A 47,603-nucleotide genomic window follows, 5' to 3' on the forward strand; every position below is an offset into this window, starting at 1 on the left:
TGGCGCCCTCGCGCACCGGCCGAGCGGAGCCTAGCGTCGCTGGCATGAGCAGCATTCTGAACGTCGTCGCCGTCTCGGGCAGCCTGCAGGCGCCCTCGAAGACGACCTCACTCGTGCACGAGATCATCCGGGTGCTCGAGGCGACCCTCGAGGGAGCGGTGCAGGTTCGTGCGCACGTGATCGAGCTCGCCCAAGACGGAAGGGCCTTCGCAGGTGCCCTCACGCGGGACGAGCTGCCGCCCGCCGCCGAGCAACAGCTTCGCGCCATCGAGAATGCGGACCTGCTCGTCGTGGCCAGCCCGGTCTACCGAGCGAGCTTCACCGGGCTGTTCAAGCACGTGTTCGACTTCGTCGGGCAGTACGCGCTCATCGACAAGCCGGTGCTGCTGGCCGCGACGGGCGGCAGTGACCGGCACGCGCTCATCATCGACCACCAGTTCCGCCCGCTGTTCTCGTTCTTCCAGGCCCTCACGCTGCCCCTCGGGGTCTACGCGAAGGACTCGGACTTCACCGACTACCGCGTCAGCAACCCGGCGCTCGACGAGCGCATCGAACAGGCCATCAGCCGCGGCCTGCCGATCATCCGCGCCCGCTTCGTCGCCGACGCGGACGTCTCGCCGTACGTCGGCACCTGGTGATCACGGTGCCGCGGGCCGATCGCGCTCTCCTGCCGGTCGTGGGCGGGGAGCTGCGCGTGCCACTCGTGACGGGCGGCGAGACGCGCGCCGTCAACCTCGATTACGCGGCCAGCGCGCCCGCGCTCGTGTCCGTCGCCGATCACCTCGCGGAGTTGCTGCCCCTCTACGCGAGCGTGCATCGCGGTGCGGGGTACGCCTCGCAGGTGAGCACCTCGACCTACGAGAACGCCCGGCGCATCGTCGCCGATCACGTCGGCGCCCGCCCCGACGATGTCGTGGTATTCACCCGCAACACGACGGATGCGCTGGGCCTGCTCGCCTCGGCGGTTCCGGGCGAGACGGTCCTGCTCGACATCGAGCACCATGCGAACCTGCTGCCCTGGCAGGGGCGGCGCTCGCGCATCGTGGCTTCGGCGGACACCCTCGCCGAGACGCTGTCACGGCTGGAGGCCGAACTGGCCGCCCGCCCGGCCGCGCTCGTGACCGTGACGGGTGCCAGCAACGTGACCGGCGAGGTACTCCCGCTGCCCGAGATCGCGACGATCGCCCACCGGCACGGCGCCCGGCTCGCGGTCGACGGCGCCCAACTGGTGCCGCACCGCCTCGTCGACCTCCAGGCGACCGGCATCGACTACCTGTCGTTCTCGGGGCACAAGGCCTACGCGCCCTTCGGAGCCGGCGCCCTCGTCGGCCGTCGTGACTGGCTCGACGCGGCCCCTCCCTATCTCGCGGGCGGCGGCGCCGTCTCGAACGTGACGGTGCACGGCGCCCAGTGGCATCCGACGCCCGCCCGCCACGAGGCGGGATCACCCAACGTGCTCGGTGCGGCGACCCTCGCGCGGGCGTTGCAGGAGCTCGGCCGGCTCGACCCGGACGAATGGTCCGCCCACGACGCGGCGCTTCGCGAGCACCTCGCCACCGGCCTGGCTGCCCTGCCCGGAGTGCGCGTGCTGCGCATCTTCGACGACAGCACGGGCGCCGTCGGCGTGGTCTCGTTCGTCATCGATGGCCTTCCCTCCGGCCTCGTCGCCGCCGCCCTCTCGGCCGAGCACGGCATCGGCCTGCGCGACGGCCTGTTCTGCGCGCATCCACTGCTCGCCCGCCTCGGCATCGACGCGCCCGCCCTGCGCGCGAGCTTCGGCGTCGGCTCGACGCGGGCGGATGCGGATGCCCTGCTCGCCGCTCTCGGCGCCATCATCGCGACCGGGCCGGCGTGGCGCTACGAGCGTGCGGCCGACGGCGAGTGGGCGCCCGTCGACGACGCCCGGCACCGGCCGGAGTGGGCGAGCCCGCACGAGGCCTCCGTGCGCTTCGGCTGCGTCGCCTGAGCGGACGGCCTCGTCAAGCATCGATCGCCGAGGTTACGCCCGGTTTCCGCGTGTGAACGCACGGGCGTAATACGGTCGCGGCCCCGGCTGCGGTTACCTAGCGTCGCAGCATGAGCAGACGAGAGCACCTCATCCTCGGAGCGATGTTCCGTGCCCTGGGCGCCTACCCCTCGGGCTGGCGGTACCCCGGCGCGCACAACGATCCGCGCCGCGACCCCGCCGTGCTGCGCCGCACGGCCAAGCTCGCGGAGCAGGCGCATCTCGACTACCTCTTCTTCGGCGACTGGCTGGCCACCGGGCACGACCTCGAGGTGCGCGACCCCTACCTGCTCGCCCGCATCGACCCGATCAGCGCCGTGACCTACCTCGCCGGCATCACGAAGCGCATCGGCCTGATCGCCACGGCGAACACGACCTACAGCGACCCGTACACGCTGGCGCGCACCACGGCATCCGTCGACCTGCTGAGCGGTGGCCGGGCAGGGCTCAACCTCGTGACGGGCGCCGAGCCACGGGCGGCGGCCAACCACGGTCGTGACGAGCACTGGGGCAACGAGCACCGCTACGACCAGGCGGAGGAGTTCATCCAGGCGCTGCGTCTGCTCTGGGACAGCTGGGAGGACGACGCCTTCGTGCGCGACCGCGTCGGCGGAGAGCTCATCGATCCGGCGAAGCTGCATTCCGCGGACTTCCGGGGAGAGCATGTGCAGGTCGCGGGTGCGCTGAACGTCGTGCGGCCGCCGCAGGGCCAGTTGCCGCTCGTGCACGCGGGAACCTCGCTCCGTTCCCGGCAGTTGGCCGCCGCATCCGCCGATCTGGCGCTCGTGGCCGTGCCCACGCTCGAGGAGGCCGTGCAACTGAGCAGCCAATTGCGTGCCCAGGCGAGTGCTGCCGGCCGGGATGCGACGCAGCTGCGCGTCATCACGCCGGTGCTGCCCGTTGTCGCCGGCTCCCGGGAGCAGGCATGGGCGATCTTCGACGAGCTCCTCCGTCTCGTGCCGGTCGACGACGGCGCGTCGCCGCTGCCTGCCGAGCTGCTGGCCGGCCGCGGCATCCGCACGCTCTCCCAGGCGGTCGGAGTCGCGCTGGGACCGCAGCCGCTCGACACGGAGGTCACGCGCCGACTGGCTGCGCGCTTCAGCGACGTGGGGCAGCGCCTCATCGCCACGGTCGCCGAGCGCACGGGCCGCCGCGTCGGCGACGCCGAGCGACCCGTCACGCTACGGCACCTGCTGGTCACCCACCTGGTGCCCTCGGCCGCCATCGTCGGGTCACCCGCGGTCGTCGCCGATCGACTGCAGGACTGGTTCGAGGCGGGTGCCGTCGACGGCTTCAACGTGCTGAGCGCGTACCTGGGGGAGCAGTTCGAGGCGTTCACCGGCCTCGTCGTGCCGGAGTTGGTGCGCCGGGGCCTGTTCCGCTCGGAGTACGACGGAACCACGCTGCGCGACCACCTCGGGCTCGAGCGGCCGGAGAACGTGCACGCGGCGGCCCGCGAGACGCGTCAGCCCCTGCGCGCGCACGGCTGAGATACCCCTAGGCCGCGTGCGGCAGACGAGCGAGCACCGACCAGACCGCGGTCGAAAGGTCGGGGTGCTCGAGCGCGATCGCCCGCAGCAGCCCGTACTCGAACGCCTCGGCAGCGCCGGCCGGCGCGGTGGGGTGGTGCGCCCGCGCCCGCTCCCGGCTCAGACGCCCATCGGCCAGGCGCTCCGCACGGATGGTGGCGACCACCTGCTCGTCGACGCTCGGCAGATCCGGAAGGAACTCCCACGGATCCTCCCCCTGCCGGCACTTGATCTCGATGACGGTCGCGAGCTCGTCCGCTGCTTCTCTGCGCAGCTGTTCGAGACTCACCTGTGCTTCTCTCATGGCCGTCACCTCCTCCCCGCCGACCACGATACGTGCGGCATATGTCGCTCCGGTTAACGGCCGCGTTGCACGGCGTCACGAAACCGACATTCTCTCGAACTCCTGGTGCGAGCCCTCAGCTTAGACTCGAACACCATGACCGACGACGCGCTCTCGCTGCTCGAGCGCCTGCCCGCTACCGACGATGCGGATGCGGTCTTCGCGGCCTTCGAGGAATGGACGAGCGCCAGCGGGCTCACCCTCTACCCCGCCCAGGAGGAGGCGCTGATTGAGGTCGTCTCAGGTGCGAACCTCATCCTCTCCACCCCCACGGGCACCGGGAAGTCGCTCGTCGCCGTCGGAGCCCACTTCGCCGCGATGGCGGCCGGGCGCCGCAGCTTCTACACCGCGCCCATCAAGGCGCTCGTGAGCGAGAAGTTCTTCGCACTCGTCGACACCTTCGGTGCCGCCAACGTGGGCATGCTCACCGGCGACTCCGCGGTCAATCCCGACGCCCGGATCATCTGCTGCACCGCCGAGATCCTCGCAAACCAGGCGCTCCGGCACGGCGACGCCCTGTCGGCCGACGTCGTCATCATGGACGAGTTCCACTACTACGGCGACCAGGAGCGCGGCTGGGCCTGGCAGGTGCCGCTGATCGAGCTCGCGCACAGCCAGTTCGTGCTCATGAGCGCGACGCTCGGCGACACCACCGCCATCGCCGAAGACCTCGAGCGGCGCACGGGCCGGCCCACGGCATCCGTGACCGGTGTAGAGCGACCGGTTCCGCTGGTCTACTCCTACGAGGCCACGCCCGTGCACGAGGCCATCGAGGAGCTGCTGCACACCGACCGGGCACCGGTCTACGTCGTGCACTTCTCACAGGCGGCCGCGCTCGAGCGTGCCCAGGCGCTCTCGAGCGTCAAGGTCGCCAGCCGAGAGCAGCGCGACGAGATCGCGGAGCTCATCGGCGGCTTCCGGTTCACGACAGCGTTCGGCAAGACGCTCTCGCGGCTCATCCGGCTCGGCATCGGCGTGCACCACGCCGGCATGCTGCCCAAGTACCGGCGCCTCGTCGAGACCCTCGCCCAGCGCGGCCTGCTGCGGGTGATCTGCGGCACCGACACGCTCGGCGTCGGAATCAACGTGCCCATCCGCACGGTGCTGCTGACCGGCCTGACCAAGTTCGACGGGCAGCGGATGCGACAGCTCACCGCCCGGGAGTTCCACCAGATCGCCGGTCGCGCGGGCCGTGCCGGCTTCGACACGAGCGGCACGGTCGTTGCGCTCGCCCCCGAGCACGAGATCGAGAACGCGCGCCTGATGGCCAAGGCCGGTGACGACGTGAAGAAGCAGCGGCGGGTGGTGCGCAAGAAGGCTCCCGAGGGGTTCGTCTCGTGGGGCGAGGGCTCGTTCAACCGCCTCATCACCGCCGAGCCGGAGCCCCTGCGCTCGCACCTGCAGATGACGAGCGCGATGCTCATCAACGTGATCGCGCGCGGCGGCGACGTGTTCGCCAACGTGCGCCGACTCGTGTTCGACAACCACGAGCCCCGCGAGCGGCAGTACGCGCTCGCCCGGCGCGCCCTCTCGATCTACCGCACTCTGCGGGTCGCGGGCATCGTCACGCAGGACGAGGACGGCATCCGTCTCACCGTCGACCTGCAGCCGAACTTCGCCCTGAACCAGCCGCTGTCGCCGTTCGCGCTCGCGGCCTTCGAGCTGATCGACCCGGATGCGCCGGGTTACGCGCTCGACGTGCTCTCCATCCTCGAGGCCACCCTCGATGACCCGCGCGCGATCCTCTCGCAACAGCAGTTCGTCGCCCGCGGTGAGGCCGTCGCGGCGATGAAGCGCGAGGGCATCGAGTACGAGGAGCGCATGGAGCTGCTCGAGCAGGTCACCTGGCCCAAGCCCCTCGCCGAGCTGCTCGATGCCGCCTATGAGAGCTATGCCGCCGAGCAGCCGTGGGTGCGCGACTTCTCGCTGAGCCCCAAGTCGGTCGTGCGCGACATGTACGAACGTGCCATGTCGTTCGGCGAGTTCGTGGCGTTCTACAAGCTCGCCCGCACCGAAGGAGTGGTGCTGCGTTACCTCTCCGACGCCTACCGCGCCGCGCGGCAGACCATTCCTCGCGAGAAGATCGACGACGAGCTCGGCGACCTCATCGAGTGGCTGGGCGAGCTCGTGGCGCAGGTGGACTCGAGCCTGCTCGACGAGTGGAACGAGCTCGCGCATCCCGATGAGGCCGCCCTCGAGGCGCTGCGTCGTGCCGAGGGCCCGGATGCCGAGATCGTTCCGCCGGCACCGCGCCGACTGACCTCGAACCTGCGCGCCTTCCGCGTGCTCGTACGCAACGAGCTCTTCCGCCGGGTGCAGCTGGCGGCCCTCGATGACGCCGAGGCCCTCGGCGAGCTCGACGCCGAGCACGGCTTCGGTGAGGCGCAGTGGGGCGAGGCGTTGGACCGCTACTACGCCGAATACGACGCCATCGGCACGGGGGCGGATGCGCGCAGCAGCGCGCTGCTGCTGCTCGAGGAGAGCGGCCGGCTCTGGCAGGCGCGGCAGATCTTCGACGACCCCACCGGCGACCGTGACTGGGCGATCAGCGCCGAGGTCGACCTCGACGCCTCCGACGAGGCCGGAACGGCCATCGTGCGCGTCACCGCGGTCGCCCCCGCCTGAATCCGCCCTGAACGCAACCCTCGTTACGGCGGGTGACGAGTCGTAACGGCCTCCGTCACATTGGTCGACAGCCGCGCATCCCTGGCGCCAGCATCGTGCAATCCCATTCCGCACGAAAGGCACACCGATGTCACGTTTCACCCGAGGCCTCGCCGCAGCAGGCGCGCTGACCGCGACGCTGGCCCTGCTCGCCGGCTGCGCAGCCCCCGCGAACGTCGCCGGCGCAGCCGACAAGGCCGCCGACAAGACCGGCGAGAAGCCCGTCACCGGCGGCACGCTCACCTACCTCGAGCAGCAGGCGCACACCAACCTCTACCCGCCGTCGGGCGGTTTCTATCCCAATGGCGGCGTGCTGAACCAGATCACCGACAAGCTCACCTGGCAGAACCCCGAGACGCTCGCCATCGAGCCCTGGATCGCTAAGTCGTGGGAGGTCAACGACGACAAGACGCAGTACACCTTCCACCTGCGCAAGGGCGTCACCTTCAGCGATGGAACGCCGCTCGACGCCGCGGCGGTCGCGAAGAACTTCGACACCTACGGCCTGGGCAACCCGGCGCTCAAGCAGCCCGTCTCCGAGGTCGTCAACAACTACGACCACAGCGAGGTCATCGACCCGCAGACGGTGAAGTTCTTCTTCTCGAAGCCCTCACCGGGCTTCCTGCAGGGCACGAGCGTGATCGGTTCCGGGCTCGTCTCGCCGGCTACCCTGGCACTGCCCTACGAGCAACTCGGCGACGCGACGAAGATCATCGGATCGGGACCCTTCACCGTCGAGAGCGAGGAGCTCGGCAAGCAGCTCGTGCTCAAGGCCCGCACCGACTACGCCTGGGCCCACGAGTCCAGCGCCAACCAGGGCCGGCCCTACCTCGACTCCATCACCTACATCGTGACCGGGGAGGACAGCGTGCGCATCGGCTCGCTGCTCTCGGGCCAGGCGGATGCGATCCGCCAGGTGCAGGCGTACGACGAGGACCAGGTGACCGCGCAGGGCTTCACGGTGTACGCGGCGCCGACGCGCGGGGTCAACGACTCGGTCTCCTTCCGCCCCGACAACCCGCTCGTCGCCGACGTGAACGTGCGACGCGCCCTGCTCAAGGCGACGGACGCCCAGGAGATCGTCGACACGCTGTTCAGCAAGAACTACCCGGTGGCCACGAGCGTGCTCGCGCACCAGGCCACCGGCTACGTCGACCTCTCGAAGCAGCTGAAGCCCGATGCGAAGCAGGCGGCGAAGCTGCTCGACGACGCCGGCTGGAAGAAGGGCGCCGACGGCATCCGTGCCAAGGACGGGCGGGCGCTCGAGCTCACCGTCTACGAGTCGCTGCCGCAGCCGCAGAACAAGCAGGTGCTGCAACTGCTCGCCCAGCAGTGGGCGAAGGTCGGCGTGAAGCTGAACGTTCTCGCGGGCGACGCGGGAAGCGCGGCGACCGACAACAAGGACGCCCAGAAGACCCCGCTCGTCGTGACCGAGGTCGGCCGCGCCGATCCCGACGTGATCAAGAGCCAGTTCTACCCCAAGAACCGCGACGGGCTTTTGCAGGCCGGGGGACTCAGCCCGACCGCGGCGTTCACCGACCCCACCCTCAACGGACTGCTCGAGTCGGAGACCGCCGAGGTCGACCCGGATGCCCGGGCCGCCTTCACCCAGGATGCCCAGCGCCACCTGATCGACCAGGCACTCAACATCCCATTGTTCGAGGAGCCGCAGGTCTTCGCCGCGGCGCCCTACGTCAAGGGCTGGGACTTCGAGGCGGTCGGCCGCCCGAGCTTCTACAACACCTGGATCGCGAAGCACTGAGATGGCACGGTACATCCTCGGGCGCGTCGGGCAAGCGGTGCTCGTGCTGTGGGCCGCGTTCACGGTGAGCTTCGTGCTACTCCAGGCGCTGCCCGGGGATGCCGTGCTCATCCAGTTCGAGGGCGGCGACCTCGGACTGACCCCCGACCAGATCGCCGACATCCGCGCCAGTTACGGCGCAGACGAGAGCCTGCTCGTGCAGTACCTGCACTCGCTCGGCAACGTGCTCACCGGAAACCTCGGGTACTCGCTCGTCTCCGGCGTCTCGGTGGGGTCGCTGCTCGCGGCGAACCTGCCCTCGACGATCGCGCTCGCCGCATCCGCGCTGGTGCTGGCGATCGTGATCGCCGTGGCGATCGCCTTCCTCTCCACCCTCAGCCCGTTCGCCTGGCTGCGCGGTGCCCTGCAGTCGCTTCCGAGCCTGTTCGTGTCGGTTCCCACCTTCTGGCTCGGCATCACCCTCATCCAGGTCTTCTCGTTCCGCCTGCACGTCATCCCGGTGATCGGCGGCACACCGCTGCAGCTGCTCGTGCTGCCGGTGCTCACGGTGGCCATCCCCATCTCGGCACCCATCGCGCAGGTGCTCGTGCGCTCGATCGATGCGGTTACCCCGCTGCCGTTCGTCGCCGTGGTGCGTGCGAAGGGAGCGTCGCCGCTGCGGGTGCTCGTGCACCACGTCGCCCGCAATGCCGTGCTCCCGTCGCTGACGATCGCCGGCGTGCTCTTCGGCGAGCTCATCGCGGGCGCCGTCGTCACCGAGACGGTCTTCGCGCGCAATGGCATCGGCCGTCTCACGCAGCAGGCCGTCGACAACCAGGACACGGCGGTGCTGCAGGCCATCGTGCTTCTGGCCGCGCTCGTCTACGTCGTGGTGAACCTCGCCGTCGACCTCGCCTATCCCGTTCTCGACCCGCGGTTGCGGGCTCCCCGCCGTTCCGTGGCACGCTCCGTCGCCGCGCAGGAGGTCGCCGCATGAGCACCATCCACGCACCAGAGGTGCAGACGCCCGAGGTCTCCGGCGTCGAGGCCGAGCAGGGCCGGAACGACCGTCTCGCTGAACAGGCGGCGGGCGCCGGAGGGATCCGGCCGCTACTGCGTCGCATCCGTCCGGGGCTCGTGCTCGCCTGGATCATCGTGGCGGTCGTGATCGCCTGGGCCGTCGTGCCCTTCCTGTTCACCGGGTACAGCGGCGTGAGCGGGGTGCCGGCCGAGAAGCTGCAGGCGCCGAGCGCAGCCCATTGGCTGGGCACGGATGAGCTGGGTCGCGACCTCTACGCCCGTATCGTCTACGGGGCGGTGCACTCCCTGACGGGCGCCGCGGTGGCCGTCGCCGTCGGTCTCGTCGCCGGAACCGCCCTCGGGGTACTGGCGGGATCGGCGGGCGGAATCATCGACGTCGTCGTCGGCCGCGTCGTCGACGTGCTGCTCTCAATCCCGGGACTGCTGCTGAGCCTGTCGATCATCATCCTGCTGGGGTTCGGAACCGTGAACGCGGCCATCGCGGTCGGTGTCACGAGCGTGGCATCCTTCGCACGGCTCAGCCGATCGGAGGTCGTGCGCGTGCGACGCGGCGACTACGTGGAGGCGGCGTTCGGGTCAGGCGGCCGCTTCTTCAGCGTGCTCGCCCGGCACGTGCTTCCCAACTCGGTCGGTCCCGTCATCTCGCTCACCGCCCTTCAGCTCGGCACGGCGATCATCGCCCTGTCGACCCTCGGCTTCCTCGGTTACGGGGCGCCGCCCCCCACGCCGGAATGGGGCCTGCTGATCGCCGAGGGCCGCAACTACATCGCCACGGCGTGGTGGATCACGACCTTCCCCGGTCTCGTGGTCGTGCTCGTCGTGCTCTCGGCCAATCGCATCAGTTCCTCGATCGGAGTATCACGATGACGGCAGCACTCGAGGTCGAGGGCCTCAGCGTCGGCTACGCCCGCGAGGGAGTCACCACCACGGTCGTGCACGAGGTGGGCTTCAGCATCCGGCCGGGGGAGGTGCTCGCCCTGGTCGGCGAATCGGGTTCGGGCAAGACCACGACGGCCCAGGCGGTGATCGGACTGCTCCCGGCGAACGCGCGCCGCTCATCGGGGCGCATCGTGCTCGGAGGCACCGACATCTCCGACTGGTCGCAGGCGCGGCTGGGCACCGTTCGCGGAGCGCGCATCGGCCTCATCCCGCAAGACCCTTCCGCGAGCCTGAACCCGGTGAAGCCGGTCGGCGTGCAGCTGGGCGAGGCGCTGCGCATCCACACCCGGATGCCGCGGGCCGTGCTGCGCTCCCGGGTGCTCGAGGCCCTGGACCGCGTGGGAATCGACGATCCGGCGCGGCGTGCGAAGCAGTACCCGCACGAGCTCTCGGGCGGCATGCGCCAGCGCGTGCTCATCGCCTCGGCCCTCGCGCTCGAGCCGGAGCTCGTGATCGCCGACGAGCCCACGAGCGCGCTCGACGTCACGGTGCAGAAGCGCATCCTCGACACGATCGACGAGTTGCGGCGCGAGTTGGGCACCGCCGTGCTGCTCGTGACGCACGACCTGGGCGTCGCCGCGGAACGGGCCGACGACATCGTCGTGCTGCAGCAGGGGCGGATCCGACAGCACGGTTCGGTGGATGCGGTGCTGCAGCGCCCCGAGCATCCCTACGTGCGCCGGCTGTTCGCCGACGCCCCCTCGCTGTCGGTGCCGCCGGTGCGGCCTCCTCGCGCACCCCTCTACCTGCGCGACGCCGGCGCGGCCGCAGCCGAGAACCCGTACGCCGTCGAGGTGCAGGGCCTCGTACGGGAGCACGGCCGCGGCCGAACGGCCTTCCGGGCAGTGGACGACGTGAGCCTGCAGGTGCGGCGTGGAACCACGCACGCGATCGTCGGCGAGTCCGGCTCGGGCAAGACGAGCATCGCACGCGCCATCGCCGGCTTCGATGTTCCGACGGCGGGCCGGGTGATCATCGACGGCGCGGATGCCACCGGCCTGCATGGCGGCGAGCTGCGGCGACTGCGCCGCAGCGTGCAGCTGGTCTACCAGAATCCGTTCGGCTCCCTCGATCCGAGGCAGACGGTGAGTGCCATCGTCGCCGAGCCGCTGCGCAACCTCGGCATCGGTCGGGCGCAGGCGGCCGAGCGCGCGGCGGAACTCGTGGACCGGGTGGCGCTGGATGCCGCCCTGCTCTTCCGGCGTCCGCGCGAACTCTCCGGCGGCCAGCGCCAGCGTGTCGCCATCGCCCGGGCGCTCGCCCTGGACCCGCGCATCCTCGTGCTCGACGAGGCGGTGTCGGCCCTCGACGTCACGGTGCAGGCCCGCATCCTCGAACTGCTCGATTCGCTGCAGACCCAGTTGGGGCTCACCTACGTGTTCATCTCGCACGACCTCGCGGTGGTGCGGCGCATCGCCGACACGGTCTCGGTCTTCAGCCGCGGCCGGCTCGTCGAGACGGGAACAGCGGAGCAGGTCTTCGAGGCGCCTGAGCACGACGTGACCCGCGATCTGCTCGCGGCTGTTCCGGTGCCGAAGGCGGTGGCGGCATGACGCGCCTCGGGTTCTTCACCCGGCTGCTCGAGGATGCCGATGCCGCACAGCGCTACTCCTACGCCCTCGAGCAGGTCCGGCACGCCGAGCGGCACGGATTCGACACGGCCTGGGTCGCCCAGCACCACTTCAACGGTGCTGAGGGCGGCCTCCCCTCGCCGCTCGTGCTGCTGGCCGCGGCGGCGGCCCTCACCGACCGCATCCGCCTGGGGACGGCGATCGTGACGCTTCCCCTCGAAGACCCGGTGCGGCTGGCCGAAGACGCCGCCGTGCTCGACACGCTCTCGGGCGGCCGCTTCGAACTCGGCGTCGGCAGCGGCGGAACGGCCTCGTCGTTCGGCGTGTTCGGCCGGCGGAGCGAGGATCGCGGACGGCTGCTGGGGGAGCACCTCGAGCGGCTTCGCGGGCTGCTCGCCGGCCCGACCCTCTACCCGCCGGCCCCCGGCCTCGGCGACCGCATCTGGCAGGCGACGTTCTCCGTCGAGGGCGGAGCGCGTGCCGGACGGGCCGGCGACGGCCTGCTGCTCTCGCGGACGCAGCCGCGACCTCCCGACCGGCCCCGTGCCGCCCTGGCCGAGGTGCAGCAGCCCATCATCGACGCCTACCTCGATGCCCTGCCCGCGAACGTCCCGCCGCGCATCCTCGCCTCGCGCACGCTCGTCGTCGGCGATGATCGCGAGCGGCTGCTCGCCGTGTCGGAACGCGGGTTGCGGCGGGCCGCCGCCTCGCTCGCAGCGGCCGGCCACCGCTTCGAGAGTGATGAGCTCGCGGACCTCATCGCCGGCACCGACACGCACATCGGGGCGGTCGAGGATGTGGTGGCCTCGCTCTCGGCGGATGCCACGCTCGCGCGCGCAACGGACGTGGCCTTCCAGGTTCACTCCGTCGACCCGGGCCACGAGCTCACCCTGCGATCGATCGAGCTGACCGCCTCAGCCGTCGCCCCTGCGCTGGGCATCGGCACGCTGGCATCCGTGTGAGCAGCTCACGAGACCTGCCTGAACCCACTGAACCATCACCACCACTGAAACGCTCCGAGGAGGAACCACCCATGTCCACCCCACCCGATGTGATCGACGCCCTGCTGGGTGTTCGGCAGGGCTCGCGGATCGACGCGCTCCGGCGCAGCCGGCCCGAGACGCGCCGCAACGCCCAGCTCGCCTATGACAGCCTGTTCCCGGCCGTGACGAGAACCGGCCCGAGTCCCCGGGAACGCCTCGCCGTCGCCGCGTTCGTCGCCGGCGTGCACGGCGCCTCACCCGCGGCCGAGCACTATCTCGCACGCCTGCGCAGTCTCGATCCCGTCACCGGCATCGCCGACGTGGTGCACAGCGAGGTCCTGCTGGCCGCCACAACGGGCCCCTACGGAGTCTTCCCCGATGGTCCCCTCGCGATCGAGAGCGTCGAGGGGCCGCGTTACCGGGTCGCCGACGCGCACCGGCGCGCCCTCGGAGGGCGGCTCGCCGCCGCGATCGACCACGCCCACCTGCTGGTCTTCCGCCCGCGCGAGGCCGACGCATCCGCCCTGCAGGCCCTCGCCGATGCCGGCTGGAGCGTCGACGAGATCGTCACCCTGTCGCAGCTCGTCTCGTTCCTCACCTTCCAGGTGCGCGTCGTGGCCGGATGGGAGCTGATCGCATGAGCGCCGCCAATGCCACGTCCGAGATCGATGCAACGGCAGGGAGCTCGCTCCGGCCGCTCGCGTTCACCCAGGACAACCTCGGCTGGGAGCCGTGGCTGGCGCCCCTGCCCGAGGAGGAGTTCACGGAACGCACCTGGGAGGGCCTCGTGGAGGCGGCACGTGCCAAGAGCCCGTACTTCGCGCTGCTCGCGCGCGACCCCGAGGTGCTCGGGGCGCGCACCCGAGCCGACAAGGACATCTTCTACAACACCGACGGCGGACTGCCGCGCGCCGAGCGGGAACTCGCGGCGACGGCCGTGAGCCGCGCCAACGGGTGCATCTTCTGCGCGAGCGTGCACGCCCGTTTCGCCAGCCACCACTCGAAGCGGGCCGACGACGTCCAGCGGTTGCTCGACGAGGGCACGGATGCCGACCTCGGGCCGCGCTGGCGGGCGATCGTCGATGCCGCGGTCGCGCTCACCGCCACGCCGCCGGCCCTGACGCGCGGGCACGTCTCCGCCCTGCGCGACGAGGGCCTGGACGATGCGGCGATCGCCGACCTCGTGCAGGCGGCGGCCTTCTTCGCGTGGGCGAATCGCCTGATGCTCAGTCTGGGTGAACCCACCGCCTGAGGGGGGCGGGCACCTCAGGCTGGGGCGGCCGCACGAGGCGAAGATAGGGCATCCTCCCGATCTGGCCGGGGTGCCTTAGCGAGCACTGTAGACGTGTCGCAGGAGTTCACGTCCAGGAGGAATCATGCAGTTCTCAGCCGGTTATCTCGCCCTCAGCCAGCATGCCGACGATGTGCGCGTCAGTGAGATCGCGCTGCATCACCGCCGCAGCGAACAGGAGCGGCTCGAGTCGGAGCCCGAGGCTCCGGCCGAGCCCGCTCGTCGCCGGCACCACGTACGCACGCACCAGCATCGCCACGCCGCCGCGTGAGCCTGGCGGCCGCATCCCCGACGTCCGCGGAGGGTCACCCGGATGTCGGTGGCTGGTGGCACGATGAAGTCGTGACACCGTCCAGTCCAAGCATGATCGGCCGCTCGGCCGAGCTCGGGCGCCTGCAGTCGGCCCTCGCCGAGGCGGCAGCCGGCTCCCCGCGCGCCGTCGTCATCGGGGGAGAGGCGGGCATCGGCAAGAGTCGCCTGATCGCGGAGTTCGAAGCGGCCGTCGGCGGGTCGGCCTCCCTCGTGAAGGGCCAGTGCGTCGATTTGGGGGCGGTGGCTCCGCCCTATTCGCCGGTGAAGGCGCTGCTGCGCGAACTGATCGCGCAGGTCGGTGCCGACGCCGTGCTCGCGGCGGCCGGCCCGGGCCGCGCGGCGCTCGCCGCCCTGCTTCCCGAACTCGGCGACGAGGCGATTCCCGAGGTCGCCACGAGCGGTGCCGTCAGCAGCGGCCAACTGCAGGAGGCGGTCGCCGTCGTGCTCGAGACGCTCTCCCGTACCCGCCCGGTCGTCGCCATCGTCGAAGACCTCCACTGGATCGACGGCGCGAGCCTGTCGCTGCTGCGCTTCCTCCTGCGGGCCATGACCGCCGGTCGTGTGCTGTTCGTGTTGAGCTATCGCACCGACGACGTCACCCGTGGTCACCCGGTGCGGGGGTTCCTCTCCGAGGTCGAGCGCAACCGTGCGGTCGATCGCTGGGAGCTGCACCGGCTCACGCGCGCCCAGGTGCGCAAGCAGGTGCGCTCGATCCGTGGCGACGAGCTGACGGATGCCGAGCTCGCGACCGTCTTCGATCGCAGTGACGGCATCCCGTTCTTCGTCGAGGAGCTTCTCGGCATCGAGGCCTGCGCGCTCGATGACGAGATACCCGACACCCTGCGTGAGCTGCTGCTCGCCCGTTACGAGCGCCTCTCCGAACCGGCCCAGACGCTGTTGCGCGTCATCTCGACCGGCGGCATCTCCGTGCCGCACGAGCGCCTCGCCCGAGTCTTCGACGGAACCGCGGCGCAGCTCGAATCGGCGGCCCGCGAGGCGGTGATCGGCGGCGTGCTGCGCATCGACGGCGACGCCTACGCCTTCCACCACGCCCTCGTGCGTGAGGCGATCCTCGATGACCTGTTGCCCGGTGAGCGGGCCCGGTATCACGCGCGCTACGCCGAGGCGTTCCAGGCCGAGGCGGCCACGCGCCGGGTCGCGGCCGAGATCTCGTACCACTTCCTCGGCGCCCGCGACTTCGAGCGCGCCTTCCCTGCGACCATGCGCGCTATGTGGGAGGCGAGAGCGGCCTACGCCTACGCCACGGCCGCCCAGATGGGCGAGCGGGCCATCGAACTCTGGGACGACGTGGCCGACGCCGAGGCGGTCGCGGGCATGCGCAAGGTGGAGCTGATCAGCCGCACGGCGTCGCACCTGCGCAACGCGGGCGAGGGCGAGCGGGCACTCGCCATGGTCGACCTGGGGTTGCGCGAGTGCGAGCCGGGGGATCCGCTGTACGCCCGGCTGCTGCGCGACAAGGCGATGTACCGTTCGAACACCGGCCGGCCGGGCAGCATCGAGCTGCTCGAGCAGGCGCGCGAGCTCGCCCGCGATGGCGACGAGGAGCTCCTGACCGGCATCACCACCGCCCTCGCCGGACGGTTCATGGTCGAGGGCCGGCTCGAAGAGGCGATCGCGCTCGCCGACGAGGCGCTTCCGCTGGCCGAGCAGAACGGCTGGCACCGGAATGCGTCGATCGCCTCCAACATCGCCGGGGTGTGCCGGGTGCACATGGGCGAGATCGAGCGCGGCCTCGACCAGCTGCAGCGCGCCCGCAACCTGGCACGCGGCGACGGCAGCGCTCTGTTGCGGTACTGGGTCAACTCCTCCGACGTCATGTACCTGTTGGGGCGCCACGACGAGGCCATCGAACTCGCCCAGAGCGGCCTCGACCGAGCCAGGGCGCTCGGAGTTGAACGCAGCTCGGGGGTCATCCTGGCCTCGAACGCGGTGGATCCGCTGATCGCCCTCGCCGAGTGGGACCGGGCCGATGCACTGATCGAACGCGGCCTCGCGCTGGATCCCCAGCCCGCGTTCCGGGTCTACCTGCAGCGTGCCCGTCTCGGGGCCCGGCTGTGGCGCGGCGATCCCGCGGGCGCTGCGGCGCAGTTCCGCGCACTGCGGCCGCTCATGGCGCAGATCGCCGACATCGAGCTGCAGACCCGGTTGGGCGTGGACCGGCTGGCCGCCGAGATCGCGCTGGCCACTGGTGACGCCCGCGCAGCCTGGCAGGAGGCCGAGGTGGTCTTCGACTCCGGCCGGTTCACCATGCCGGCGTACGCACTGCCGCTGCTGTGGAACGCCGCGCGCGCCCTCGCGGCGTTGCGGGAACAGGGCGGGAGCGATGTCGACCTCGCCATCGAGGAGCGCCGCATCCGCGACGAGCTCGCGCTCCTCTCGTTCTGGCCGACCGCCGACATCTGGTCGGCCTTCGTCGAGGCCGAGCTCGGCAGCGGGGGCACGGGCACCGATCCGGTACTCTGGAGAACGGCCGTCGAGCTGGCCGTGCACCCGACGGCGCCGCGCTTGCTCCCTGCTTACGCGCGCCTGCAGCTCGGCCGAGCGCTCCTGGTCGCCGGAGACCGTGCCGCGGCCCGCGCCGAGCTGCAGCAGGCGCTGGATGGGGCGAGCGCACTCGGCCTCGGGCTGGTGGCAACGGATGCGACCCGGCTGGCGGCATCCGCGGGGCTGCCCCTCGCCGGCGCGGGCGGCGTCATCGCCCGCGAGAGCACCGTCGCCGACGCGAGCCTCACCGCGCGGGAGCAGCAGGTGCTCGACCTCATCGCCGAGGGCCTTTCGAACCGGCAGATCGGCGAGCGCCTGTTCATCAGCGGCAAGACCGCGAGCGTGCACGTCTCCGCCATCCTGCGCAAGCTCGGAGCCACGAGCCGCACCGAGGCGGTCTTCCGCGCCGGCCGCTCCTGAGCCTCCTCCCTCGCCCGCGGGGCCGGCCCACAGGTAGGCCGCTTACAATGAAGACTCGGCCACGGACAGGGGAGGGGGGTCGCATGCACGCGCGCGACGACATCGTATTGCGGAGCGGTCGGTATGCTCTCGCAGCCGACCACTTCACGCCACAGGGCTCGATGGTCGAAGACCTCCTCGCCGTCCGTGACGCCCTCATCGACGCGGGGCTCGAGTTCCTGCTCGTGCGCGGATCGGGGGACCGGCCCGTGATCGCCGTGGATCGGCGCGCCCGCCGTCAGGTGACCGCGGCTCTCGCAACCGCTTTCGCCGGTGAGCCGTTCTACTCGCGCACCGTGGGTCACGACGTTCCCGACGTGCTTATCGCCGACGGCAGCCTCTCATCCAAGCGCAAGGCCGACGTACTGCGGCTCTACCGCCCGCGCGTCGAGCCGTTCGGGCAGTTGCAGTTCGGCGCCGATGCCGCCATGCAGCTGGAGTTCTGGCGATTCGGTGACGACGAGATCGTGGCGCCGCGGCCCAATGCCGTCATGCGCACCCGGCTGCCTCGATCCGAGGCGGTCGAGGATTCCGTCGAGGTGTACGGTCGTCGCTGGCGCACCCTCGAGAACATGTTCGTGCCGCTCGCGAGCGACATCCGCTTCCCGATCGACATGGTCTTCTCATGGGTCGACGGCTCGAGCGCGGAGTTCCTGCGCGAACGCGCCAAGCGCATGCAGGCCTACGTCGTCGGCGAGGGCGACGACAGCGAGGCGCGCTACCGGCAGATCAACGAGTTGAAGTACGCCTTGCGCAGCGTCTACATGTTCGCACCCTGGGTGCGCACCATCTACATCGTCACCGATTCGCCCGCGCCCGAGTGGCTGGCCGAGCACCCGCGCGTGCGCATCATGCGCAGCGAGGAGTTCTTCGCCGACCCCGAGGTACTGCCCACCCACAACTCGCACGCGGTCGAGTCGCAGCTGCACCACATCCCGGGCATCGCCGAGCACTTCCTCTACTCCAACGACGACATGTTCTTCGGTCGCCCGGTGACACCCGACCTGTTCTTCTCCCCGGGCGGCATCACCAAATTCGTCGAGGCATCGACGCGTATCGGGCTCGGCGAGTCCGATCCCACGCGCAGCGGGTTCGAGAACGCCGCTCGCGTGAACCGTGCCCTCCTGAAGGACCGCTTCGGAGCCGTGACCACGCGTCACCTCGAGCACTGCGCCGCCCCGCTGCGGGTCAGCGTCATGAACGAGCTCGAGCAGGAGTTCGCCCCCGAGTTCGCCCGGACGGCCGCGAGCCGGTTCCGCTCCGCGAGCGACATCTCGGTCACCAATTCGCTCTACCACTACTACTCGCTCATGAGCGGGCGCGCCGTGGTGCAGACGCAGGCACGCGTCAAGTACATCGAGACCACGTTGCGCGAGGCACCCGCCGCCATGGAGCGCCTCCTCGCTCGCCGCGATCGGGACATGTTCTGCCTGAACGACGGCTCGAAGCCCGAGATCGGGGTCGAGGAGCGCACCCGCGTCGTCACGGAATTCCTGGAGCGCTACTTCCCGTTCCCGGCCCCGTGGGAGAAGGTCACACCGGCACGGTCAGGGGCGTCGTCGGCGTCGGATCCTGTCGGACTCGCGGCAGCGGGCGCATAGCGGCCGGCTGGATGCTGACGCCCTCGGCCGTGAGGCGGCGGCTCGTCTCGGCGGCATCCACGTAGTCGAGCGCCGGGTACTCCCCGAGCGGAACGACGGAGTGCAGCACCGTCTCGGGATAGACATGCACGAGGTTGAAGGCGCGGGCCCCGTCGCGGCCGCGGGTTCCCCCGACCGGCACGTTGAGGTCTTGGGTGTAGCAGCTCGCAGAAGCAACCGACACCGGGATGCCCGCGAACGTCGCCGTCGATGAATAGTGCAGGTGCCCGGCGATGATGGAGCGTACGTCGGAATTCCGAAGCACCCCGGCGAGGGAGGCCTGGTCGCGCAACTCGACGGACACCGCGAGATCGAGCACGCTCGGGATCGGCGGGTGGTGCATCGCGAGGATGGTGCCGTCGGGCGCCGGGGTCTCGAGCTCGCGGGCCAGCCACGCGAGCTGGTCGGTGCGCACCTCGCCCCAGTGGTGGCCGGGAACGCTCGTGTCGAGCACGATCACCCTCAGGCCGCCGAGCCAGTGCACCGCGTCGACGGGATCGGTGCTCGGGAGTTCGCCGAGCAGCGTGCTGCGGAAGGCGCCTCGCTCGTCATGGTTGCCCATGACCCAGATCACCTTCGCCCCCAGCCGCTCTGCCGCGGGCTCGACGATGCTGCGCAATGTCGCGTACGCATCCGCCTCGCCGCGATCGGCCAGGTCGCCGGTGAAGACGATGGCCTCGGGGCGTCCGTCGGAGGCCTCGACCTCGGCGATGAGACGTCGTAGGTGGGACGCGCTGTCGACGCAGCCGTAGAGGCGGTTGCCGCCCGCCAGCAGATGCGTGTCGCTGATGTGCAGGAGGAAGTGGTCCGGTCGTGGGTACTCGGCCGTACGAGCTATCACCCCTTCATCACACCACTCGGAACTGAACTGGGCGTGAACAGCGCCCGCGAGTCTGCTGGACGGCCGGGAAAGGGTCCGCCCCCATTGGGGTGGGGTGCACGCCCTGATCCGACTCCCTATCCGCCGTCGCACGCTGGAGGCATCCCCGAAAAGATCCGCCCTCTGGAGTGCATCATGATCTCGTCCTACGTCACCTACGCCCTCTTCCGCGCCGACGATGAGCGACTGAACCGCGAGCTCGAGGTGCGCCGCCGGCGCGCCGCCCACGAGCGTCACCTGCGGCTGCGCGGCCTCTTCGCCCGCACGCCGCGCCGGTCGGGCACGCGCGTGCACCTCATCCGCGGTTCAATGGAGGCATGAGCCTCGTCGACGACCTGCGCACCGACCTGGCCGCAGCCGGATACACCGTGGCGGCCCTGGACTCCCTCTGGGGGCCGGACGCCGCGACCGCCCTGCACCGCGGTCACCGGGTGCCCGCGCGTCGTGCGCTCGAGGCCCATCGCGACCGCCTGCTTCACCTGCCGCCGGTCGCCGTGCTCGCGCAGCTCTTCGTGCTCGGCATGGCCGTTCCGCGCAGCGCTCTCGCCGAGGCGCTCCCCACTCTGACGGTCACCGGCGCCGAGGAACTCGGCCTGGTCGCATCCGTCGCCCCGTCCAGCCGGGGCGCCGGGCACATCATGCGGCCGTCGCGTGACCTGCGCCCCTATGCGTTCACGGATGCCGCGGGCGACGCGCACTGGTGGATCATCAGCGACCTCGGCGAACTGGTCTCGGGGGGACCGCTGCGGCAGGACCACGTGCTCGGGGTGGGAGGCGCATCACTCACCCTCAGCGGCCTCATGTTCACGAGCGCCGTCGAGAGCGTGCTCGATCTCGGCACCGGCTGCGGCATCCAGGCCATGCACGCCGCCCGGCACGCCGGTCGGGTCGTGGCGACCGACATCTCGCGCCGCGCGCTGTGGATCGCCGAGCTCAACGCCCGGCTGAACGAGATCGACAACATCGAGTTCCGCGCCGGATCGCTGTTCGAGCCGGTCGCGGGAGAGCGCTTCGACCGGATCGTCTCCAACCCGCCGTTCGTCATCACTCCCCGCGTCGAGGGCGTGCCGGAGTACGAGTACCGCGACGGCGGTCGTGTCGGCGATGCCCTCGTGCGCGAGGTGCTCACGGGTGCCGCCGACCACCTCGTTGCGGGCGGCACCGCCCAGCTCCTCGGCAATTGGGAGTACCACGCGCAGGTCGACGGACTCGCGCGCGTCGCCGGCTGGCTCGACGGCGTCGGCCTCGAGTACTGGGTGATCGAGCGCGAGGTGCAGAGCCCCGCCGAGTATGCGGAGACGTGGATCCGCGACGGCGGCACCCGGCCCGGCCATGACTTCGACCGGCTCTACGAGGCGTGGCTCGATGACTTCCGCCTGCGCGAGGTCGCCTCGGTGGGGTTCGGCTACGTGGTGCTGCGTCGACCGGCCGGCACGCCTGCTCTGCGCCGGACCGAGGCGTTGCACGGGCCGCTCGGCGAGGCCGCAGACCCTCTCGGCAACCACCTCGAGCGCTGCCTGGCCGGCATCGACGCACTGGGCTCCGACGATGAGGACGCTGATGCCCGGCTCGCCGAGGCGCGTCTGGTGGTCGCGCCCGACGTGACCGAGGAACGGCACTACTGGCCGGGGGAGGAGAACCCCACCGCCATCGTGCTGCACCAGGGCGGCGGCTTCGGCCGCGCGATCGCGGCCGATACCGGGCTGGCCGCTCTCGTGGGCGCCAGCGACGGCGAGCTTCCGGTCGGCGCCATCATCGGGGCTCTCGCCGAACTGCTTGAGATCGAACCCTCTGCGCTCGCCGATGCGCTGCTTCCGGCCGTGCGGGAGCTCGTCGCCGGCGGCATCCTCAGCCCGTCTTCGTCCAGTCGAGGTTGATGACCATCCCGATGTAGATGGTCTCTCCGAGATCGTGGATCTGCGGGTTCATCCGGAGCAGCTGCTGCTGCGGCAGGTCGAAGCGCTGGGCGATCTCGAAGAAGCTGTCCCCGCTCACGACGGTGTAGCTGAGCAGCTGGCCGTTCGCATCCGAGACGGCCGGCCCCATGGCGCCGGCGACGGCGCCGTTGTCGGTCGCCGGTCCCGGCTCGATGACCGGCGCAGGGGCGTTGGGGGACGGCGGCGGCGCGGTGGCGATCTGGACGTCGATGTCGGGCAGCGGCGACGGCGTCGGTGCAGCGGGCTTCGGGTCTGCGGTCGGGGTGACGGTGACGACGATGGTCTTCGCCGGGGCCGGAGGAGCGCCTGCACAGCCGGCCAGGGCGATCAGGCCCACGGCCATGGCGAGCGCTGTGCCCGCGACGCGTCGTCCGCCTGCGTGAGAAGTCCTGTGCACGACCGATGTCCCCCCATCGCCATCGCCGCGATGAGCGCGCATGGCCTGTGCCGCTGCGCCACCCTCAGCGCATCGGCGACACTCTATCGGTACGGCGGCCTTCGTGAACGATCGCACTCGGCGATGCGGTTACTCTCGAAGTCATGGCCGACAGCCCCCTCGCCTCCACGCCCTACGAGGTACTGGGCGTGCGTGCGTCGGCTACGGAGGACGAGCTGAAGCGGGCGTTCCGCCGGCTGCTGCGCGAGACCCACCCCGACCGTGGGGGCGACGTCGCACGCTTCCATGCCGTGCAGATCGCTTGGGAGCAGGTGGGAACTCCGACGGCTCGTGCCGCCTATGACCGAGGGCGCCCGTTGGCGACCTCCGATGAGCCGCGAGGGGCCTGGGCAACGCCGCGGGAACGGCAGCGAGCCGACTCGCGCCCTCCCGCGCGCATTTTCGGCCACCCCGGGGGCTGGTCGCGTGAGTACTACCTCGAGCACCTTCGCGAGTGGGTCGGCCGCGGCGAACCGATCGCGGACCCCTACGACGAGCAACTGGTGCGCAGTGCCCCCCGCGGCATCCGTCACCTGCTGGCCAACGCACTGGCCGAGGAGGCGACGGCTCGGCAGGTCTCCACGCTGGGCATCGGCTACACCGTCTGGCACGATGTCGCGACCGACGCCGCGGTCACCCCGGCCAAGCTCGACCACATCGTGCTCGGGCCTGCAGGGCTGTTCGCCCTGCAGAGCGAGGACTGGGGCGAGCCGGTTCAGGTGCGCCGCGGCGAGCTGGTGGCCGATGCTGTGGGCGGCGAGCGACCGATGCACGACCTCGTGCTGCGTGCCAAGCGCGTCGCTCGGGCTGCACGCGTGCGGTTCACCGCTCTGGTGATCGTGGTTCCCGACGACGCCGCACCGGCGTCGCTCGAGGTGCTCGGAAGCGCGCGCGGCGCGGTGACCGCACTCGTCGAGCAGTCCCGGCTTCCGGGTCTGCTGCGGGAGGGGGTGCCGGGTGCGGCTCGCATCAACGGGACCGAGTTGTTCGAGGTGCGCACCCGGCTGCAGGCGGCGATCCGGCTGGTCTGAGCGCCGCGTCGGGCGGTTGCCCGCTCAGGCGTGCGGGGGAAGCACCGTCAGCACGCGCGCGATGAACTCGTGGAACTGCTGCATGTACGAGGCCAGGAACTCCCGTGTGCCCTCGTTCGTCACTTCGCCCTCCGGGCTGATCAATCCCGGTGAGACCTGGATGTTCGCCTCGGGCGATGTCATCTGCGGGGCGTTGCAGAAGCTCAGGATGCCGCGCAGGCTCTGCTGGGCGAGCGCCGTTCCGATCGCGCCGCTCGAGGCGCCGATGACCGCGGAGGCCTTCCGGCTGATGACGTTCTCGCCGTAGGGCCGGCTCGCCCAGTCGATCGCGTTCTTGAGCGCTCCGGGAAGAGACCGGTTGTACTCCGGCGTCACGAACAGCAGGGCGTCGCATCCCGCGATCGACGCCTTGAAGTCCCGCGCGACCTGCGGATAGTCGGGGTCGAAGTCGCGGTTGTAGAGCGGCAGGTCGCGGATGAGGATCTCGCTGAACTCCAGTTCAGGTGGAGCGAGCCCGATGAGGGCGTTGGCCAGCTGCCGGTTGATGGACTGGCTCGACAGGCTGCCGACGAAGTAGCCCACCTGGTAGGGCGGTTCGTGTTCGATGGTCGTGATGGCCATGGTGCTCCTTTCCGCTTCGTCTCAGCGTGCGCCCGCGCCCCCGCGGGCGCAAGGGCAGTGCGCGGGTCGGCGAGTGCTTGGATAAGAGGATGAGCGTCGACGCGTACATCTCCGACTTCACCGCCTTCCTCCAGGCATCGCCTTCCTCGTACCACGCCGCCGCCGAGTCTGCTCGGCTGCTCGAGGCGGCCGGCTTCCAACGCCTGAGCGAAGCGGAGGCGTGGCCGGCCGAGCCGGGGGACTACGTCGTCGTGCGCGACGGTGCCCTCATCGCCTGGCGCGTTCCGGAGGCCGCCGGAGGAACGACGCCGTTCCGCATCCTCGGCGCGCACACCGATTCGCCGGGGTTCGCGCTCAAGCCCCAACCGGATCTGCTCTCGGCCGGCTGGCTGCAGGCGGGCGTCGAGATCTACGGCGGGCCGTTGCTGAACTCGTGGCTGGACCGGGAGCTCGAGCTGGCCGGTCGCATCCTCACCCTCGACGGCCGCGAGGTGCTCGTGCGCACGGGTCCGCTCCTGCGCATTCCGCAGCTGGCCATCCACCTGGACCGCAGCGTCAACGACGGCCTGACGCTGGACCGGCAGCGGCACACGCAGCCCGTCTGGGGCGTCGTCGATGACACGCAGCGGGGCATCCTCGAGTACCTCGCGCACCGCGCCGGCATCGAGGCGTCCGAGATCGCCGGCTACGACCTCCTGACGGCCGACACGGCTGCGCCCGCCCGGTTCGGACTCGACGAAGTGCTCTTCGCCGCCGGCCGCATGGACAACCTCGTCTCCGTCTACGCCGGAGTGCGCGCACTCATCGAGACGCCGGCGCATGCCGAGCACATCACCGTGCTCGCGGCCTTCGACCACGAGGAACTCGGCAGCAACTCCCGGTCGGGAGCGAGCGGGCCCTTCCTCGAAGACGTGCTCACCCGCATCGGCGATGACCGTGGCGCTTCGGCGAGCGATCGGCTGCGTGCCTTCGCCGGGTCGTGGTGCGTGTCGGCCGACTGCGGCCATGCCGTGCACCCCAATTACCCCGAGCGCCACGATCCCGTCAATCGGCCGATAGCCGGCGGCGGTGTGCTGCTGAAGATCAACGCGAACCAGCGCTACGCGACGGATGCCGTCGGTGCCGCTCTCTGGGCCCGCGCGTGCGCCGCCGCGGGAGTGCCCTTCCAGGAGTTCGTCTCGAACAACGCGGTGCCGTGCGGCAGCACCATCGGACCGCTCACGGCCACGCGCCTCGGCATCCGCACCGTCGACGTGGGGGCGCCGCTGCTGTCGATGCACTCGGCGCGCGAACTCGCGCACGTGCACGATCTCGCCGGCCTGTCGGGCGCGGTCGCGGCGTTCTACGCGGGCGCCTGAGCCGCGGGCGGAACCGCGCCGGCAGTGTTGCGCGGTGTGACGGCGGTGGATGACACCGGCTCGGGCGCACACCTACTCTCGAAGAGTCCCACCCGTCGAGAGGAGGTCATGATGTCGAAGATCACGCCCGGAGCCACCGACGTCATGACCTGTGTCGGCGCGAGCTGCACGCACCACGGCGCAGGCCACGCCCTGAGCCCCATCCGGGCGCGCGTCGCGAGCGCCACGTCCGCGAAGTGGGGCGACGGCATTCTCGCCGTCGCCGGTTCGGACGGCTGGCTCGCCATCGACCTCATCGAGGCAGGAACGCGCGCGTGGGTGTGGCATCACGCCGAGCTCGCCGACGCAGTGTCTGTGGGGGAACCCGTGGCGCTGCACGCGGTCTACGACGTGCTCGCCATCGGCAGCGCACGCCTCAGCGTGCTGAGGGCCGCGCTGTAGGTCTACTCGACGCTCAGGGCGCTCCTCAGGCGCTCATGGCCTTCATCGAGTCCATCATCTTCGAGCACGCCATCTCGCACTGACGGCAGGCCTCGGCGCAGACCTTGCAGTCCTCGTGCATGTCCGCGTGCTTCATGCACTCATCGGCGCACATGCGCGCCTGCACCATCATGGCGTCGAGCATGCGCATCATGGGCTCCATCATCATGCCGCTCTGTCGCAGCATCATGCGCATCGTCGTGTTGGCCATGTCGGCCGTGTTCATGCACATCTCCATGTGCATGGCCGTGCCGTCGCCCATCATGCAGCTCGCACACATCGTGCACGCCTGTTCGCAGGCCGAACAGGCCTCGATACAGTCGGCCATCAGTGCCATGTCCATGTCGGGCATCGCGGCCTCGGCCTCGTGCATGCGCATCATGTCTCTGGTCATGTCCATCATGAGCGTTCACTCCTCATCGGTGTCGTGAGTCGCGGCAGCGGGGCGCCGCCGCGCATTCCGTCTGGTTCGCATCCTACGGACGGTCGGCCTTCGACGGGAGGGGGCAGCGCTCTTCTTCTTCGCGGCTGCCCGGGCGATCACCGGGTGATCTCGAACCCGATCTCGGCGAGCGGCTCGCGCTCGCGCACCTCGACACCACTCACGGATGCGCCGGCAGGGCCCGCGCGAAGCCACTCCACCATCGCCGCAACGGCATCCGCGTCGCCCTCGACCTCTGCCTCGACCCGCCCGTCGGGGGTGTTGCGCACCCAACCGGAGACGCCGAGCCGCAGCGCCTGGGCGCGTGCCGACCACCGGAAGCCGACGCCCTGAACCACCCCGCTCACCACGACGTTCCTGCGCTCCATGCTCCCAGTCTGCCGCCTGACCGGCCGCCCCACCTTCGCCGAGCCCGCAGAAATGGTGGGTCGCACCCCTCCCAGACCCACAATTTCTGCGGTCTGGGCGTTGCTGCTCACCACTCCTGCGGGCTCGGCGACCTGCTCCCGGTGCCCCGCTTCGCCGAAACCGCAGAAATGGTGGCTGGCGCTCGTCCCAAACCCGCATTTTCTCCGGCCTCGGCGGTTGCTTCACCGAGTCCGCAGAAATGGTGGGTCGCGTAGGTCTGGCACCCACCATTCCTGCGGTCTGGGCGGTCTGCTCCCGGTGCCCGCTTCACCGAGCCCGCAGAAATGGCGGCTGGCGGTATTTCCGCGTACGGAGGCAGGATTCGGGCCGCGGCATCCATACACGGACGGCCATGCTGTACCCATGACGAACACCGCAGCGACCGTGCAGCAGCCCGAGGCATCCCTCATCAGCCCGGCTGATACCGTGGCCTTCTTCCGAGCCAAGCTCGCCCTGGAGACCGACGCGAGCGACGTGTTCGCCGACCAGCAGGAGGGCGCGCCGCTCGTGCTCGTCGACACCCGCAGCCAGGCCGCGTGGGACCAGGGCCACGCGGCGGGCGCCGTGCACATCCCGACGCGACAGATCGAGCAGGAGGTGCCGGCGCGGTATGCGGCGGGCACCCGCTTCGTCGTCTACTGCTGGAGCCCCGGCTGCAACGGCGGCGACAAGGCGGCGCTCGCCCTCGCATCGCTCGGTTACGACGTGAAGCTCATGATCGGCGGTTTCGAGTACTGGGCGCGCGAGGGTTACCCCGTCGAGACCGCGCTCGGTACCGTGCGGCGCGATGTCGACGAGCTGGTCGGGCCACGTTCGACGGCGGCCGCCATCAGCTGCGACTGCTGAGCGGCGGACTACCAGTCCCGGAATACCCCCGCCACCCCCTCGCGCCGCTCGGGACCCCCGTGTAGGAATGACCCATGACCGTCACGCTGCGTGCCCTGCGAACCGTCGTTCCGCCGACCCTGCTGGTGCAGGAGCAGGTGCGCGACGTGTTCGCGGCGCAGCCCGGGCTCTCGCGGCTGGGGCAGCGGCTGGTGGCCACCTCGTTCAACGCCTCGGGCATCGAACGCCGGTACTCCGTCATCGAGGAGCTCTCGCTGCAACCGAGCGACCTCGAGCGGCAGTTCTTCGACCCCGAGTCGGGAGACCTGCTGATGCCGGGAACGCGGGTTCGGAACGAGCTGTACATCGAGCAGGCCACTCTCCTGTACGTCGAGGCCGCCCGGGCGGCCCTCGAGGCCTGCGAGGGCATCGAAGCAGCGGATGTCACTCACGTGATCACCGTCAGCTGCACCGGGTTCTACGCACCCGGGCCGGACTTCATGCTCGTGCGGGAGCTCGGCCTGCAGGCATCCGTGCAGCGCTATCACCTCGGCTTCATGGGCTGCTACGCCACCATGCCGGCGCTGCGCCTGGCGCGCCAGATCGTGCTCGCCGACGCGGATGCGGTGGTTCTCGTGACGAGCGCCGAGCTCTGCACCCTGCACCTGCGCAGCTCGAACGATCCCGACCTCATCGTGGCCAACTCGCTGTTCGCCGACGGCGCCGGAGCCGGCATCGTCAGTTCACGGGAGCCCGTCGCCGGGGAACTGGCGCTCGCGCTCGACCGGTTCGAGACGGTCATCACTCCCGTCGGCGAGGCCGACATGGCCTGGAAGATCGGCGACCACGGCTTCGAGATGGTGCTCTCGACCTACGTGCCCGCCATCATCGACGACCACATCCAGGCAGCGATCGCCCCCCTCATCGCCCCCGAGCCCGAGCTCGTGGCCGACCCGGCCGAGGGCATCACGCACTGGGCGATCCACCCCGGCGGGCGCAGCATCGTCGACAAGGTCGAGGCCAAGCTCAAGCTGTCGCCGCAGCAGGTGACGGCATCGCGTGACACGCTGCGCGATTACGGCAACATGTCGAGCGCGACGATCGCCTTCGTGCTCCAGCACGTGCTCGAGCACGCTCCCCAGAACGGGGAACGCGTGCTCGCCATGGCGTTCGGCCCGGGCCTCACCGTCGAGACCGGCCTCATGACCGTGCTCGTGGGGGAGTAGGTGGCAGCCTCGCACACCTGGCTGCACCCGCTACTCAGCGGCGAGCTCACCCGGCGGGATGCGGCGATCGCCGAGCTCATGGACGATCCCGCGTGCGATCGAGCCGCCCTGGACGCGACCTATGCGCAGTTCGGCATCATCAACACGGTCGTCTCGGGTTGGCGCTCCACCTACCGGCGCCTCATCCGGCCGCTGCTCTCGACCACCCTTCCCACCCGTCTGCTCGACATAGGCAGCGGCGGAGGCGACCTCGCCGTGCAGCTCGCCGCCTGGGCACGCCGAGACGGACTTCGGCTGCACGTCGTCGCAGCCGATCCCGACCCGCGCGCCGACGCCTTCGCACGTTCACGCGGGGCACAGACGGGCGTCGAGTTCCGCCGGGCGCTGAGCTCCGACCTCGTCGCGGAGGGGGAGCGGTTCGACCTCGTCGTCTCCAATCACCTGCTCCACCACCTCGACGCAGCCGCGCTCGGTGCGTTGCTCTCCGACAGCGAGCGGCTCGCCCCGAGAGCCGTGCACGCCGATATCACCCGGAGCGCCCTTGCATATGCCGGATTCGGCATACTGACGGCGCCGTTCTTCCACGGCTCCTTCATCCGGGCCGACGGGCTCACCTCCATCCGTCGTTCCCACCGGCCGGAGGAGTTGGCCCCCTACCTTCCGGGGCAGTGGCGGGTGCGAGCGGCCTCGCCGTTCCGCTACCTGCTCACCCGGGGCGGCTTCGGCGATGGCTGAGGTCGCCGTCGTCGGCGCCGGCCCCGTCGGCATGCTCGTGGCCATCCTGCTCGCCCAGGAGGGAACGAGCGTCGAGGTCTTCGACGAGCGCGTGAGCCCATCGGAAAGATCGCGCGCCATCGGCATTCATCCGCCGGCCATCGCGGCGCTGTTCGCCGCAGGCGTCGGCGCGGCCGCCCTCGATCGCGGCGTGCGCATCGAGAGCGGCGAGGTGCGCTGCGACGGAAGGGTTCTCGGCTCGCTCCGATTCGCCGAAGCCGCACGCGACTACCCGTTCGTGCTGTCGCTTCCCCAGCACGATACGGAGAACCTGCTGCGAGAGCGGCTTCAGCTGCTCGCCCCCGACAGCCTGCACCTGGGCACGCGGATCGAGAACCCGGCCGAGCTGCCCGGGCGCGTGATCGTTGGCGCCGACGGATTGCGCAGCGGCATGCGCACGGCCGCGGGCATCGGCTGGGAGGCGCTCGGCGAGCCGGTGCACTACGTGATGGCGGACTTTCCGGATGAGACCGGCTTCGGCGCCACGGCTGTGCTTCTGTTCGAGCGGGGCGGAGTGGTCGAGTCGTTCCCTCTTCCGCGGCATCGTCGGCGGTGGGTGGCCCTCACCGACCGATCCTGGCCGGGAGCCGATCGCAACGACCTGGCCGGGCTGGTCGCCGACCGCACCGGCATCCGCCTCTCGGGGGATGCGCAGCCCGTCAGCGCCTTCACCGCCGGCCAGCATCTCGCCACGCGCATGCACTCCGGCCGGGTGGTGCTGGCCGGGGATGCGGCGCACGAGATCAGCCCCATCGGCGGCCAGGGCATGAACCTCGGCTGGCTCGACGCCGTCGCCCTCGTCGCAGCCATTCGCGCGCACCTGTCGGGCGACGAGAACGCCTTGGCCCGCTACGACCGCGTGCGCCGCCGTTCGGCTCGTCAGGCCGCGCTGCAGGCGGCCTTCAACATGGCCATGGGCAAACCGGCGAGAGGCCCACGTCTGGGCGCGCGCAACGCCCTCGTGCGCACGCTGGCGGTGCCGCCGGCTCGCGGCATCGTCGCCCGGGCCTTCACCATGCGCTGGCTCTGAGGCCGACGACGGGCGAGCGCCTCAGTCGGCGACGACCTCGAGGGGCGCGAGCGGGTCGGCCGCCCACTCGTTGAGTGAGGCGTCGTACACGCGTACATCCGTGATGCCCCGCGCGGTGAATGCGAGGGCGCCGAGGCTCGCGAGGATGCCCGCAGCGCAGTACAGGATGATCGGCTCGGTGGCGTCGAGGGTCGCCGTCTGCGCCGCGACGTCGGCAGCCGGCCGCAACCGGTTGGTCTGCCGGTCGACGAGGTTCGCCGAGGGAACGCTGAGGCTTCCGGGAATGTGGCCGGGACGCGGGCGCGAGGCGCTCGCGCCGGCGAAGTCGGCTGCCGGCAGCGAGCACACGAGAGCGGCCCTCTGCTCGCCCGCGAGCACCTGCTCGATGTCGACCTTGTCGGCCCAGTACCCCGGCTGCGCCACCGGCTCGAACGGTGAAGCCGGCGCGGTCGCCGCCACGTGCCCGGTCTCCACGGGCAGACCGGCGTTCTTCCATGCGGGCAGCCCGCCATCGAGAACGCTCACCCGCTCGAAGCCGAAGGAACGCAGCACCCACCACGCGCGGGCGGCGAAGCGGTTGTTGGCGCTGTCGTAGAGCACCACGCGAGACTCGGCGCCGACGCCGGCATCCTGGAGGGCACCGCGCACCTGGTCGGTGGTGGGGCGGGTGAAGGGGAACTCGCCGCTCGGGTCGGAGAGCTCCTCGAGCAGGTCGATGAACAGGGCGCCCGGGATGTGGCCCTCGATGAGGTACTCGTCGTAGCCGCTCAGCCAGCGGATGCCGCCCGCAGCCGTCGGCAGCGCGAGTGTCGTCGCATCCAGCACCACGAGCGCCTCTGCGCCCAGGTGATCGGCGAGCCACTGGGTGGAGACGAGCGGTGTGGGCAGGGGGAGCAACGACATGGCAGTCACGTTATGTCGACGGGCCGCGTTCTGCGATCCCGTGCGCAACGCGGGGTCACACGACGGACCGGATTCAGCACTCGATGACGTTGACCGCGAGGCCGCCCTGGCTGGTCTCCTTGTACTTCGTCATCATGTCGAGTCCGGTCTGCCGCATGGTCTCGATGACCGTGTCGAGCGAGACAAGGTGCGACCCGTCCCCGTGCAGCGCCAGGCGGGCGGCGGAGACGGCGGTGGACGAGGCGATCGCGTTGCGCTCGATGCACGGTACCTGCACGAGGCCGCCGACCGGGTCGCAGGTGAGGCCCAGGTGGTGCTCGATCGCGATCTCTGCGGCGTTCTCGATCTGCTGCGGGGTGCCGCCGAGCACCGCGCACAGCGCCCCCGACGCCATGGCGCACGCCGATCCGACCTCGGCCTGGCAGCCGCCCTCCGCCCCCGAGATCGAGGCGTTGGCCTTGACGAGCGAACCGATGGCGGCGGCCGTGAGAAGGAAGTCGCGGATGCCCTCGGCGGATCCGCCGGGCACGAAGCGCAGGTAGTAGTGGGCGACGGCGGGGATGATTCCCGCCGCGCCGTTCGTCGGTGCCGTGACCACACGCCCGCCCGAGGCGTTCTCCTCGTTGACGGCGAGGGCGAAGGCGTGCAGCCACTCCGTCGAGGTGTCGCGCCCGTGGTGGCCGAGGCGGTCGTATTCCTCGAGCTGGGCACGGATGGCCGGCGCCCGCCGCTTCACGCCGAGTCCGCCCGGCAGCACCCCCTCGGTGCTCAGCCCTTCTCGCACGCACTGCAGCATGGCGGCCCAGATGGCATCCAGTCCCGCGTCGAGCGCGTCGGCACCGTGGATGGCCTCCTCGTTCACGCGAGCGACCTGGGCGATCGAACGTCCGGTCGACGCGCAGAGCGCAAGGAGCTGCGCGGAGGAGGAGAACGGCAGCGGCTGTCCGTGAACCGCCTGCCGGTTGCTCGGGTCGCCCTCTCGGCGGATGAAGCCCCCGCCGATGGAGTAGTAGGTCTCCTCCGCGAGCGGCAGCGAGGATGCGTCGCCCCATGCCTGCAGGGTCATCGCGTTCGGGTGTGCAGGCAGCCGTGTGAACGGGGCGAACGAGACGTCGTCTTGGGCGATGGGGATGACGTGCGTGCCGTTCAGGCTCAGCCGCCCGGGGCCCCCGTCGTCCGGCGCGGTCGCGTCGCGTCTGGCCAGCCCGCTCCAGGCGCCGCGCACGTCGTCGGGGTCGCACGTCTCCGGTCGCCGTCCCGCGAGGCCCGCGACGATCGCATCCGGTGTTCCATGCCCGATGCCGGTGGAGCCAAGCGAGCCGTACAGGATGGCGGTGACCCGGCTCACCGTGCCCAGAGTGCCCGCCTCGGCGAGTTGCATCGCGAACGCCCGCGCCGCCCTCATCGGGCCGACGGTGTGGGAACTCGAGGGGCCGATGCCGATCGAGAAGAGGTCGAGGGCCGAGACGTACGCTGTCACCCGTCCAGCCTACGTCGCAGTCGACGCGGACATTTCGGCACGGGCTCGCGGAATCGTGCGCCGCCCCGCCGAACCGCTCACGGTCCTTCGATCGGGCAACGCGGGTCGCCATGAAAGCAACTCGAGTTGACAAATCGCCACGAGCAACCTAGGTTGCTCTTATGACCCCGATTTCGCCCTCTCCCGTCGGCGGCATCGCCGACGAACTGGCAGCGGTCCTCGCCCTGCGCGAACTCGCCGACCGGCTCGAGGATGCCGCGGTCGAGCGGGCGCTGCGTTCCGGCTGGAGCTGGAGCGAGCTGGCCGAGGCGCTCGGCGTGACCCGCCAGGCCGTTCACAAGAAGCACATCCGCCGGCTGGAAGACGCCGGAATCGAGCTGAGGAGGCGTCGTGGCTGACAACGACTACGTGGGCGCGATGCGCCACACGGTGAGCCTCGCCGTCGAGGAGGCGACCTCGCGCGGGTCGGCGACCGTCGAGGCCGAGCACCTGCTGCTGGCCATCGCCGCCGACGGCGGCGCCGTGGGCGGAGCCCTCGCCGAAGCGGGTCTGGACCACGCCGGCATCGAACGGCTGCTGCGCGCGGAACGCGAAGCCGCCCTCGCCTCCATCGGCCTCGCGCACGTCGATGAGGATGCGTTGCGCGCCACCCCGCGGCGATCACGTCCGGGCTGGGGTGCCTCCGCGAAGGAGGCCGTCTCACGCGGCGCGAAACGCGGGCACCGCGACCGCCAGCGCATCAGGCAGATCGACGTGCTGCTCGGCATCCTGGTCGCCGACCTCGGCACCGTTGCCCGGGCGCTCTCGATCGGCGACGTCGATCGTGACGCGCTCATCGGCCGCCTCCAACGGCTCGCCGCTTCCCAGACGCGCAAGGGCTGACGGGCACCTCTGACAGCCGCTGACAGAGCGCGACAGCGCCTGAAAGCGGCGCGCATGCGTCGTGTAAGCGCGGGCGCGCACAGTTATGACAGTTCTCCTCCGGATCACCGGAGGCTCACATCCTGAAAGGATCGCCATGAACCAGAAGCTCACCGCCGATTGGGCGGTCGAAGCCGACGGGCTCGTCAAGATCTTCGGAGCGAACCGGGCGGTCGACGGCGTCGACCTGCGCGTCGCCACCGGAAGCATCTACGGCGTGCTCGGCCCCAACGGCGCCGGCAAGACCACCACCATCTCCATGCTCGCCACCCTGTTGCGCCCGGACGGCGGAAACGCCCGCATCTTCGGCCACGACGTGCAGCGCGAGTCCCAGGTCGTTCGACAGCTGATCGGCGTGACCGGCCAGTACGCCTCCGTCGACGAGACGCTCTCGGCCACCGAGAACCTCGTGCTGTTCTCCCGGCTACTCGGCCTCTCGAGCCGCCAGGCGAAGGTCAAGGCCCGCGAACTGCTCGAGGAGTTCGGCCTGACCGAGGCCGCCAAGCGTCCGCTCAAGAACTTCTCGGGCGGCATGCGCCGTCGCCTCGACCTGGCCGCCAGCCTCATCGCCCAGCCGCCGCTCATCTTCCTCGACGAGCCGACGACGGGCCTCGACCCCCGCACCCGCGCCCAGATGTGGGACACCATCCGCCGCCTGGTCTCGACCGGATCGACCGTGCTGCTGACCACCCAGTACCTCGACGAGGCCGACCAGCTCGCCGATCGCATCGCCGTCATCGACCGCGGTCGCGTCGTGGCCGAGGGCACCGGCGACGAGCTCAAGTCCAAGGTCGGCGCGTCCAGCCTGGAGCTGCGGCTCGTCGACAGCCGCGACGTCGACGACGCCCGCGTCGCCGTGGAGCGCGTGCTCGGCGTGAGCGCCACCATCTCGCCCGAGGCGGCGCGCCTCACCGCGCCGCTGCAGGATGCCGACCGCATCGCCGACCTGCTGCTCACCCTGCGCGAGGCGGGCATCCACCTGGCCGAGTTGAGCGTCGCCAAGCCGACCCTCGACGAGGTCTTCCTCACCCTCACCGGCCACGGCGTCGACGCAGACGACGCCGCAGAGGCCGAGCCCGAGCTCGAAGGGAGCCGCGCATGAGCACCATCGCCACCACCACCATCACTCCGGGGGCGCAGCGGAAGCTCCGCAACGTCGTCGGCATCCGCGAGACCGTCTCGCACACGATCACCATGGCCTACCGCGGCCTGCTGAAGATCAAGCGCACGCCGGAGCAGCTCTTCGACGTCACCTTCCAGCCGATCATCTTCACCCTGATGTTCACGTACATCTTCGGCGGGGCCATCTCGGGGAACGTCCAGAACTACCTGCCGATCGTCATCCCGGGCATCCTCGTGCAGACCGTGATCGGAACCTCGATCGTCACCGGCGTGCAGCTGCGTGAAGACATGGCGAAGGGCGTATTCGACCGGTTCCGGTCACTCCCCATCGCCCGTATCGCACCGCTCTCGGGCGCATTGCTCGCCGACACGGTGCGCTACCTCATCGCAACGACGCTCACCTTCGTCATGGGCTACATCATGGGCCTTCGGCCAGAGGGCGGCATCGGCGGAGTCGTCGCGGCCGGACTGCTCGTGATCGTGTGCTCCTGGGCCCTGTCGTGGATCTTCGCCTTCTTCGGCGTGATCGCGCGTTCCGCCTCGAGCGTGCAGGGCATCTCGATGCTCGTGCTGTTCCCGCTCACGTTCCTCTCGAACGCGTTCGTTCCGACGAACACGCTGCCGGCACCGCTGGAGTGGTTCGCGAACATCAACCCGGTATCACACCTCGTGACCGCGGTGCGCGACCTCGTGAACGGCGTCGGCATCGGGGCGGACTTCGGCTGGTCGCTGCTGGGCGCCGCCGTGATCGTCGCGGTCTTCGCGCCGCTCACCGTCAAGGCCTACATGCGCAAGGCCTGATTCGCGTCACCAGATGGCCCTGTCCCGCATCGCGGGGCAGGGCCTTCGTCGCGTTCCGCTCAGGAGTCGGCGGGGAGCGGCTGCCTGATGAGGTCGTCCGCGAGCTCCGCCGCCGCTTCCGGGGTCAGGGTTGCGGCGCGTTCCCGCTCCCGGTCCACGGCATCCCTTCCGAGGATGCGCTCCGCGGCGGCCCGGTGCCGGTCCAGTTGCATCGACGGCAGGTCCTGGCGGGCATGCAGCACCTCGCCGAGGCAGAGCAGTCGCAGGCCGAGGTCCCGCAGCGCGGGAACGCCCAGCGCCCAGGCGGACCAGCCCACGACCGCTGTTCCCAGCACCGGCTTGTCGATGAAGTCGGCGCGCGCCCGGCGCATGGCGATGATGCGCATGCGCAGCAGGTGGGCGAGTGCGGCCACCTCGGCGGCATCGAGCGCGAGTTCGTCCGTTCCGGCGGCGATGAAGCTCGCGAGGGTCATGACGTACCACGGAGTGAACTTCTGCCGGCTCTCGTGGAAGACCGCCATCGCCTGCCGGTACTCCGTGAGCGAATCCTCGGTCCGCGTCTCGAGCCGCGCGATCTCGGCGAGCCCCACGTGACCCAGGGAGCGCAGCTCCCATCCGTCGGCCATGCGGAACTGCTCCGTCACCATGGACCGGAAGATGTCTGCGGCCTGATCGAGCTGACCGGTGCCCACCAGGTTCACCGCGCGCGTCCAGTGCAACTGCAGCAGGTCGTCGTCCGCTCCGATGAGACGCAGGCCCTGCTCGGCGCGCTCGACCCAGCGCAGTGCCGCCGAGTGATCGGCCGATTGGCTGGCGAGTTCCGCCATCATGGATGCCGACATGGAGGAGAGCCAGATGTCGTCGACCCCCTGCGCCAGATCCCACGCGCGTTGGGCCCACGCCGACGCCTCGTCGATGCGGCCGTCGTTCTCGGCGAGTTGCGAGGAGATGACCATTGCGATCAACTCCGTCACGGCATCCGGAGAGTGCCGCATGTCTTCGAGCGCAGCGAACGCGGCCGATTCGTCGGGCATCGCGAGCAGGAAGCGGCTCGCCCCGTCGACCGTCGGATTCGACATCACGTGACGCGCACGCAGGTTGCGCAGCCGCACCACGGCGCGTTGGCCGATGGGCCGTCGCGTCGCCAGGTTCGTGCCGGCCATCATCAGGTAGGAGCTGGCCGTCGGAGCCACGTGGGCCTCGTCGGGATCGTAGCGCCGGGTCGCGTCGAGAACGGACTCGGTGAAGCCGACGACCTCGCTGTGGGCTCCGCGGATGCTCCAGTACAGCGTGAGCAGGCCGTACACGGAGAAGACGACGTCGGCCCTGCGAAGCTGGATGGCCTGCCGGAGCACGCTGAGCAGGTTGTCCTGCTCCCGGCGAACGCCTTCGAACACCTCCAGGTGCGAGAAGCGGGGGAGCGCCTGCAAGGCGAAGTCCTCCGCCCACGCGAACAGCGCATCGCGCGCCGGCTCGAAGTCACCGTCATCGGCCAGTCGGGTCTGGCCGAACTCGCGCACGGTCTCGAGCATGCGATAGCGCGCCTGGCCACTCGCGTCGTCGATGACCGAGAGCAGCGATTGGGAGGCGAGGGCATCGAGCAGGTCCTCCACCGGATCCGCTCCGGTGAGCAGCGACGCCGCATCGGCACTGAATCCGTCGGTGAACAGGGCGAGCCGCGCCAGTGCGGAACGCTCGCGCGGATGCAGCAGCCGCCAGCTCCAGTCGATGACCGCTTCGAGCGTGCGATGCCGTTCGGGTGCGCTGCGGTCGCCGCTTGTCAGGAGTGAGAACCGGTTCTCGAGGCGGTTCTCGATCTCCTCGACGCTCATCGAGCGCACGCGCGCCGCGGCCAGCTCGATGGCGAGGGGCAGCCCATCGAGGCGCGTGCAGAGGCGCATGATGCTCGGCAGCGGCAGGGCGGCGCCCGGCCGCACGGCGCGGGCGCGGTCGAGGAAGAGCTGCACGGCCGGGCCGGGCGCCGGTGAGCCGTCTTCTGTGACCGCGGCGAGCGGTTCGAGGGCGTACACGGCTTCGGAGCTGATGGCGAGCGGACTGCGGCTCGTGGCCAGGATCCGCAGGCGTGGTGCGGCGGCGAGCAGGTCGGCCGCCCATCGGGCCGCGCCCTCGATGATCTGCTCGCAGTTGTCGAGCACCAGCAAGGTCGGCCGCTCCGCCAGCTGGGTCAGGATGCGGCTGCGCACGTCGGGCCGGGCGGCGACCTCCGTCATCCGCTGGTTGGTCGAGACCTCGCGGATGCCGATGGTGGAGGCCAGCGCGAGCGCGACGTCCTCATCGGAACGCACGCTCGCCAGTTCGACCACGATGACCGTCTGTTCACTCGAGGAGCCGGCGATCTCCTGCGCGAGCCGGGTCTTGCCGAGCCCGCCGGCGCCGAGGATGGTCACCAGCCGGGAGTGGGTCAGCAACTCGGTCACCGCGGCGATGTCGGCGGCTCGACCGAGAAGGGCGTTGGGAGCCGCGCGCACACCGATCCGGGTGCGACCGGTCGAGGTGGTCGCGTCCGCCTCGCGGAGGAGAGAGGTGTTGAGAGCGGTCAACTCCGGACCCGGGGAGCTTCCGAGTTCGTCGCGCAGGCGCTGACGATGCTCGGCGTAGGCGGCAAGTGCCTCCTGCCGTCGGCCCGCGTCGGCGAGAGCACGCACACGCAGAGTCTGCAGCCCGTCGTCGAAGGGCCTCGCCGACGCGAGGATGTCCAGGTCCTCGAGCGCCTCCGCCGGCCGGCCTCTCGCCATGAGGGCCCGGGCGCGCGTCTCGGCCAGACGGCTGCGCAGGGAGCCCGCAGCCTGCTCCAGGGTGGCCCGCACCGGCGCATCGGCGAGGTCAGCGCCCGGTTCCCCGCGCCAGTGGGCCAGGCCGGCGTCCGCGAGGGCGTGCGCCTGCGCGGCATCCAAGGTGAGAGCGTGCTCGGCGCGCTGGGCGAGTGAGAGCGCGGCACCCAGGTCGGTCTGCACGTCGTCGAGGTCGAGACCGTAGCCGGCGGCCGTGGATACGACCAGCCCGTCGACCGTGACCGTGCGCAACCGTGAGACGAGGGTCTGCAAGGCGGCCTTGGCATTGCGCGGCGGCGATTCGCCCCACAGTTCCTCGATGATGGCGGACGTGCTCACCGGACGGCGGGGCGCACGCCGGCCGTCGCCGGCGAGGATCGCGACGAGGGCCTTCGCGAGCGATCCGGGCGGCTCCGTCATGCCGCCGTCGCGCGCGGCGACCAGCACGGGCCCCAGCAGGGCGACGCGCGGCGACGACGGGGCGGCGTTCTGCACTCTGACGAGCCTAGGGCGTGTCTCCCGGTCTCGCATCGCCGCGCCCCGGCACGGCGAACCCCCGCACCCGATGCGGGTGCGGGGGTCCGTGGTGCGGTGTGCGGGTGTCAGCCCGCGCGCGGCGCCGTGATCTTGATGAACGAGACCTTTCCGAGCAGGTTGCCCAGGACATCGACCGTGGTGCCGAAGCCCACACCCGAGTCCTTCGGGTTGCCCGTTCCCGCCACAGTGAAGCCGAGGTCCTCACCGTAGTAGTCGGTCGCCGGTGAACCGTCGGGGTTCACGATGCGGGTCGTGTACGGAGCCTCGCCGACCGAGGGCACCACGACGGAGCCTTCGGCGTAGCGCCAGTACAGACCGTCGTCACGAACCTCGAGTCCGGGCACCCAACCCTTGTTGTCGGTGAAGGTCTTCACCGCGGGAAGGGCCGGAACCTGCGTGCAGTACTCCTTGTAGGAGGCATCGGAGATGCACTCCTTGAAGGGGTAGGTGCGCTGCGTGCCGAACGCGTCGTTCGACGAGTTCGCGCGCGACGGCAGGTTCTTCAGCGTCGACGGGTCGTGCGCCGCCGCTTCTCCGGTTCGGCGCAGCGGGTCGAAGTGGCTGTCCACGATGAGCAGACCGCCCTTCGCTCCACCGCTCGGCAGGGCCGTGAGGTTCTCCGTGACGTGGTTCACCGCGTCGTCGCCATCACCGAAGGTGGTGTCGCGGTACCAGACAAGGGCACCGGGAGCGTTGTACTTCAGCTTCTCGACCTTCCAGGCGTCGTCGCTGTACACGGTGTTGTAGGCGTACTTGAGGCCCTCATCGAAGCCGTCGAAGTTGCGCCACTCGACCAGGTAGTACTGCGCCTTGATGAGCGTGCCGCTGTCGATGTGCCATCCCTGGCCCGTCGTGCCGGCGAAGCTCGCCACCTGCTCGGTCCAGCCATCCGCGCCGCTTTCGACGTCGTCGCTCCAGACGGTGGTGTCACCGCTCGTGAGCGAGAAGTCATCGGCGAACCAGCCGCGCTCCTGGAAGGCCGCGTCGGTGGCGTAGCGCAGGCGAACCTGAACCGTCTTGCCCGCGTACGAGGAGAGGTCGACGTACTGGTGGGTCCATCCGCCGGAGTCGCCCGTCAGGCCGTACTTCTTTCCGCCGTAGTCGCCCATGCGACCGTTCGGGTCACCGTAGTTGTCGGGAGTGGACACCTCGGTGCCGTCTTCGCCGTAGACCTTCTGCTCGTTCCAGGTGGAACCGCCGTCGGTCGAGACCTCGACGAAGCCGTAGTCCCAGTCCTCTTCGATGATGTAGTCGTTCCACATCCAGAACTTGGAGTCCGTGCCGGCCGGCACGTCGACGCTGCGGCTGAGTCGCACGTCGGCCCACGACTGGTCGGAGCCGGTGTACCACGCCTTGGTCCCGCTGTGCGGGGTCGTGAGGTTGACCACCTTGTCGGGCAGGTTGATCTTGACGCCGTCTTCCGTGCCCTTGATGGGGCGCGAGCTCTGGCTGATCAGGTGGGTCTTGGTGCCGTCACCGGGGTTGACCTCGACGGGGTTGGCCCAACCGAGCACCCACTTGTCCCAGATGCCCATGTGGGTCGGCATCGACTGGAAGATCGGTCCGGAGTGCGAACCGCTGTCCATCAGGTCCCAGAAGTCGATGTCGGAGTCGGCTTCGCCCGAGGTGTCGTACAGGTCGGGCAGACCGAGATCGTGACCGTACTCGTGGGCGAACACGCCGACGCCCGCATCCTCGGGCTGCACGATGTAGTTCGACAGCGTGAGGTTGGTGCCCGGGATCGGTGCGCCGCCGGCGACGGCGGAGGAGTGCGCCCAGATGGCGTACGTGCCCTGCTTGCCGCCGTTGCCCGACTTGTCTTCGCCCGCGTGCACGAGCACCACGTGGTCGATCACGCCATCGGGCTCGTTGTAGTTGCCGTCGCCGTCACGGTCGCCCTGGTCTTCCTGGTCGTACTCCGCCCAGGGGAAGTTGGGCTGGGCCTTGGCCAGCGCCGCCACCGCGTCGATGGGCAGCTGACCCGGTCCGAGCGGGTTGTCGGGGTGACCCTGCATGTCCTGGATCGCGCCGGCCTCCCATTCGCCCTTGTCGTTCAGGCTGCAGGTGGAGGCGCCGTAGTAGGCCTCCGAGTGCGGCACCGTGACCCACGGGGTGGCCTGGCCGGTCACCGTGTAGGCGCCGTGCGACATCTCCTCGTACATGTTCTTCATGGTGTAGCCCGAGATGTCGAAGCCCTTTTTGCCGTCCGGGCCGGTCAGGTCGGTCCGCACACGCTTGGTGATGCCGTCCTTGGTGTAGAGCATCTTGTTGAAGTGGTCGGAGGAGAAGTCGGGTACCCACATCGAGTTGTTGTCGGGGTGATCCAGCGTCGCCGGGTTGGTGATGTTGTTGTGCAGCGGGCCGCTCTGCACGTCACCGGGCTTGCAGGTCTTCTCGCCGAACGCCGTCGGCACCTGCACATCCGTGAAGTCGTCTTTCGCATTCGGGTCGAACTCGACGAGGATCGTCAGCAGTTTCGCCTTCTGCGTCGTGGGTGCCTGCTTGTACAGGTGCTTCAGCCACTGCGGGCTCTTGCCGGTCTTGATCGACTCGGCCTCGAGCTTGGCCAGCCCGGATGCGGCAACCGGGTTGCCGGAGGCGTACTTGTGATCGATGGCCTCGGCCTGTGCGATCGCCGCCTGCTGGCCCTGCCCTGTCGACTCGGAACCCACCTTCACATCCGTGCCGAATGCCTCTTCGGCCCGCGGCTGAACGTAGTTCATGTAGTACTCCGAGTCGCTGATCACCGGCTTCGTGAATGCCGGTGACGCGGATGCCGCCGTGCCCGCCGCCGTCGTCGCAAACCCTGCGACCACGAGTGCAAGCGCCGGAACAACCGCGATCGCGCGAGTACGTGCGCGAGCGTTTCTTCCTGACATGCTTCTCCCTATTTTCAAGTGCCCATGACGGGTGATCCGGGGCACATACACGTCCGCGCTTTGTGCGGGCTTCTCCGCATCTTGCCGTGACCTATGAGTCCAAGGGAAGACCCTTGCCCCGATTTCGGGGGACAGTTTTTCGGGAGGCACGTATTCTTGGGTCGAACGAGGGAGGCCTGATGCGCAGAGTGAGCGCCGGTGCGGCACTGGCGGCGATGATCGTGCTGCTGCTCACGGGCTGCCTGCCCGGCCGGTTCCTGGGCGGGGATCGCGACGGGAACCCGCCGGGAACACCGCAGAGCTCCGCGGCCCCGATTGCGCCGCGTGATCAGGATCCCTTCCCCGGCTCGGCACAGCGCCCGCTCGTGCAGCCGGGGCATCCGTACCGGTGCGCCGACGGCCAGGAGCTGGCGCTGGAGGGCCAGGCGCTGCACTACGAGATCACGGGGGAGTGCGGGCGCATCGCCATCAACGGGCAGGCGCTCGTGATCGAGATCGCGTCGGCGACGGCCATCGCACTGAGCGGCCAGGCCGTCACCGTGACGGTGGACAGCGACGTGGATGCGCTTCAGATCAGCGGTGACGCCAACACCGTCGACGCCGGCTCGATCCGCACGGTCTCGATCTCGGGCCAGGGCAACGTCGTCTCGGCCGACACGTTGGGCGCGCTGAGCGTCAACGGCGACAAGAACAGCATCCGGGCCGAAAACGATCCGTCGCCGTCGTCACTGAACGGCCAGGGCAACACGGTCACCCGCCGCTGACCGCATCCGCCGCCCCGCCCGCCCGCTGTTGCGCCACTTCGGGGTCCGTTGCGCCAGATGTTCTGGCGCAACGGCCGCGGAAGTGGCGCAACGGATGCGGGGCGCGCCGGCCCTCAGCGCAGGGTGCGCCGGCTCGTGATCTGGCCCGTGTCGAAGCCGAGCAGGTGCAGGCCGCCGTGGAAGCGGGCGTGCTCGACCTTGATGCAGCGGTCCATGACCACCGTCAGGCCCTTCTCCTCGCCGTAGTACGCGGCCTCCTCGTTCCAGATGCCGAGCTGCACCCAGATGGTCTTGGCGCCCGCGGCCACGACGTCGTCGACCACGCTCGGGATGTCGCTCCCGCGGCGGAAGACGACGACGATATCCGGCACTTCGGGCAGCGACGCCAGGTCGGGATACGCGGGCTGTCCGAGGATCTCGCTGGCGTTCGGGTTCACGAAGTAGAGCCGGAAATCGCTGGACTGCTGCAGGTACGTGCCCACGAAGTAGCTCGAGCGCGCCGGGTTCGGCGAAGCTCCCACGATGGCGACGGACTTCGCCGCCCGCAGGATGCGCAGGCGCTCGCGCGCATCGGGACCCACCCACGTGCGCTGCGACTTGAGCAGCTTGGCGAGGGGGGAGTCGGCCGGAATATCGCACGAGAGACCGTTGACCAGCCGCACGGTCTCGGTGGTCTCCGTCGTTGCGGCGGGAGCGACAGTAGCGTCCGTCAGAGTGCTCATCACTTGCCTCCAGTGGCGGCCTCGAGGGCCTGGTCGAGATCGTAGATGATGTCATCAACGTCTTCGATGCCCACGCTAATCCTCACGATGCCCGGCAGCACCCCGGCGTCCACGAGCTGCTGCTCGCTCAGCTGGGCGTGCGTGGTGGACGCGGGATGGATGATGAGCGTCTTCGCGTCGCCGATGTTCGCGACATGGCTGGCGAGATCGACCGACTCGATGAGCTTCTGGCCGACCGCCCGGCCGCCCTTCACCTCGAAGCTGAACACCGATCCGGGGCCCTTGGGCAGGTACTTCTGCGCCCGGCCGTGGTGCGGATGCGACTCCAGCCCCGCCCAGTTCACCGCGGCGATGCGCTGGTCGGCCTGCAACCATTCCGCGACCGCACGAGCGTTGTCGACGTGTGCCTGGATGCGGTACGGCAGGGTCTCGATGCCCTGTGCCAGCTGAAAGGCGGCCTGGGCCTGAAGCACCGGCCCGATGTCGCGCAGCTGCTCGGCACGCAGCCGGGTGAGGAAGGCGTATTCGCCGAAGTTGCCCGACCACTCCAGGCCCCCGTAACTCGGAACCGGCTGGCCGAAGAGCGGGAACTTCTCGCTGTGCCAATGGAACCGCCCGCTCTCGACGACGACGCCGCCGAGGGTGGTTCCCGCGCCGCCGAGGAACTTCGTGGCCGAGTGCGTGACGATGTCGGCACCCCACTCGATCGGCCGGTTGAGGTAGGGCGTGGCGATGGTCGAGTCGACGATGAGCGGGATGCCGTGCGCGTGTGCGACGTCGGCGAGCGCCTCGAGGTCGGCGATGTCGCCCGAGGGGTTGGCGATGGTCTCGACGAAGATGGCCTTGGTGTTCTCGGTGATCGCGGCGGCGTAGGCCTCGGCATCCGTGGACTGCACGAACGTGGTGTCGATGCCGAAGCGGCGCAGCGTCACGTCGAGCTGGGTGATCGAGCCGCCGTACAGCTGAGCCGCTGCGACGATGTGGTCGCCGCTGCCGGCGATGCTCGCGAAGGTGATGTACTGCGCCGAGAGGCCGGATGCGGTGGCCACCGCTCCGAGGCCGCCCTCCAGGCTCGCCACGCGTTCCTCAAAGCTCGCGACGGTCGGGTTCGCCAAGCGGGAGTAGATGTTGCCGTACTTCTGCAGCGCGAACCGCGCCGCCGCATCCGCGGTGTCGTCGAAGACGAAGGCCGTGGACTGGTAGATGGGCAGTGCACGCGCCCCGGTCACTGCGTCGGGGATGTTGCCCGCGTGAATCGCACGCGTCTTGAAGCCGTATTCGCGATCTGCCATGCGCAGAACGCTACCGGGGGTCGGCGGCGGGTTACGCCGTCGCTGTAACGGTGGGCAATGCGCTGAGAACCTCGGCCGTGGAGGTCACCGTGGCGAAACCGCCGCCGTGCAGGTTGACGGCGCTCGCGCGGGTGAGCTCGTCGGCGCTCAGGCGGATGCCATCGGGACCTTCGAGGTCGAAGGTGTGCGTGGCGTCCAATGGCACGACGACGTCGAAGCCGAGGTTGCCGCCCATGCGTGCCGTGGTCTCGACGCACATGTTGGTCTGGATGCCGGTGACCACGACCTGCCGGATGCCGCGCTCGCGCAGCCAGCCCGCGAGGTCGGGCTCGCCGAGGAAGGCGGAGTTCACGTTCTTCGTGACGAGCAGGTCGTGGGGCGCCCCGGCCACGATCGACTTCAGTTCGTTGCCCGGGCTGCCCACGGCCAAGGGGGAGCCGGGCGACGTGGAGTCGTGGCGCACGAGCACGACGGGCCGAGTGGCATCCGTCCAGGCCTGCACGAGCGCGCCGATGTTGGCCTCGGCCTCGGCGTTGTTGCGGGAGCCCCAGTACGCCTGGTCGTCGAAGCCGCGTTGCACGTCGATCACGAGAAGGGCGGCGTTGTCGTCGATCTGCATGCCTCCATCCTGCTCCGCGGAACACGCGAGCGCGCGGATGCGGCTGCCGAACGTCGGCGAGAAGATGCCAACGTGTATGCGCCTACGATCGATTGAGTGACGGAACAGACCGATGCCACCAGTGAGCAGGCACCGCCGCGGCGTCGGTTCGTCGATCTTGCGCCACTGTGGCGCTCTCCAGCGTTCGCGCGTCTGTGGATCGGAGCGGCCGTCTCGGGCATCGGCGCCCAGTTGACCATCGTGGCGGTCGGCCTGCAGATCTACGACATCAGCCGATCCACCCTCGCCGTCGCGCTCGTGGGCGGTATCACGCTCGTTCCCATGATCGTCGCCGGACTGTGGGGCGGCATGCTGGCCGATGCCTTCGACCGGCGGCGGGTGCTGATCATCGCTGCGGTCGCCGGCTGGCTCTCGACGCTCGCCCTCGTCGCCCTCTCGGCCTGGGATGCGGTGCTCGCCGGATCGGGCGTGCGCGTGGAGGTGTGGCCCTTCTACGTCTTCACCACGATCAATGCGATCTCCGCCACGATCACGGGCGCCACCCGCTCATCGGTCTACCCGCGCATCCTGCCGACCGACCTCGTCTCGCGGGCGAGTGCCCTGAATGGCATCGCGATGGGCGTTCAGCTGACGGCCGGACCGGCGCTCGCGGGCGTGCTCGTGGCCACGGTCGGCTTCCCGCTCACCTTCGCGGTCGACGCGGTGCTGTTCACAGCCGGCTTCCTGGGCATCCTCGCGCTGCCGAAGCTGCCGCCGCTCACGCACACGGCCCGGCCCGGACTGCAGTCCATCCGCGATGGGGTGGCGTTCCTCAAGGACGCGCCGAACATCCGGATGAGCTTCATCGTCGACATCATCGCGATGTCGTTCGGTCGTCCCTTCGTTCTGCTGCCCGCCATCGGTGCCACGGTGATCGGGGGAGGGCCGGTGACCGTCGGCATCCTCACCGCCGCCGCGGCCATCGGCACCTTCCTGACGGGACTGTTCAGCGGGCCCGTCGCCCACGTGCACCGCCACGGCATAGCGATCGGCCGGGCGATCACCGTCTACGGCGGCTTCATCCTTTTGTTCGGCCTGGTCATCGCAGCGATGCAGACGGGCTGGTTCGGGCCGGTCGGCCCGGGCATCGGCCAGGCGAACATCGTTGCGCTGGTGCTCGCGGCCCTCGCCCTCGCCGGCACCGGCGCATCCGACGAGGTGAGCGCCATCTTCCGCTCGACCATGCTGCTGACCGCAGCGCCGGATGAGATGCGCGGCCGGCTGCAGGGCATCTTCACCGTGGTGGTCGCCGGAGGTCCGCGCATCGGGGACCTGTACGCCGGCATCCTCGCCTCGCTCGTGGCACTGTGGTTCCCGCCCGTGCTCGGTGGCATGCTCATCATGGCGCTCATCGCGGTGTGCCTGCGCATGACGCCGACCTTCCGCAACTACGACGCCCGCACGCCCACCCTCTGAGCCGCCGTTCCCGAAGCGTCGCCGCTCGACCACACCCCCTGAATCGGAGCACCCCATGGAATCCATCACCCCGGCTGAGCTCGCCGCCCTCGGCGACGACGCCGTCATCATCGACGTGCGCGAGGTTGATGAGGTGGCGCAGGTGCGCGTTCCGGGCGCCCTCAACATCCCGATGAGCCAGTTCGTCGATCGCATCGGCGAGCTGCCGGAAGGCACGCTCTACGTGATGTGCGCCGCCGGAGCGCGCAGCGCACGCGTCACCGAGTTCCTCGAACAGCAGGGCTACGACGCAATCAACGTCTCGGGCGGCATCGGGGAGTGGGCCGCCGGCGGGCATCCCGTCGAGCGCGGCTGATTCGCGGGGCAGACCGCGATGATCACGGAGCACGCCATCCTTCCCGTTCGGCCCGGTGAGGAGACGCATTTCGAGCAGGCCTTCGCTCGTGCGCGTGAGATCATCGCGGCCATGCCGGGTTCCTCGACCTGACGCTGTCGAGGAGCGTGGAGACGCCGAACGAGTACCTGATCCTCGTGCGCTGGGAGCGCGTCGAAGACCACGACCCGGGCTTCCGTGGTTCTTCGCAGTACCAGGAATGGCGGCGACTGCTGCACCACTTCTACGATCCGTTTCCGGTGGTGGAGCACTTCACCACGGTGATGGATGCGTGATGAATTCCCCGGTGAAGTCGATGAATAAAGTTCTTCATTCACTTGTGGTCTTCGAACACGTGTTCTAAACTGGGGGTATGGCGGCGCTCTTGGAAGACCTCAAGTACCTTGAGGATTTCGATGATGAGGATTGGTCGCCGACCGAGCGCGGGCATCTCGAGGACTGCCTGGATCAG

45 protein-coding genes are annotated in these 47,603 nt (G+C 70.0%); 32 read left to right on the forward strand and 13 right to left on the reverse strand.

The window, feature by feature from the left end; translation table 11 throughout:
* Window positions 1-44 precede the first annotated feature (44 nt).
* The 3 genes from msuE (at window position 45) to WDJ51_RS10335 (ending at window position 3,495) form a co-directional block, all read left to right on the forward strand.
* Complete coding sequence (gene msuE, locus WDJ51_RS10325; protein ID WP_337852375.1) at window positions 45-638, forward strand: FMN reductase; 594 nt, start codon at window positions 45-47, stop codon at window positions 636-638.
* 56 nt (window positions 639-694) lie between these two features.
* Window positions 695-1,966, forward strand: coding sequence for an aminotransferase class V-fold PLP-dependent enzyme (locus WDJ51_RS10330; RefSeq protein WP_337852376.1), 1,272 nt, complete (start codon window positions 695-697; stop codon window positions 1,964-1,966).
* 110 nt (window positions 1,967-2,076) lie between these two features.
* On the forward strand, window positions 2,077-3,495 hold the full coding sequence (locus WDJ51_RS10335; RefSeq protein WP_337852377.1) for an NtaA/DmoA family FMN-dependent monooxygenase: 1,419 nt from the start codon (window positions 2,077-2,079) through the stop codon (window positions 3,493-3,495).
* A 7-nt stretch (window positions 3,496-3,502) separates the two neighbouring features.
* Here the strand turns inward: WDJ51_RS10335 and WDJ51_RS10340 are convergent, their stop codons facing one another.
* Window positions 3,503-3,838 (reverse strand): hypothetical protein, encoded by a 336-nt coding sequence (locus WDJ51_RS10340; protein ID WP_337852378.1) that lies wholly within the window; start codon window positions 3,836-3,838, stop codon window positions 3,503-3,505.
* A 135-nt stretch (window positions 3,839-3,973) separates the two neighbouring features.
* On the opposite strand from WDJ51_RS10340, the gene WDJ51_RS10345 reads away from it, so the two are divergent.
* The 11 genes from WDJ51_RS10345 to WDJ51_RS10395 all read left to right on the forward strand — a co-directional run bounded on the left by WDJ51_RS10345 (window position 3,974) and on the right by WDJ51_RS10395 (window position 18,984).
* Complete coding sequence (locus tag WDJ51_RS10345) at window positions 3,974-6,502, forward strand: DEAD/DEAH box helicase (protein WP_337852379.1); 2,529 nt, start codon at window positions 3,974-3,976, stop codon at window positions 6,500-6,502.
* A 127-nt stretch (window positions 6,503-6,629) separates the two neighbouring features.
* Entirely contained in the window at window positions 6,630-8,303 is a 1,674-nt protein-coding gene (locus WDJ51_RS10350) for a TIGR04028 family ABC transporter substrate-binding protein (protein ID WP_337852380.1), read from the forward strand.
* A 1-nt stretch (window position 8,304) separates the two neighbouring features.
* The gene (locus WDJ51_RS10355; protein WP_337852381.1) at window positions 8,305-9,279 is read left to right on the forward strand and encodes an ABC transporter permease; all 975 of its coding nucleotides are present in this window, start codon (window positions 8,305-8,307) and stop codon (window positions 9,277-9,279) included.
* Window positions 9,276-10,190 (forward strand): ABC transporter permease, encoded by a 915-nt coding sequence (locus WDJ51_RS10360; RefSeq protein WP_337852382.1) that lies wholly within the window; start codon window positions 9,276-9,278, stop codon window positions 10,188-10,190. Before WDJ51_RS10355 ends, WDJ51_RS10360 begins: the two co-directional genes overlap by 4 nt.
* On the forward strand, window positions 10,187-11,815 hold the full coding sequence (locus WDJ51_RS10365) for an ABC transporter ATP-binding protein (RefSeq protein ID WP_337852383.1): 1,629 nt from the start codon (window positions 10,187-10,189) through the stop codon (window positions 11,813-11,815). Before WDJ51_RS10360 ends, WDJ51_RS10365 begins: the two co-directional genes overlap by 4 nt.
* Window positions 11,812-12,795 carry a putative FMN-dependent luciferase-like monooxygenase gene (locus WDJ51_RS10370; protein ID WP_337852384.1) on the forward strand — a complete coding sequence of 328 codons (984 nt, stop codon included), beginning with the start codon at window positions 11,812-11,814 and terminating at the stop codon, window positions 12,793-12,795. Before WDJ51_RS10365 ends, WDJ51_RS10370 begins: the two co-directional genes overlap by 4 nt.
* A gap of 71 nt (window positions 12,796-12,866) precedes the next feature.
* Window positions 12,867-13,457, forward strand: coding sequence for a CMD domain protein (locus WDJ51_RS10375; protein WP_337852385.1), 591 nt, complete (start codon window positions 12,867-12,869; stop codon window positions 13,455-13,457).
* The gene (locus WDJ51_RS10380; protein WP_337852386.1) at window positions 13,454-14,068 is read left to right on the forward strand and encodes an alkylhydroperoxidase domain protein; all 615 of its coding nucleotides are present in this window, start codon (window positions 13,454-13,456) and stop codon (window positions 14,066-14,068) included. The genes WDJ51_RS10375 and WDJ51_RS10380 overlap by 4 nt, the downstream gene beginning before the upstream one ends.
* 124 nt (window positions 14,069-14,192) lie before the next feature.
* The gene (locus tag WDJ51_RS10385) at window positions 14,193-14,378 is read left to right on the forward strand and encodes a hypothetical protein (protein WP_337852387.1); all 186 of its coding nucleotides are present in this window, start codon (window positions 14,193-14,195) and stop codon (window positions 14,376-14,378) included.
* 92 nt (window positions 14,379-14,470) lie between these two features.
* Window positions 14,471-17,344, forward strand: a complete 2,874-nt coding sequence (locus WDJ51_RS10390; protein ID WP_337852388.1) for an ATP-binding protein — start codon at window positions 14,471-14,473, stop codon at window positions 17,342-17,344.
* A 47-nt stretch (window positions 17,345-17,391) separates the two neighbouring features.
* Window positions 17,392-18,984: a stealth family protein gene (locus WDJ51_RS10395; RefSeq protein ID WP_337852389.1), complete on the forward strand. Its 1,593-nt coding sequence runs from the start codon at window positions 17,392-17,394 to the stop codon at window positions 18,982-18,984.
* Here the strand turns inward: WDJ51_RS10395 and WDJ51_RS10400 are convergent.
* Window positions 18,917-19,864, reverse strand: coding sequence for a phosphodiesterase (locus WDJ51_RS10400; RefSeq protein ID WP_337852390.1), 948 nt, complete (start codon window positions 19,862-19,864; stop codon window positions 18,917-18,919). The two genes, WDJ51_RS10395 and WDJ51_RS10400, sit on opposite strands and share 68 nt — an antisense overlap.
* A gap of 174 nt (window positions 19,865-20,038) precedes the next feature.
* Between WDJ51_RS10400 and WDJ51_RS10405 the strand changes: the two genes are divergently transcribed.
* Both WDJ51_RS10405 and WDJ51_RS10410 read left to right on the forward strand, forming a co-directional pair.
* On the forward strand, window positions 20,039-20,224 hold the full coding sequence (locus tag WDJ51_RS10405; protein ID WP_337852391.1) for a hypothetical protein: 186 nt from the start codon (window positions 20,039-20,041) through the stop codon (window positions 20,222-20,224).
* Window positions 20,221-21,780: a DUF7059 domain-containing protein gene (locus WDJ51_RS10410; protein WP_337852392.1), complete on the forward strand. Its 1,560-nt coding sequence runs from the start codon at window positions 20,221-20,223 to the stop codon at window positions 21,778-21,780. The genes WDJ51_RS10405 and WDJ51_RS10410 overlap by 4 nt, the downstream gene beginning before the upstream one ends.
* Here the strand turns inward: WDJ51_RS10410 and WDJ51_RS10415 are convergent.
* Window positions 21,752-22,183, reverse strand: coding sequence for a LysM peptidoglycan-binding domain-containing protein (locus tag WDJ51_RS10415; RefSeq protein WP_337852393.1), 432 nt, complete (start codon window positions 22,181-22,183; stop codon window positions 21,752-21,754). The genes WDJ51_RS10410 and WDJ51_RS10415 overlap by 29 nt on opposite strands.
* A 197-nt stretch (window positions 22,184-22,380) precedes the next feature.
* Between WDJ51_RS10415 and WDJ51_RS10420 the strand changes: the two genes are divergently transcribed.
* Window positions 22,381-23,307, forward strand: coding sequence for a J domain-containing protein (locus WDJ51_RS10420; protein WP_337852394.1), 927 nt, complete (start codon window positions 22,381-22,383; stop codon window positions 23,305-23,307).
* Between the two features lie 24 nt (window positions 23,308-23,331).
* Here the strand turns inward: WDJ51_RS10420 and WDJ51_RS10425 are convergent, their stop codons facing one another.
* Entirely contained in the window at window positions 23,332-23,928 is a 597-nt protein-coding gene (locus WDJ51_RS10425) for an NADPH-dependent FMN reductase (protein WP_337852395.1), read from the reverse strand.
* 89 nt (window positions 23,929-24,017) lie between these two features.
* Here WDJ51_RS10425 and WDJ51_RS10430 point away from each other — a divergent pair, with 89 nt between their 5' ends.
* Window positions 24,018-25,286, forward strand: coding sequence for a M18 family aminopeptidase (locus WDJ51_RS10430; RefSeq protein ID WP_337852396.1), 1,269 nt, complete (start codon window positions 24,018-24,020; stop codon window positions 25,284-25,286).
* A 111-nt stretch (window positions 25,287-25,397) separates the two neighbouring features.
* Window positions 25,398-25,727, forward strand: coding sequence for a hypothetical protein (locus tag WDJ51_RS10435; protein WP_337852397.1), 330 nt, complete (start codon window positions 25,398-25,400; stop codon window positions 25,725-25,727).
* A 25-nt stretch (window positions 25,728-25,752) separates the two neighbouring features.
* Here the strand turns inward: WDJ51_RS10435 and WDJ51_RS10440 are convergent, their stop codons facing one another.
* The gene (locus tag WDJ51_RS10440) at window positions 25,753-26,169 is read right to left on the reverse strand and encodes a hypothetical protein (RefSeq protein WP_337852398.1); all 417 of its coding nucleotides are present in this window, start codon (window positions 26,167-26,169) and stop codon (window positions 25,753-25,755) included.
* A gap of 137 nt (window positions 26,170-26,306) precedes the next feature.
* Window positions 26,307-26,576, reverse strand: coding sequence for an acylphosphatase (locus tag WDJ51_RS10445; protein ID WP_337852399.1), 270 nt, complete (start codon window positions 26,574-26,576; stop codon window positions 26,307-26,309).
* Window positions 26,577-26,979: 403 nt separating this feature from the next.
* On the opposite strand from WDJ51_RS10445, the gene WDJ51_RS10450 reads away from it, so the two are divergent.
* The 4 genes from WDJ51_RS10450 to WDJ51_RS10465 all read left to right on the forward strand — a co-directional run bounded on the left by WDJ51_RS10450 (window position 26,980) and on the right by WDJ51_RS10465 (window position 30,471).
* Window positions 26,980-27,462 carry a rhodanese-like domain-containing protein gene (locus WDJ51_RS10450; RefSeq protein WP_337852400.1) on the forward strand — a complete coding sequence of 161 codons (483 nt, stop codon included), beginning with the start codon at window positions 26,980-26,982 and terminating at the stop codon, window positions 27,460-27,462.
* Window positions 27,463-27,536: 74 nt separating this feature from the next.
* Complete coding sequence (locus WDJ51_RS10455; protein ID WP_337852401.1) at window positions 27,537-28,667, forward strand: type III polyketide synthase; 1,131 nt, start codon at window positions 27,537-27,539, stop codon at window positions 28,665-28,667.
* On the forward strand, window positions 28,668-29,402 hold the full coding sequence (locus WDJ51_RS10460) for a methyltransferase domain-containing protein (protein ID WP_337852402.1): 735 nt from the start codon (window positions 28,668-28,670) through the stop codon (window positions 29,400-29,402).
* Entirely contained in the window at window positions 29,395-30,471 is a 1,077-nt protein-coding gene (locus tag WDJ51_RS10465) for an FAD-dependent oxidoreductase (RefSeq protein ID WP_337852403.1), read from the forward strand. Before WDJ51_RS10460 ends, WDJ51_RS10465 begins: the two co-directional genes overlap by 8 nt.
* Window positions 30,472-30,492: 21 nt before the next feature.
* On the opposite strand, the gene WDJ51_RS10470 is transcribed toward WDJ51_RS10465, so the two are convergent.
* Together WDJ51_RS10470 and WDJ51_RS10475 are read right to left on the reverse strand one after the other, a co-directional pair.
* The gene (locus WDJ51_RS10470) at window positions 30,493-31,374 is read right to left on the reverse strand and encodes a sulfurtransferase (RefSeq protein WP_337852404.1); all 882 of its coding nucleotides are present in this window, start codon (window positions 31,372-31,374) and stop codon (window positions 30,493-30,495) included.
* Window positions 31,375-31,447: 73 nt separating this feature from the next.
* Window positions 31,448-32,854: an L-serine ammonia-lyase gene (locus tag WDJ51_RS10475; protein ID WP_337852405.1), complete on the reverse strand. Its 1,407-nt coding sequence runs from the start codon at window positions 32,852-32,854 to the stop codon at window positions 31,448-31,450.
* A 161-nt stretch (window positions 32,855-33,015) separates the two neighbouring features.
* Here WDJ51_RS10475 and WDJ51_RS10480 point away from each other — a divergent pair, with 161 nt between their 5' ends.
* The 4 genes from WDJ51_RS10480 to WDJ51_RS10495 all read left to right on the forward strand — a co-directional run bounded on the left by WDJ51_RS10480 (window position 33,016) and on the right by WDJ51_RS10495 (window position 35,698).
* Window positions 33,016-33,252, forward strand: coding sequence for a helix-turn-helix domain-containing protein (locus WDJ51_RS10480; protein WP_337852406.1), 237 nt, complete (start codon window positions 33,016-33,018; stop codon window positions 33,250-33,252).
* Window positions 33,245-33,736: a Clp protease N-terminal domain-containing protein gene (locus tag WDJ51_RS10485; RefSeq protein WP_337852407.1), complete on the forward strand. Its 492-nt coding sequence runs from the start codon at window positions 33,245-33,247 to the stop codon at window positions 33,734-33,736. Before WDJ51_RS10480 ends, WDJ51_RS10485 begins: the two co-directional genes overlap by 8 nt.
* Before the next feature lie 136 nt (window positions 33,737-33,872).
* The gene (locus WDJ51_RS10490; protein ID WP_337852408.1) at window positions 33,873-34,877 is read left to right on the forward strand and encodes an ATP-binding cassette domain-containing protein; all 1,005 of its coding nucleotides are present in this window, start codon (window positions 33,873-33,875) and stop codon (window positions 34,875-34,877) included.
* Window positions 34,874-35,698: an ABC transporter permease gene (locus WDJ51_RS10495; RefSeq protein ID WP_337852409.1), complete on the forward strand. Its 825-nt coding sequence runs from the start codon at window positions 34,874-34,876 to the stop codon at window positions 35,696-35,698. The genes WDJ51_RS10490 and WDJ51_RS10495 overlap by 4 nt, the downstream gene beginning before the upstream one ends.
* A 59-nt stretch (window positions 35,699-35,757) precedes the next feature.
* Here WDJ51_RS10495 and WDJ51_RS10500 read toward each other — a convergent pair whose 3' ends face one another.
* Together WDJ51_RS10500 and WDJ51_RS10505 are read right to left on the reverse strand one after the other, a co-directional pair.
* A complete protein-coding gene (locus WDJ51_RS10500) occupies window positions 35,758-38,985 on the reverse strand; it encodes an ATP-binding protein (protein ID WP_337852410.1) in 3,228 nt (1,075 codons plus the stop codon).
* A 107-nt stretch (window positions 38,986-39,092) separates the two neighbouring features.
* A complete protein-coding gene (locus tag WDJ51_RS10505) occupies window positions 39,093-41,906 on the reverse strand; it encodes an immune inhibitor A domain-containing protein (RefSeq protein ID WP_337852411.1) in 2,814 nt (937 codons plus the stop codon).
* A gap of 179 nt (window positions 41,907-42,085) precedes the next feature.
* On the opposite strand from WDJ51_RS10505, the gene WDJ51_RS10510 reads away from it, so the two are divergent.
* Window positions 42,086-42,670 carry a DUF3060 domain-containing protein gene (locus WDJ51_RS10510; RefSeq protein WP_337852412.1) on the forward strand — a complete coding sequence of 195 codons (585 nt, stop codon included), beginning with the start codon at window positions 42,086-42,088 and terminating at the stop codon, window positions 42,668-42,670.
* A gap of 113 nt (window positions 42,671-42,783) precedes the next feature.
* On the opposite strand, the gene WDJ51_RS10515 is transcribed toward WDJ51_RS10510, so the two are convergent.
* From WDJ51_RS10515 to WDJ51_RS10525, 3 genes are read right to left on the reverse strand one after another with little or no spacing between them, the layout of a single operon-like run.
* Window positions 42,784-43,392 (reverse strand): CoA-binding protein, encoded by a 609-nt coding sequence (locus WDJ51_RS10515; RefSeq protein WP_337852413.1) that lies wholly within the window; start codon window positions 43,390-43,392, stop codon window positions 42,784-42,786.
* A complete protein-coding gene (locus tag WDJ51_RS10520) occupies window positions 43,392-44,684 on the reverse strand; it encodes an O-acetylhomoserine aminocarboxypropyltransferase/cysteine synthase family protein (protein WP_337852414.1) in 1,293 nt (430 codons plus the stop codon). The genes WDJ51_RS10515 and WDJ51_RS10520 overlap by 1 nt, the downstream gene beginning before the upstream one ends.
* 31 nt (window positions 44,685-44,715) lie before the next feature.
* Window positions 44,716-45,303: a cysteine hydrolase family protein gene (locus WDJ51_RS10525; protein ID WP_337852415.1), complete on the reverse strand. Its 588-nt coding sequence runs from the start codon at window positions 45,301-45,303 to the stop codon at window positions 44,716-44,718.
* Window positions 45,304-45,399: 96 nt separating this feature from the next.
* Between WDJ51_RS10525 and WDJ51_RS10530 the strand changes: the two genes are divergently transcribed.
* Genes WDJ51_RS10530 through WDJ51_RS10545 form a run of 4 tightly spaced genes read left to right on the forward strand, consistent with a single transcriptional unit; the run spans window position 45,400 to window position 47,427 of the window.
* A complete protein-coding gene (locus WDJ51_RS10530; RefSeq protein ID WP_337852416.1) occupies window positions 45,400-46,758 on the forward strand; it encodes an MFS transporter in 1,359 nt (452 codons plus the stop codon).
* 55 nt (window positions 46,759-46,813) lie between these two features.
* On the forward strand, window positions 46,814-47,113 hold the full coding sequence (locus WDJ51_RS10535) for a rhodanese-like domain-containing protein (RefSeq protein ID WP_337852417.1): 300 nt from the start codon (window positions 46,814-46,816) through the stop codon (window positions 47,111-47,113).
* An 18-nt stretch (window positions 47,114-47,131) separates the two neighbouring features.
* A complete protein-coding gene (locus WDJ51_RS10540; protein WP_337852418.1) occupies window positions 47,132-47,245 on the forward strand; it encodes an antibiotic biosynthesis monooxygenase family protein in 114 nt (37 codons plus the stop codon).
* Between the two features lie 14 nt (window positions 47,246-47,259).
* Complete coding sequence (locus WDJ51_RS10545) at window positions 47,260-47,427, forward strand: antibiotic biosynthesis monooxygenase family protein (protein ID WP_337852419.1); 168 nt, start codon at window positions 47,260-47,262, stop codon at window positions 47,425-47,427.
* The last annotated feature ends 176 nt before the right edge of the window (window positions 47,428-47,603 follow it).

It is taken from the genome of Rathayibacter sp. YIM 133350 (assembly GCF_037404875.1).
Lineage (GTDB): Bacteria > Actinomycetota > Actinomycetes > Actinomycetales > Microbacteriaceae > Orlajensenia.

Excerpts from the sequence above, each read along its gene's own strand:
- msuE (WP_337852375.1), top strand. The coding sequence starts at position 45 with ATGAGCAGCATTCTGAACGTCGTCGCCGTCTCGGGCAGCCTGCAGGCG.
- WDJ51_RS10335 (WP_337852377.1), top strand. The coding sequence starts at position 2,077 with ATGAGCAGACGAGAGCACCTCATCCTCGGAGCGATGTTCCGTGCCCTG.
- WDJ51_RS10340 (WP_337852378.1), bottom strand. The coding sequence starts at position 3,838 with ATGAGAGAAGCACAGGTGAGTCTCGAACAGCTGCGCAGAGAAGCAGCG.
- WDJ51_RS10345 (WP_337852379.1), top strand. The coding sequence starts at position 3,974 with ATGACCGACGACGCGCTCTCGCTGCTCGAGCGCCTGCCCGCTACCGAC.
- WDJ51_RS10350 (WP_337852380.1), top strand. The coding sequence starts at position 6,630 with ATGTCACGTTTCACCCGAGGCCTCGCCGCAGCAGGCGCGCTGACCGCG.
- WDJ51_RS10355 (WP_337852381.1), top strand. The coding sequence starts at position 8,305 with ATGGCACGGTACATCCTCGGGCGCGTCGGGCAAGCGGTGCTCGTGCTG.
- WDJ51_RS10360 (WP_337852382.1), top strand. The coding sequence starts at position 9,276 with ATGAGCACCATCCACGCACCAGAGGTGCAGACGCCCGAGGTCTCCGGC.
- WDJ51_RS10365 (WP_337852383.1), top strand. The coding sequence starts at position 10,187 with ATGACGGCAGCACTCGAGGTCGAGGGCCTCAGCGTCGGCTACGCCCGC.
- WDJ51_RS10370 (WP_337852384.1), top strand. The coding sequence starts at position 11,812 with ATGACGCGCCTCGGGTTCTTCACCCGGCTGCTCGAGGATGCCGATGCC.
- WDJ51_RS10375 (WP_337852385.1), top strand. The coding sequence starts at position 12,867 with ATGTCCACCCCACCCGATGTGATCGACGCCCTGCTGGGTGTTCGGCAG.
- WDJ51_RS10380 (WP_337852386.1), top strand. The coding sequence starts at position 13,454 with ATGAGCGCCGCCAATGCCACGTCCGAGATCGATGCAACGGCAGGGAGC.
- WDJ51_RS10385 (WP_337852387.1), top strand. The coding sequence starts at position 14,193 with ATGCAGTTCTCAGCCGGTTATCTCGCCCTCAGCCAGCATGCCGACGAT.
- WDJ51_RS10390 (WP_337852388.1), top strand. The coding sequence starts at position 14,471 with ATGATCGGCCGCTCGGCCGAGCTCGGGCGCCTGCAGTCGGCCCTCGCC.
- WDJ51_RS10395 (WP_337852389.1), top strand. The coding sequence starts at position 17,392 with ATGAAGACTCGGCCACGGACAGGGGAGGGGGGTCGCATGCACGCGCGC.
- WDJ51_RS10405 (WP_337852391.1), top strand. The coding sequence starts at position 20,039 with ATGATCTCGTCCTACGTCACCTACGCCCTCTTCCGCGCCGACGATGAG.
- WDJ51_RS10410 (WP_337852392.1), top strand. The coding sequence starts at position 20,221 with ATGAGCCTCGTCGACGACCTGCGCACCGACCTGGCCGCAGCCGGATAC.
- WDJ51_RS10415 (WP_337852393.1), bottom strand. The coding sequence starts at position 22,183 with ATGGCCGTGGGCCTGATCGCCCTGGCCGGCTGTGCAGGCGCTCCTCCG.
- WDJ51_RS10420 (WP_337852394.1), top strand. The coding sequence starts at position 22,381 with ATGGCCGACAGCCCCCTCGCCTCCACGCCCTACGAGGTACTGGGCGTG.
- WDJ51_RS10425 (WP_337852395.1), bottom strand. The coding sequence starts at position 23,928 with ATGGCCATCACGACCATCGAACACGAACCGCCCTACCAGGTGGGCTAC.
- WDJ51_RS10430 (WP_337852396.1), top strand. The coding sequence starts at position 24,018 with ATGAGCGTCGACGCGTACATCTCCGACTTCACCGCCTTCCTCCAGGCA.
- WDJ51_RS10435 (WP_337852397.1), top strand. The coding sequence starts at position 25,398 with ATGTCGAAGATCACGCCCGGAGCCACCGACGTCATGACCTGTGTCGGC.
- WDJ51_RS10440 (WP_337852398.1), bottom strand. The coding sequence starts at position 26,169 with ATGATGGACATGACCAGAGACATGATGCGCATGCACGAGGCCGAGGCC.
- WDJ51_RS10445 (WP_337852399.1), bottom strand. The coding sequence starts at position 26,576 with ATGGAGCGCAGGAACGTCGTGGTGAGCGGGGTGGTTCAGGGCGTCGGC.
- WDJ51_RS10450 (WP_337852400.1), top strand. The coding sequence starts at position 26,980 with ATGACGAACACCGCAGCGACCGTGCAGCAGCCCGAGGCATCCCTCATC.
- WDJ51_RS10455 (WP_337852401.1), top strand. The coding sequence starts at position 27,537 with ATGACCGTCACGCTGCGTGCCCTGCGAACCGTCGTTCCGCCGACCCTG.
- WDJ51_RS10465 (WP_337852403.1), top strand. The coding sequence starts at position 29,395 with ATGGCTGAGGTCGCCGTCGTCGGCGCCGGCCCCGTCGGCATGCTCGTG.
- WDJ51_RS10470 (WP_337852404.1), bottom strand. The coding sequence starts at position 31,374 with ATGTCGTTGCTCCCCCTGCCCACACCGCTCGTCTCCACCCAGTGGCTC.
- WDJ51_RS10480 (WP_337852406.1), top strand. The coding sequence starts at position 33,016 with ATGACCCCGATTTCGCCCTCTCCCGTCGGCGGCATCGCCGACGAACTG.
- WDJ51_RS10490 (WP_337852408.1), top strand. The coding sequence starts at position 33,873 with ATGAACCAGAAGCTCACCGCCGATTGGGCGGTCGAAGCCGACGGGCTC.
- WDJ51_RS10495 (WP_337852409.1), top strand. The coding sequence starts at position 34,874 with ATGAGCACCATCGCCACCACCACCATCACTCCGGGGGCGCAGCGGAAG.
- WDJ51_RS10505 (WP_337852411.1), bottom strand. The coding sequence starts at position 41,906 with ATGTCAGGAAGAAACGCTCGCGCACGTACTCGCGCGATCGCGGTTGTT.
- WDJ51_RS10510 (WP_337852412.1), top strand. The coding sequence starts at position 42,086 with ATGCGCAGAGTGAGCGCCGGTGCGGCACTGGCGGCGATGATCGTGCTG.
- WDJ51_RS10515 (WP_337852413.1), bottom strand. The coding sequence starts at position 43,392 with ATGAGCACTCTGACGGACGCTACTGTCGCTCCCGCCGCAACGACGGAG.
- WDJ51_RS10520 (WP_337852414.1), bottom strand. The coding sequence starts at position 44,684 with ATGGCAGATCGCGAATACGGCTTCAAGACGCGTGCGATTCACGCGGGC.
- WDJ51_RS10525 (WP_337852415.1), bottom strand. The coding sequence starts at position 45,303 with ATGCAGATCGACGACAACGCCGCCCTTCTCGTGATCGACGTGCAACGC.
- WDJ51_RS10535 (WP_337852417.1), top strand. The coding sequence starts at position 46,814 with ATGGAATCCATCACCCCGGCTGAGCTCGCCGCCCTCGGCGACGACGCC.
- WDJ51_RS10540 (WP_337852418.1), top strand. The coding sequence starts at position 47,132 with ATGATCACGGAGCACGCCATCCTTCCCGTTCGGCCCGGTGAGGAGACG.